General features: G+C 58.0%; 54 protein-coding genes and 1 tRNA gene (1 of these 55 cut by a window edge). 32 read left to right on the top strand and 23 right to left on the bottom strand.

The window, feature by feature from the left end; translation table 11 throughout:
• From RRU01S_RS09225 to gshB, 6 genes are all read left to right on the top strand, one after another.
• Positions 1 to 588, top strand: the 3' end of a protein-coding gene (locus tag RRU01S_RS09225) for an extracellular solute-binding protein (RefSeq protein WP_045229984.1). The gene continues 711 nt to the left of window position 1, outside the view; the window shows 588 of its 1,299 coding nt (coding positions 712-1,299); the start codon falls outside the window, past its left edge; its stop codon occupies positions 586 to 588.
• 250 nt (positions 589 to 838) lie between these two features.
• A complete protein-coding gene (locus RRU01S_RS09220; protein WP_081880039.1) occupies positions 839 to 1,810 on the top strand; it encodes an ABC transporter permease subunit in 972 nt (323 codons plus the stop codon).
• A 12-nt stretch (positions 1,811 to 1,822) separates the two neighbouring features.
• Entirely contained in the window at positions 1,823 to 2,665 is an 843-nt protein-coding gene (gene ugpE, locus RRU01S_RS09215) for a sn-glycerol-3-phosphate ABC transporter permease UgpE (RefSeq protein ID WP_045229983.1), read from the top strand.
• Positions 2,666 to 2,674: 9 nt separating this feature from the next.
• Complete coding sequence (locus RRU01S_RS09210) at positions 2,675 to 3,781, top strand: sn-glycerol-3-phosphate import ATP-binding protein UgpC (RefSeq protein WP_045229982.1); 1,107 nt, start codon at positions 2,675 to 2,677, stop codon at positions 3,779 to 3,781.
• Between the two features lie 104 nt (positions 3,782 to 3,885).
• Positions 3,886 to 4,392, top strand: a complete 507-nt coding sequence (locus RRU01S_RS09205) for a cupin domain-containing protein (RefSeq protein WP_045229981.1) — start codon at positions 3,886 to 3,888, stop codon at positions 4,390 to 4,392.
• A 103-nt stretch (positions 4,393 to 4,495) separates the two neighbouring features.
• A complete protein-coding gene (gshB, locus tag RRU01S_RS09200) occupies positions 4,496 to 5,452 on the top strand; it encodes a glutathione synthase (protein WP_045229980.1) in 957 nt (318 codons plus the stop codon).
• A gap of 58 nt (positions 5,453 to 5,510) precedes the next feature.
• On the opposite strand, the gene RRU01S_RS09195 is transcribed toward gshB, so the two are convergent.
• Positions 5,511 to 7,094, bottom strand: a complete 1,584-nt coding sequence (locus tag RRU01S_RS09195) for a peptide chain release factor 3 (RefSeq protein WP_045229979.1) — start codon at positions 7,092 to 7,094, stop codon at positions 5,511 to 5,513.
• Positions 7,095 to 7,187: 93 nt separating this feature from the next.
• Here RRU01S_RS09195 and dut point away from each other — a divergent pair, with 93 nt between their 5' ends.
• Together dut and RRU01S_RS09185 are read left to right on the top strand one after the other, a co-directional pair.
• On the top strand, positions 7,188 to 7,658 hold the full coding sequence (dut, locus tag RRU01S_RS09190; protein ID WP_045230010.1) for a dUTP diphosphatase: 471 nt from the start codon (positions 7,188 to 7,190) through the stop codon (positions 7,656 to 7,658).
• Positions 7,659 to 7,810: 152 nt separating this feature from the next.
• Positions 7,811 to 9,343 carry a YifB family Mg chelatase-like AAA ATPase gene (locus RRU01S_RS09185; protein WP_045229978.1) on the top strand — a complete coding sequence of 511 codons (1,533 nt, stop codon included), beginning with the start codon at positions 7,811 to 7,813 and terminating at the stop codon, positions 9,341 to 9,343.
• 26 nt (positions 9,344 to 9,369) lie between these two features.
• Here the strand turns inward: RRU01S_RS09185 and RRU01S_RS09180 are convergent, their stop codons facing one another.
• The 5 genes from RRU01S_RS09180 to RRU01S_RS09160 all read right to left on the bottom strand — a co-directional run bounded on the left by RRU01S_RS09180 (position 9,370) and on the right by RRU01S_RS09160 (position 13,100).
• Entirely contained in the window at positions 9,370 to 9,765 is a 396-nt protein-coding gene (locus tag RRU01S_RS09180) for a VOC family protein (protein WP_045229977.1), read from the bottom strand.
• A 60-nt stretch (positions 9,766 to 9,825) separates the two neighbouring features.
• Positions 9,826 to 10,794: a cysteine synthase A gene (gene cysK, locus RRU01S_RS09175; protein WP_045230009.1), complete on the bottom strand. Its 969-nt coding sequence runs from the start codon at positions 10,792 to 10,794 to the stop codon at positions 9,826 to 9,828.
• Between the two features lie 141 nt (positions 10,795 to 10,935).
• Positions 10,936 to 11,553, bottom strand: coding sequence for a LysE family translocator (locus tag RRU01S_RS09170; protein ID WP_045229976.1), 618 nt, complete (start codon positions 11,551 to 11,553; stop codon positions 10,936 to 10,938).
• A gap of 124 nt (positions 11,554 to 11,677) precedes the next feature.
• On the bottom strand, positions 11,678 to 12,277 hold the full coding sequence (locus RRU01S_RS09165) for an EF-hand domain-containing protein (RefSeq protein WP_045229975.1): 600 nt from the start codon (positions 12,275 to 12,277) through the stop codon (positions 11,678 to 11,680).
• Positions 12,278 to 12,380: 103 nt separating this feature from the next.
• On the bottom strand, positions 12,381 to 13,100 hold the full coding sequence (locus RRU01S_RS09160) for a pyrimidine 5'-nucleotidase (protein WP_045229974.1): 720 nt from the start codon (positions 13,098 to 13,100) through the stop codon (positions 12,381 to 12,383).
• Between the two features lie 104 nt (positions 13,101 to 13,204).
• Here RRU01S_RS09160 and RRU01S_RS09155 point away from each other — a divergent pair, with 104 nt between their 5' ends.
• Positions 13,205 to 14,107: an EamA family transporter gene (locus RRU01S_RS09155; RefSeq protein WP_045229973.1), complete on the top strand. Its 903-nt coding sequence runs from the start codon at positions 13,205 to 13,207 to the stop codon at positions 14,105 to 14,107.
• On the opposite strand, the gene argB is transcribed toward RRU01S_RS09155, so the two are convergent.
• Positions 14,108 to 14,992, bottom strand: coding sequence for an acetylglutamate kinase (gene argB, locus RRU01S_RS09150; protein WP_045229972.1), 885 nt, complete (start codon positions 14,990 to 14,992; stop codon positions 14,108 to 14,110).
• Positions 14,993 to 15,206: 214 nt separating this feature from the next.
• Between argB and RRU01S_RS09145 the strand changes: the two genes are divergently transcribed.
• On the top strand, positions 15,207 to 15,587 hold the full coding sequence (locus tag RRU01S_RS09145; protein WP_045229971.1) for a hypothetical protein: 381 nt from the start codon (positions 15,207 to 15,209) through the stop codon (positions 15,585 to 15,587).
• Between the two features lie 42 nt (positions 15,588 to 15,629).
• On the opposite strand, the gene yihA is transcribed toward RRU01S_RS09145, so the two are convergent.
• Genes yihA through rpmH form a run of 4 tightly spaced genes read right to left on the bottom strand, consistent with a single transcriptional unit; the run spans position 15,630 to position 18,652 of the window.
• Positions 15,630 to 16,298 carry a ribosome biogenesis GTP-binding protein YihA/YsxC gene (gene yihA / locus RRU01S_RS09140; protein WP_045229970.1) on the bottom strand — a complete coding sequence of 223 codons (669 nt, stop codon included), beginning with the start codon at positions 16,296 to 16,298 and terminating at the stop codon, positions 15,630 to 15,632.
• A complete protein-coding gene (gene yidC, locus RRU01S_RS09135; protein ID WP_045230008.1) occupies positions 16,295 to 18,100 on the bottom strand; it encodes a membrane protein insertase YidC in 1,806 nt (601 codons plus the stop codon). Before yidC ends, yihA begins: the two co-directional genes overlap by 4 nt.
• Entirely contained in the window at positions 18,100 to 18,483 is a 384-nt protein-coding gene (gene rnpA, locus RRU01S_RS09130) for a ribonuclease P protein component (protein WP_045229969.1), read from the bottom strand. The genes yidC and rnpA overlap by 1 nt, the downstream gene beginning before the upstream one ends.
• A gap of 31 nt (positions 18,484 to 18,514) precedes the next feature.
• A complete protein-coding gene (gene rpmH, locus RRU01S_RS09125; protein WP_042616368.1) occupies positions 18,515 to 18,652 on the bottom strand; it encodes a 50S ribosomal protein L34 in 138 nt (45 codons plus the stop codon).
• Positions 18,653 to 19,021: 369 nt separating this feature from the next.
• Here rpmH and RRU01S_RS09120 point away from each other — a divergent pair, with 369 nt between their 5' ends.
• The 13 genes from RRU01S_RS09120 (at position 19,022) to RRU01S_RS09060 (ending at position 34,498) form a co-directional block, all read left to right on the top strand.
• Positions 19,022 to 21,049 (top strand): methyl-accepting chemotaxis protein, encoded by a 2,028-nt coding sequence (locus tag RRU01S_RS09120; protein WP_045229968.1) that lies wholly within the window; start codon positions 19,022 to 19,024, stop codon positions 21,047 to 21,049.
• A 185-nt stretch (positions 21,050 to 21,234) separates the two neighbouring features.
• The gene (locus tag RRU01S_RS09115) at positions 21,235 to 22,701 is read left to right on the top strand and encodes an ATP-binding protein (RefSeq protein ID WP_045230007.1); all 1,467 of its coding nucleotides are present in this window, start codon (positions 21,235 to 21,237) and stop codon (positions 22,699 to 22,701) included.
• A 159-nt stretch (positions 22,702 to 22,860) separates the two neighbouring features.
• Positions 22,861 to 22,937: transfer RNA gene (locus RRU01S_RS09110), tRNA-Arg, on the top strand.
• Between the two features lie 227 nt (positions 22,938 to 23,164).
• Positions 23,165 to 24,931 (top strand): hypothetical protein, encoded by a 1,767-nt coding sequence (locus RRU01S_RS09105; RefSeq protein WP_131367783.1) that lies wholly within the window; start codon positions 23,165 to 23,167, stop codon positions 24,929 to 24,931.
• Between the two features lie 42 nt (positions 24,932 to 24,973).
• Positions 24,974 to 25,753, top strand: a complete 780-nt coding sequence (locus RRU01S_RS25015) for a class I SAM-dependent methyltransferase (RefSeq protein WP_052816051.1) — start codon at positions 24,974 to 24,976, stop codon at positions 25,751 to 25,753.
• A 214-nt stretch (positions 25,754 to 25,967) separates the two neighbouring features.
• Positions 25,968 to 27,299: an alpha/beta hydrolase gene (locus RRU01S_RS09095; RefSeq protein WP_045229966.1), complete on the top strand. Its 1,332-nt coding sequence runs from the start codon at positions 25,968 to 25,970 to the stop codon at positions 27,297 to 27,299.
• A gap of 69 nt (positions 27,300 to 27,368) precedes the next feature.
• On the top strand, positions 27,369 to 28,406 hold the full coding sequence (locus RRU01S_RS09090; RefSeq protein ID WP_045230005.1) for a 4-hydroxyproline epimerase: 1,038 nt from the start codon (positions 27,369 to 27,371) through the stop codon (positions 28,404 to 28,406).
• A gap of 97 nt (positions 28,407 to 28,503) precedes the next feature.
• A complete protein-coding gene (gene pyrC / locus RRU01S_RS09085) occupies positions 28,504 to 29,541 on the top strand; it encodes a dihydroorotase (protein WP_045229965.1) in 1,038 nt (345 codons plus the stop codon).
• A 70-nt stretch (positions 29,542 to 29,611) separates the two neighbouring features.
• Positions 29,612 to 30,310 carry an orotate phosphoribosyltransferase gene (locus tag RRU01S_RS09080; RefSeq protein ID WP_045230004.1) on the top strand — a complete coding sequence of 233 codons (699 nt, stop codon included), beginning with the start codon at positions 29,612 to 29,614 and terminating at the stop codon, positions 30,308 to 30,310.
• Between the two features lie 95 nt (positions 30,311 to 30,405).
• A complete protein-coding gene (locus tag RRU01S_RS09075) occupies positions 30,406 to 31,332 on the top strand; it encodes a carbohydrate kinase family protein (protein ID WP_045229964.1) in 927 nt (308 codons plus the stop codon).
• Between the two features lie 131 nt (positions 31,333 to 31,463).
• A complete protein-coding gene (locus tag RRU01S_RS09070; protein ID WP_045229963.1) occupies positions 31,464 to 32,285 on the top strand; it encodes a HipA family kinase in 822 nt (273 codons plus the stop codon).
• Between the two features lies 1 nt (position 32,286).
• Positions 32,287 to 33,069 (top strand): DUF3037 domain-containing protein, encoded by a 783-nt coding sequence (locus RRU01S_RS09065; protein ID WP_045229962.1) that lies wholly within the window; start codon positions 32,287 to 32,289, stop codon positions 33,067 to 33,069.
• A 76-nt stretch (positions 33,070 to 33,145) separates the two neighbouring features.
• The gene (locus RRU01S_RS09060) at positions 33,146 to 34,498 is read left to right on the top strand and encodes a dicarboxylate/amino acid:cation symporter (RefSeq protein WP_045229961.1); all 1,353 of its coding nucleotides are present in this window, start codon (positions 33,146 to 33,148) and stop codon (positions 34,496 to 34,498) included.
• Positions 34,499 to 34,576: 78 nt separating this feature from the next.
• On the opposite strand, the gene RRU01S_RS09055 is transcribed toward RRU01S_RS09060, so the two are convergent.
• On the bottom strand, positions 34,577 to 35,557 hold the full coding sequence (locus RRU01S_RS09055; protein WP_045229960.1) for an AraC family transcriptional regulator: 981 nt from the start codon (positions 35,555 to 35,557) through the stop codon (positions 34,577 to 34,579).
• Between the two features lie 78 nt (positions 35,558 to 35,635).
• Between RRU01S_RS09055 and RRU01S_RS09050 the strand changes: the two genes are divergently transcribed.
• Positions 35,636 to 36,838 (top strand): MFS transporter, encoded by a 1,203-nt coding sequence (locus RRU01S_RS09050; RefSeq protein ID WP_045229959.1) that lies wholly within the window; start codon positions 35,636 to 35,638, stop codon positions 36,836 to 36,838.
• A 76-nt stretch (positions 36,839 to 36,914) separates the two neighbouring features.
• On the opposite strand, the gene pgi is transcribed toward RRU01S_RS09050, so the two are convergent.
• Together pgi and RRU01S_RS09040 are read right to left on the bottom strand one after the other, a co-directional pair.
• The gene (pgi, locus tag RRU01S_RS09045) at positions 36,915 to 38,543 is read right to left on the bottom strand and encodes a glucose-6-phosphate isomerase (protein ID WP_045229958.1); all 1,629 of its coding nucleotides are present in this window, start codon (positions 38,541 to 38,543) and stop codon (positions 36,915 to 36,917) included.
• A 107-nt stretch (positions 38,544 to 38,650) separates the two neighbouring features.
• Positions 38,651 to 40,354, bottom strand: a complete 1,704-nt coding sequence (locus RRU01S_RS09040; RefSeq protein WP_412674286.1) for a long-chain fatty acid--CoA ligase — start codon at positions 40,352 to 40,354, stop codon at positions 38,651 to 38,653.
• Positions 40,355 to 40,639: 285 nt separating this feature from the next.
• Here RRU01S_RS09040 and RRU01S_RS09035 point away from each other — a divergent pair, with 285 nt between their 5' ends.
• The 5 genes from RRU01S_RS09035 (at position 40,640) to RRU01S_RS09015 (ending at position 45,641) form a co-directional block, all read left to right on the top strand.
• Positions 40,640 to 41,692: an ABC transporter ATP-binding protein gene (locus tag RRU01S_RS09035; protein WP_045229957.1), complete on the top strand. Its 1,053-nt coding sequence runs from the start codon at positions 40,640 to 40,642 to the stop codon at positions 41,690 to 41,692.
• A gap of 148 nt (positions 41,693 to 41,840) precedes the next feature.
• Positions 41,841 to 42,863, top strand: a complete 1,023-nt coding sequence (locus tag RRU01S_RS09030) for a Fe(3+) ABC transporter substrate-binding protein (RefSeq protein ID WP_045229956.1) — start codon at positions 41,841 to 41,843, stop codon at positions 42,861 to 42,863.
• A gap of 253 nt (positions 42,864 to 43,116) precedes the next feature.
• Positions 43,117 to 44,793, top strand: coding sequence for an ABC transporter permease (locus RRU01S_RS09025; RefSeq protein WP_045230002.1), 1,677 nt, complete (start codon positions 43,117 to 43,119; stop codon positions 44,791 to 44,793).
• Between the two features lie 97 nt (positions 44,794 to 44,890).
• Entirely contained in the window at positions 44,891 to 45,172 is a 282-nt protein-coding gene (locus RRU01S_RS09020) for a DUF2218 domain-containing protein (protein WP_052816049.1), read from the top strand.
• A 76-nt stretch (positions 45,173 to 45,248) separates the two neighbouring features.
• Positions 45,249 to 45,641 (top strand): PRC-barrel domain-containing protein, encoded by a 393-nt coding sequence (locus tag RRU01S_RS09015; protein WP_045229955.1) that lies wholly within the window; start codon positions 45,249 to 45,251, stop codon positions 45,639 to 45,641.
• A 73-nt stretch (positions 45,642 to 45,714) separates the two neighbouring features.
• Here the strand turns inward: RRU01S_RS09015 and RRU01S_RS09010 are convergent, their stop codons facing one another.
• The 4 genes from RRU01S_RS09010 to RRU01S_RS08995 all read right to left on the bottom strand — a co-directional run bounded on the left by RRU01S_RS09010 (position 45,715) and on the right by RRU01S_RS08995 (position 49,706).
• Entirely contained in the window at positions 45,715 to 45,960 is a 246-nt protein-coding gene (locus RRU01S_RS09010) for a DUF982 domain-containing protein (protein WP_045229954.1), read from the bottom strand.
• 343 nt (positions 45,961 to 46,303) lie between these two features.
• Entirely contained in the window at positions 46,304 to 47,521 is a 1,218-nt protein-coding gene (locus tag RRU01S_RS09005; protein WP_045229953.1) for an SAM-dependent methyltransferase, read from the bottom strand.
• Positions 47,518 to 48,348 (bottom strand): DUF1365 domain-containing protein, encoded by an 831-nt coding sequence (locus RRU01S_RS09000; RefSeq protein ID WP_045229952.1) that lies wholly within the window; start codon positions 48,346 to 48,348, stop codon positions 47,518 to 47,520. The genes RRU01S_RS09005 and RRU01S_RS09000 overlap by 4 nt, the downstream gene beginning before the upstream one ends.
• Positions 48,345 to 49,706: an NAD(P)/FAD-dependent oxidoreductase gene (locus RRU01S_RS08995; RefSeq protein ID WP_045230000.1), complete on the bottom strand. Its 1,362-nt coding sequence runs from the start codon at positions 49,704 to 49,706 to the stop codon at positions 48,345 to 48,347. Before RRU01S_RS08995 ends, RRU01S_RS09000 begins: the two co-directional genes overlap by 4 nt.
• A 212-nt stretch (positions 49,707 to 49,918) precedes the next feature.
• On the opposite strand from RRU01S_RS08995, the gene RRU01S_RS08985 reads away from it, so the two are divergent.
• From RRU01S_RS08985 to RRU01S_RS08975, 3 genes are read left to right on the top strand one after another with little or no spacing between them, the layout of a single operon-like run.
• Positions 49,919 to 50,503 (top strand): sigma-70 family RNA polymerase sigma factor, encoded by a 585-nt coding sequence (locus RRU01S_RS08985; protein ID WP_369346776.1) that lies wholly within the window; start codon positions 49,919 to 49,921, stop codon positions 50,501 to 50,503.
• Positions 50,500 to 51,159 carry a ChrR family anti-sigma-E factor gene (locus RRU01S_RS08980; protein WP_045229949.1) on the top strand — a complete coding sequence of 220 codons (660 nt, stop codon included), beginning with the start codon at positions 50,500 to 50,502 and terminating at the stop codon, positions 51,157 to 51,159. The genes RRU01S_RS08985 and RRU01S_RS08980 overlap by 4 nt, the downstream gene beginning before the upstream one ends.
• 13 nt (positions 51,160 to 51,172) lie before the next feature.
• Positions 51,173 to 51,571, top strand: coding sequence for a DUF2177 family protein (locus tag RRU01S_RS08975; protein ID WP_045229948.1), 399 nt, complete (start codon positions 51,173 to 51,175; stop codon positions 51,569 to 51,571).
• Here the strand turns inward: RRU01S_RS08975 and RRU01S_RS08970 are convergent.
• Genes RRU01S_RS08970 through RRU01S_RS08950 form a run of 5 tightly spaced genes read right to left on the bottom strand, consistent with a single transcriptional unit; the run spans position 51,556 to position 56,814 of the window.
• Positions 51,556 to 52,935, bottom strand: a complete 1,380-nt coding sequence (locus RRU01S_RS08970) for an FGGY-family carbohydrate kinase (RefSeq protein ID WP_045229947.1) — start codon at positions 52,933 to 52,935, stop codon at positions 51,556 to 51,558. The genes RRU01S_RS08975 and RRU01S_RS08970 overlap by 16 nt on opposite strands.
• Positions 52,932 to 53,255: an L-rhamnose mutarotase gene (rhaM, locus tag RRU01S_RS08965; protein ID WP_045229946.1), complete on the bottom strand. Its 324-nt coding sequence runs from the start codon at positions 53,253 to 53,255 to the stop codon at positions 52,932 to 52,934. Before rhaM ends, RRU01S_RS08970 begins: the two co-directional genes overlap by 4 nt.
• A gap of 4 nt (positions 53,256 to 53,259) precedes the next feature.
• Complete coding sequence (locus tag RRU01S_RS08960; RefSeq protein ID WP_045229945.1) at positions 53,260 to 54,267, bottom strand: ABC transporter permease; 1,008 nt, start codon at positions 54,265 to 54,267, stop codon at positions 53,260 to 53,262.
• Entirely contained in the window at positions 54,264 to 55,265 is a 1,002-nt protein-coding gene (locus RRU01S_RS08955) for an ABC transporter permease (protein WP_045229944.1), read from the bottom strand. Before RRU01S_RS08955 ends, RRU01S_RS08960 begins: the two co-directional genes overlap by 4 nt.
• Before the next feature lie 13 nt (positions 55,266 to 55,278).
• A complete protein-coding gene (locus tag RRU01S_RS08950; RefSeq protein ID WP_045229943.1) occupies positions 55,279 to 56,814 on the bottom strand; it encodes a sugar ABC transporter ATP-binding protein in 1,536 nt (511 codons plus the stop codon).
• Positions 56,815 to 56,842 lie beyond the last annotated feature (28 nt).

The following is a 56,842-nucleotide window of genomic DNA, read 5'->3' as shown; positions in this document are numbered from 1 at the left end:
CAGGGCTATTTCGCCTATTACGGCGCTGGCTGGAACGATAACCAGAAGCCATTCGAAGACAACAAGGTTGCACTGTGGATCGGTTCGTCCGGCTCATTCGGTGGCCTGCAGAAGACGGCACAGATGCCGTTCTCGGCAACCTTCCTGCCATATTGGGGCTCCATCAAGGGCGCTGGCACCAACTCCTTCATCGGTGGTGCTGCCCTGTTTGCCATGTCCGGCAAGTCGGAAGCCGAAAACAAATGCGTGGCCAGCTTCTTCCAGTTCCTGACATCGCCTGAAATCCAGAAGTTCTACCACGAAGCCACCGGCTACGTTGCCATTACGCAAGCCGCCTACGAGCTTGCCAAGAAGGAAGGCTTCTACGAAAAGCAACCGGTTGCCGAAGTCGGCATCAAGCAGCTTTCGCTTCCAGGTGGCGAATGGTCAAAGGGCTATCGGCTGGGCTTCTACCCGCAGATCCGCTCCATCATGGAACGTGAATACGGTCGCATCTTCTCGGGCGAAGTTTCCGTCAAGGACGCCTTCGACATCATCGAGAAGGAAGGCAACGACCTTCTGGCCCGCTTCGCCAAGACTGCTGGCTGATTGAACGACTTGTGAAAATAGACGGGCCTCCCTGATGAGGGGAGGTTCGTTGGTTGTCAGCATGGCTTGCCCCACACTCGGACGTCATCCTCGGGCTTGTCCCGAGGATCTAACGAACCACAACATTCAACGTGGTTAGATCCCCGGGACAAGCCCGAGGATGACGTCGAATAAGAATGCGAAGCCTCTCCATAATCCCGACCTCCCTTCACCTCGAAGAGAAGCCCACAACACAAAAAGGTTTGCGCGCGTGGCCTATACGTCTTCACAACCGCGTCCCGTGCGGTCCCTGCCGGATCTGATCGCCAAGGCAAAAAAGCCTGCGGTGATAGCGGAGCCGGCAAAACGGGTGCAGTTCTCGTCCTCTGCGCTGCCTTATCTGTTGATCGCGCCGCAACTCATTGTCATTTTCGTCTTCTTCTACTGGCCGTCCGTGCAGGCGGTTCAGTCGTCATTTTATATCGAAGACCCCTTCGGCTTCGGTTCCACCTTCGTCGGTTTCGCCAATTATTCCGATGCGCTACTCAGCAACGAATATCTCAGCATCGCCAAGTTCACCGTGGTCTTTACCGTGCTCGTCACCGCCTTTTCGCTGGCGCTGGGCCTGCTTCTGGCGGTGAAGGCCGACGCGATCATTCGCGGCGCTTCCGCCTATAAGACGATGCTGATTTCGGTCTACGCCATCGCGCCACCGGTCGCCGGCCTCATCGGGATGATGTTTTTCGACCAGCACATCGGCCCCTTCGTCAAGATGGCGGCCTTCTTCGGCTGGCAAATGCAGGTCGGCGTCACCTATTTCGATACCGCGTTTGCGATGATCTTCGTGTCGGTCTGGAAGCAGATTCCTTACAATTTCATCTTCTTCCTGTCCGGTCTGCAAAGCGTTCCGGTCTCAGTGCGCGAAGCCGCCTTCATCGATTGCCGCTCCGGTTTTCGCCGGTTCTGGACGGTCATCATGCCGCTGCTGGCACCGACCGCCTTCTTCCTGCTTATCATCAACATCACCTATGCGCTGTTTGACACGTTCGCGGTCATCGACGTGATGGTGAAGGATAAGGCCGCCAACAATCCCATCACCCTCGTCTACAAGGTGTTTCTGGATGGCTTCCGCGGCAACGATATCGGCGGTTCCTCGGCGCAATCGGTCATTCTCATGATCGTGGTCTTCGTGCTGACGGTGCTGCAATTCCGCTTCCTCGAAAAACGCATCCATTACGGTTGAGGAGTATCGGCCATGTACAAGACAAAACCCCTCGACCATCTCATTCTCATCATCGGCTCGCTGTTTCTGGTGCTGCCGGTCTTCGTCGCCTTCATGACATCGACCCACACGGCGGCCGAAATCAACACGAATGGTCTGGCCATCCTGCCGGGCAACAATTTCGTCGGCACCTATGAGAAGGTTCTGACCCAGAAGGGCGGCTTCACAGGCCAGATCACCGGCCTCAACATGGTCGTCAACTCGCTCATCCTCGGCGTCGGCTTTGCGGTCGGCAAGATCGTGCTGTCGATGCTGGCGGCCTACGCTATCGTCTATTTCCGCTTTCGTTTTGCGACATTCGCCTTCTGGATCATCTTCACCACGCTGCTTCTGCCGCTCGAAGTGCGCATCATGCCGTCCTACGAGGTCATGAGCAAACTCGGGCTTTTGAACTCCTATACCGGGCTCATCGTGCCGCTTCTGGCGTCTGCCACAGGCACTTTCTATTTCCGGCAGTTCTTCAAATCCGTGCCCGATGAAATCCTCGAAGCCGCCCGCATCGATGGCGCAGGGCCGGTCAAGTTCTTCATCGATATTCTGCTGCCCCTGTCGCGCACCATGCTGGCCGCCATCTTCATCATCATGTTCGTCTATGGCTGGAACCAGTATCTGTGGCCCACGCTGATGACCAATGACGAGCGCTTCTTCACGCTGATGCGCGGCATCAAGTCGATCCTGCAAGTGTGGGTCGGTTCGCAACTTCCCGATTACAACGAAGCCTTCGCGCTCGCCGTTCTGGCCATCCTGCCACCTGTGTTGATCGTCCTCATCTTCCAGAGCTGGTTCATCAAGGGCCTCACCGAAAGCGACAAATAGGAGCCTGATATGGCCGAGATCGAAATCACCCAGGTCTGCAAGGATTATTCCAACGGCATGCGCGCCGTGCACGATGTGGATATCTCCATCAAGGACGGCGAGTTCATCGTGCTCGTCGGCCCCTCGGGCTGCGGCAAGTCCACGCTACTGCGCATGGTCGCGGGGCTGGAAGAAATTTCTGACGGCACCGTCAGCATCGGCAACCGCGTGGTCAATGACATCGAGCCTGCCGATCGCGACATCGCCATGGTCTTCCAGAATTACGCGCTCTACCCGCATATGTCGGTGCGCCAGAATCTGGAATATGGCCTGAAAAACCGCAAGACACCGAAGGCAGAGATCGATGCGCGTGTGGCGGAAGCCGCCCGCATGCTTGAGCTTCAGCCCTATCTGGATCGCAAGCCGCGTGCGCTCTCCGGCGGCCAGCGCCAGCGTGTCGCCATGGGCCGTGCCATCGTACGCAAACCAGCCGCCTTCCTCTTCGATGAGCCGCTGTCGAACCTCGATGCCAAGCTGCGCGTGTCCATGCGCGGCGAAATCAAGCGCCTGCAACGCCGCCTCGGCACCACCTCCATCTATGTCACCCACGACCAGCTGGAAGCCATGACGCTGGCAGATCGCCTCGTGGTTCTCAATGCCGGTCGCATCGAACAGGTCGGTGCGCCGCTCGAGGTCTATCACAAGCCCGCCTCAACCTTCGTCGCCAGCTTCATCGGCTCTCCTGCCATGAACCTTTTGACCGGCGAATTGCATGGCGATCGTCTGGCCATGGGTCCGGCCGTCCTGTCGCTCAACGGTTACGCGCCTGCATCTGGTCCAGTGACCGTCGGTATACGTGCCGAGGACTTGCGCTTCGTCCACGGTGCGGAGCCGGGCATGCCGTTTCGCGTCGAGTATATTGAAGAGCTGGGCTCGCAGCGCCTTATCCATGGCATGCTCGGCGAACAGGCACTGACCGTTGCCTGTGCATCCGAGACCGATATCCCGCAGGAATTGTCGCTCTCCATCGCACCGCAAAAACTGCACTTCTTCGACAAGGAAAGCGGAAAGCGCATTGACGGCATGGCGAATGCCGCGTCTCAGCGGTCTGAGACACAGCTCGCCGCCACTCACTAAAACGAACTAAAAGATGCACGTCCATTAAAATTGATTCAATTTATGGAAGAGCATTCTTACTCCGTTCGTGCTATAGCGTCCCTGTTGCAAGGTAGGGGCGCAATATGGTTTTTAATGTGATGATCGCAAGTGTGGCTGCATTGGCGGCGCGCGCCGTGCCAACGATTCCGTTCTCAACGAGCCGGGGCAGGCCAGAGCCCGTGGTATCAGCCACATCCCACGGTATGGTGATGCAACCCGCCCCAATTAATCCAGACTGGATCATCGGTGGCGATCCGCAAGCCCGCATGGCGGATCATTCCCGCAGCGGCGACCGCGCCGCCTACACCGCCCTTTGGGATTGCACGGCAGGCACCTTCCGCTGGTTCTTCGCCTGGGACGAAACTGTGCATATCCTCGAAGGTGGCGTGCATGTCACGGCGGAAGATGGCTCCGTCCATGTGCTGCGTGCGGGCGATGTCGCCTATTTCAAGGCCGGCACCTGGGCCACATGGCGAGTGGACACTTACGTCCGCAAAGTCGCTTTTCTGCGCCGCCCGTTCCCCGCGCCCATCGCCTTTGCGTATCGCTTGAAGAACAAGCTGTTGCCAGCCAAAACGCCGTCGCTTTAAGCCCGTAATCCGTCAATAAAACTCATAGATATGCCACCCCGTAGCAGTTGCCTTTGAAGCTTGCCTGCCCTACACATTTCGGGCTTTCAACAGGAAATTGCGCATGGCCAAAATCAAGAACGTCGCGATCCAGATGGATCATGTCTCCGGCATCAACATTGCGGGCGATAGCACCTTCGCGATCAGCCTTGAGGCGCAGGCCCGTGGTTACCGCCTGTTCCATTATACGCCGGACCGACTGTCCATGCGCGATGGAAAGATTTACGCCACCGTCGAGCAGATGCAGCTGCGCGACATCAACGGCGATCACTTCTCCTTAGCCGAACCGGAACGCGTCGACCTCGCCACCATGGATGTCATTCATCTGCGCCAGGACCCGCCCTTCGACATGGCCTATATCACCTCCACGCACTTGCTGGAGCGTATCCACCCCAAGACGCTGGTGGTGAACGACCCGGCCTGGGTGCGCAATTCGCCGGAAAAGATTTTCGTCACCGAATTCGCCGATCTGATGCCAACGACGCTCATCACCAAGGACGTGACGGAGATTGCTCGCTTCCGTGAAGAAATGGGCGACATCATCCTCAAGCCGCTCTACGGCAATGGCGGCGCTGGCGTGTTCCACTCCACCCGCGATGACCGCAACTTCTCCTCTCTGCTGGAAATGTTCGGCCAGATGTTCCGCGAACCCTACATCGCCCAGCAATATTTGCCCGACGTCCGCAAGGGCGACAAGCGCATCCTGCTGGTGGACGGAGAGCCAGTCGGCGCCATTAACCGCGTGCCTGCGGAAAACGACGCCCGCTCCAACATGCACGCCGGCGGCCGCCCCGAGCCAACGGAACTGACAAACCGCGAAAAAGAAATCTGCCAACGCATCGGCCCTGCGCTGCGCGAGCGCGGCTTCCTGTTCGTCGGCATCGATGTGATCGGCGACTACATGACGGAAATCAACGTCACATCCCCAACTGGCATCCGCGAGGTGAAGAAATTCGGCGGCGCCGATGTCGCCAGCCTGCTGTGGGATGCCATCGAGCGCAAGCGCGACGCGCAGGGCTGATCGCTGTCATCAATTCCCGTCACCCCGGCCTTGAGCCGGGGTTTTCATTTGCGAATTATCACGCCGCCTTGGCGACGTGATACTCCTTAATAGCCACCATCTTGATGCCGGGATAACGCTCCGCCTCATAGCGCAGCGAAAACGCATCCTGCGCCAGAAACACCGGGTCGCCGTCGAGATCGCGGGCAATATCGCCGCGCTTGACCGTCAGGAACTTCTCCATATCGGCAGACTGCTCGGCAGAAATCCAGCGGCAGATCGAAAAGCGCGACATTTCGAACGAAACCGGCAGGCCATATTCGCCCATCAGCCGTTCCTTCAGCACATCCAGCTGCAACGCACCGACCACACCGACGATGGCTGGGGAGCCGTCTTCCGGCGAAAACAGCTGCACGACGCCCTCTTCGGCCATCTGGTGCAGCGCTTCCTTCAGCTTCTTCGCTTTCATCGCATCTTCCAGCCGCACACGGCGCAGAATTTCCGGCGAGAAGTTGGGAACGCCCTGGAAAACGAGGTTTTCACCCTCGGTGAGCGTATCCCCGATGCGTAGTGTGCCGTGGTTGGGAATGCCCACCACATCGCCCGCAAAGGCGGTGTCGGCAATGTGACGCTGCGAGGCGAAGAAGAATTGCGGTGCCGTCAGGCCCATCTGCTTGCCGGTGCGCGCCAGCCGCGCCTTCATGCCGCGCTCCAGCTTGCCGGAGCAGATGCGCGCAAAGGCAATGCGGTCGCGGTGGTTCGGGTCCATATTCGCCTGAATCTTGAACACGAAGGCCGTCATCTTGTCTTCATCGGCATGCACGGTGCGGGTATCGGCCACCTGGTCGCGCGGTGGCGGTGCAATATCACCCAGCGCGTTGATTAAGTCGCGAACGCCGAAGTTGCGCAGCGCCGAACCGAAGAACACCGGCGTCAGATGCCCCTCCAGAAACGCCGTACGATCGAACGGGCGGCAGGCTTCCAACGCCAGTTCGGTTTCCTCGATAAAGGCATCGCGTTCATTTTCCGGCAGACGGTCCGCCACGGCCTGCGGGCCGTTCACCTGTGTCGCCTCAACCTCGTTATCGGAGCCACGCACCCGGTTGCTGGCCAGATGGTAAGAGCCGCAGAAGCTCTTGGAACGACCGATCGGCCATGTAATTGGGGCCGTGTCGAGCGCAAGCTTCTCCTCGACCTCGTCCAGAATCTCGAAAATGTCCCGGCTTTCGCGGTCCATCTTGTTGACGAAGGTGATGATAGGAATGTCGCGCATGCGGCACACTTCGAACAGTTTTAGCGTCCGTGGCTCGATACCCTTGGCGGCATCGATGACCATGATGGCCGCATCCACCGCGGTCAGCGTGCGATAGGTATCGTCGGCAAAGTCTTCGTGGCCGGGCGTATCGAGAATGTTGAAGACCTTGTCGTCATACTCGAATGTCATCACCGAGGTCACGACCGAAATACCGCGCTCGCGCTCGATCTTCATCCAGTCGGAGCGCGTCTGAATGCGGTCCTTCTTCGCCTTCACCTCACCGGCCAGCTGAATGGCGCCGCCGAACAGCAGCAGCTTTTCGGTCAGCGTCGTTTTACCGGCATCCGGGTGCGCGATGATAGCAAAGGTACGGCGGCGGGAGACCGCCTCGGCGAGCGTTTCAGCCATTCTCAGAAATTCCTGTTGATTGGGGCCGTCTTTATAGATTTGGGGCCGGATATGCAATTGACCAAGACCATGAGCGCGCAGCAAATGGATCACATGAACACACGCGCCTCTTTTCAACCCTCGCTCAAGCTCGTTCGTCTCGAAAATGGCGCTGGTATTGACCTGCCAGCCTATGAGACGAGTGGCGCCGCCGGCATGGATTTGCGCGCCGCCGTTCCTGCTGACGAACCGCTCACTCTGAAACCCGGCACCCGCGTACTGGTGCCCACCGGCTTCATCTTCGAAGTCCCCCAAGGTTTTGAGGCACAGATTCGCCCACGCTCTGGCCTTGCCATCAAGAACGGCATCACCTGCCTCAACACGCCGGGAACGGTGGATAGCGATTATCGCGGCGAGGTCAAAGTCATCCTCGCCAATCTGGGCCAGGAGGATTTCGTGGTCGAACGCGGCATGCGCATCGCACAGATGGTTATCGCACCCGTTACGCAGGTGGCAGTATTCGAGGTCATGGAGACCTCTGATACTGCTCGCGGCACCGGCGGTTTCGGCTCCACCGGCGTTTGATACGTCACAACCGCCCGCAATTTTCTGCGCGGCATAAGTGAAATTGTTCACTTCTTGTTCTTGTTTTATCATTCGCGTTGTGCAAGGTTGCATGGGCGGACACTTACACGCTTGATTGCGTGTTTTCTAAAGTCCGCCTGTTGGGGGCTTACATGGTTGCGCGCGTCAATACGGTGGCATTTCAGGGCATAGAGGGTGTGCCCGTCGAAGTTCAGGTCATGGTTGCGCCGGGCAAGGTCGGCATGCAGATCGTCGGCCTGCCGGATAAAGCCGTGGCCGAAAGTCGGGAGCGGGTGCAAGCTGCTCTCCACGCCTCCGGGCTAGCGCTTCCTGCCAAAAAGGTCACCGTTAATCTCGCGCCCGCTGATTTGCCCAAAGAGGGCAGTCATTTTGATCTCCCCATCGCGCTCGGGCTGATGGCCGCATTGGGTGCCATTCCGGCGGAGGCACTCAACGCCTATGTCGTTCTGGGTGAGCTTAATCTGGATGGCACAATCGGTGCCGTGTCCGGCGCTCTTCCCGCTGCCATCGGTGCCAATGCGCAGGGCAAGGGGCTCATCTGCCCGGCAGACAGCGGCGGAGAAGCCGCATGGGCGGGTGCCGAGTTCGATATTCTGGCACCTCGCAGCCTCATCGCGCTCGCCAACCATTTTCGTGGCACCCAGCGCCTGTCACGCCCGCTTGCCGCAATCCGCGCCAATCCCGCCAACCTGCCTGACTTGGCCGATATCAAGGGGCAGGAAAGCGCCAAGCGCGCGCTAGAGGTAGCGGCTGCCGGAGGACATAATCTCCTGATGGTCGGCCCACCCGGTTCGGGAAAGTCCATGCTGGCCTCGCGGCTTCCCTCCATCCTGCCGCCGCTCTCGGCTGCGGAATTGTTGGAGGTCTCGATGGTCCATTCCATCGCCGGTCAACTCTCCGGCGGCAAGCTGTCGGACCGCCGCCCGTTCCGCACCCCACATCATTCCGCGACAATGGCAGCCCTCGTCGGCGGCGGCCTGCGCGCCAGACCGGGAGAGGCGTCGCTTGCCCATCACGGCATTCTCTTTCTCGATGAATTTCCTGAATTCTCACCGCAAGCCCTAGATGCGCTGCGCCAGCCTTTGGAAACCGGCGAATGCATCATCGCCCGTGCCAACCACCGTGTCAGCTACCCCGCCCAAATCCAGCTGGTTGCGGCCATGAACCCTTGCAAATGCGGCATGGCAGGCGAACCAGGCTTCACCTGCGCCCGTGGCCCGCGTTGCGTGACGGATTATCAGCAGCGCATTTCCGGCCCGCTGATGGACCGTATCGACATCCGTATCGAAGTCCCCGCCGTCTCAGCGGCAGACCTCATCCGCCCCATGGCCGCCGAAGCCAGCGCAGATGTCGCCAGACGCGTGGCGCGCGCGCGAGACTTGCAACAGGACCGCTTTGCCGCCGCAGGCTTCACCGGCATCCGCACCAATGCCCGCTGCTCCACCGCCCTTATCGAAAAATTCGGTGAACCCGATGCCCCAGGCCTGCAACTGCTCCGCGACGCCGCCGAAAAACTAAAGTTCTCCGCCCGGGGCTACCACCGCATCCTGAAAGTCGCCCGCACACTGGCCGATCTGGACGACAAGGCGACCGTCACCCGCATTCATCTGGCGGAAGCCATTTCCTATCGGATAGCAGGGGAGCGACTGACGGCGGCAGCTTGAGAACGTTTTATCAAAGGATCGCAGATTTACACTGGGTCCTTGAAAACCGCCTCGATTCGGTGGCCGTCAGGATCGATCACGAAGGCCGCATAATAGTTGGGGCCGTAGTGAGGTCGAAGTCCTGGTGCGCCATTGTCATCGCCACCGTTAGCAAGGGCGGCTTGATAAAAAGCGTTAACGGCTTCACGACTCGGCGCTGTAAAGGCGAGGTGGAATCCATTCCCCGGCGGGCTGTAACCATCATGATGCTTGAGCGCAAATTTGTCGCCACTGCCCGGAAGCCCGTAGCCGACGGCCTGCCCCTGCTCCCCTTCTCTGATATCGGACCAGACACGCACATACCCAAGCATTGAGAGGGCAGCATCGTAGAAAGCTGATGCACGCTTTATATCTGAAACGCCAAGGGAGAGGTGATGAAGCATAGTCGGTTTGTTTCTCAATGATGAACCGGCCATGCATAACAAGTATGGCGGGTTTTAATATCAGAGCCCCAATCCCTCAAACAGTGCCGTCGACAAATACCGTTCCGCAAACGACGGAATGATCACCACAATAGTTTTGCCCGCATTCTCATCCCGCGCGCCGATCTTGATAGCGGCGGCGAGGGCTCCGCCGGAGGAGATGCCGACGGGGACACCCTCAAGGCGGGCGACGAGGCGGGCGGTTTCGAAGGCTTCGTCATTGGTGACGGTGACGATTTCGTCGTAGATCTTGGTGTCGAGCACGGCGGGCGCAAAGCCTGCGCCGATGCCTTGAATCTTGTGCGGGCCGGGGTTGCCGCCTGAAAGCACAGGGCTGTCGGCGGGCTCGACGGCGACGACCTTGATCTCCGGTTTGCGTTCCTTCAACACTTGGCCGACACCAGTAATCGTGCCGCCGGTGCCGATGCCCGAGACGAAGATGTCAACATTGCCATTCGTGTCGTTCCAGATTTCCTCGGCTGTTGTCTTGCGATGGATTTCGGGGTTGGCGGGGTTTTCGAACTGCTGGGGTATAATGGCGTCGGGCAGCGTTTCGGCCAGTTCATGCGCCTTGGAAATCGCGCCCTTCATGCCTCTGGGGCCTTCGGTCAGCACCAGTTCGGCACCCAAGAGCGCCAGCATTTTGCGGCGCTCGATGGACATGGTCTCGGGCATCGTCAGGATCAGCTTGTAGCCCTTGGCGGCGGCGGCAAAGGCCAGCGCAATGCCGGTGTTTCCGGATGTCGGCTCGATCAGCGTCGTCTTGCCGGGCGTAATCTTACCCTGGGCTTCCAGCGCTTCGATCATGGCAACGCCGATGCGGTCCTTGACCGAGGCGATGGGGTTGAAGAATTCGAGCTTTGCCAAAATGGTCGCTTTGACGCCTTTTTCAGCCGCCAGCTTGTCGAGCCGTACCAGAGGCGTATCGCCGATCGTCTCGGTGATCGAGGAATAGATACGTCCGCGTCCGGGTTTTCTGGCTTCTGTCATGGCATGCTCCATTGTGCAAACAGCAGGAATTGGCCGCAGAATAGGAGGAATAGCATTTCGATTCCAGAGAATGAATGTGCGTATATAGAGATATTCAGGGCATAAAATTCTATGGGCGCATCATTTATTGGAGCCTAATTCTCAAGTTGCCCGCGTCGCGATCATGGCGGCGGTACCAGCCAGAATGCCTGCCGCGGTCCGGTTGAGGATGGTCAGCGCGCTGGGACGCTTCAGCAAAGTCCGCGCCTTTGAGGCCAGCAGAATATAGGGCAGAAGCACCGCCATTAGCACGGTGAAGGTGACCGCAAGGAGGGTCGCGTATTCACTGGTACCAATCAGCCGGATATCGATCAGCGTCGGTACCAGCGCCACGTAAAACAGCATGGTCTTGGGGTTGCCCAGCGTGATGAACAGGCCAGACAGAAAAGACATTCCAATGCTGGTGCTCTTTTTGGCTTGCAAATCCTGCGGCAGAAGCCCCGCAGTCCACAGTTTCCAGGCGATATAGAGCAGATAGGCGGCGCCAGCGAATTTCAGAACCATGAAGGCTTCCTGAAATGTCTGCGCCACGAAGGCGAGGCCGAGAATGACGGCGGTCAGGTAGACCATGTCGCCGAGAACCAGACCGAGCCCCATGAAAAACGTTTCGCGAAACCCCGAGCCCAGGGCACGGGCGACGATGGCCGTCATGCCGGGGCCGGGGATGGCGGCGGCGATGAAGAGAGCGGTGGCGTAAGTCAGAAGTGTTGCAATGGTCACGACGGTGTCCCCCGAAAATCGTAACGTCGATATAGCATGGGGAACGGGCAAGAAAAGAGCCCTTGCGAAAACGACAAAGCCCGGCGCGTGGCCGGGCTTTGGAAGAGTTCACTCGAAAGAGTGATTACAGGAACGGACGGTCAGGCATGTCATCGATGCTGATGACGCCGTCGTTGTTCTTGTCGAGGCGTGTGAACATTTTTTCACCGGCGGCGGTGAACTCGGCCTTGCTGATCTGGCCGTTGCCATCGGTGTCGACCATGGAGAACATGGCATTCACCCGGCCACCCGGACGCTTGCCACCTTCGCGGCCTTCATGCTTGCGGCCTTCGTGGCGCTTGCCGTCACGCTCTGCGTGTTCCGGGCCGCCCTTTTTGCCATCCATGCCTTCGGCATTGGCGCGCTCTGGACGTGGGTTGGCGGCGCGGAAAGCTTCCATTTTGGCTCTGCGGAAATCGCGCATTTCCTTCGGCGTGATGGAGCCATCCTTGTTGGCGTCGATCTCGGTGAAAAGCGCATCCTGGCGGGCGGCGAACTCTTCCTTGGAAACCTTACCGTCCTTGTTGGTATCAGCCGTCTTCAGCAGATAGACATAGGCCAGTTCAGGGCGCATGGGCGGGCCATCTCTGCCGGGGCCACGGGGTGCTGCCATGGACATGGGTGCTGTTGTGCTGAGCACGAGGGCCGCTCCAAGAGCAGTGAGCGCAAATTTTCGAATTGTCATGGTCTGTACCTTTCAAATGCTGTCCCTGATTGAAAGGTAGTGAGCCGATGGTGCCTTCACCACTTAAACATCAGTAATGTGCATGACAAATCGGTAACCTCACTCAGCCTGACGTGTGGGGCAGGGCCTTCAGAAAGCCTGTCAGATCATCGGTGATGAAATCGATGTGCTCGTCGCTCGTTGCCGGAATTTCCCAGCGCTCCATGACGATGCCTTCGAGATTGCGCGGCACCAGAAGCACCGTCTTCATGCCCAAAGCCTTCGGTGCCACAAGGTTTCGCGGCAGGTCCTCGAACATGGCGGCCTTGGTTGTGTCCAGCTTGGCAAGTGCGGCGAATTTCTCATAGGTCGCGCTGGCGGGCTTGGGCAGAAAATCGGCGGCGACGATGTCGAAGATGTCCTCGAAGTGATCGAGAATGCCCAGCGCGCCAGCGGCTGCCTGCGCATGCGGCACGCTGCCATTGGTCAGAATGAACTTGCGCCCCGGCAGTGCTTTGATCGCCTCACCCAGGTCCGGGTTGGGCAGAAGTGCTGAATAATCGATCGCATGCGCGCGTTCCAGAAAGGCGTTTGGGTCAATGCCGTAATGGATCATCAGCCCCTGAAGCGTAGTGCCATGCTCGTGGTAATATTGCTTCTGAAGCTTGCGCGCTTCGTCCGGCTCGAGCTGCAACAACTCGGCGACATAGGCCGTCATGTTCTTGTCGATCTGCGAAAACAGGTTCACCTCGTGCGGGTAAAGCGTGTTGTCGAGATCGAATACCCATTCGGTCACATGGGAAAAGTCGGCAGGGGTTGGTTCATTTTTCGGTTTCGTGCTCATGGCCCCTTATGCCCTGTCGTTAGCACAAAGAAAATCGAAAAGGCGACGTTCCAGCCGCTTTCCGACCTTGGGGCGCAAAGCTGGGGCGTGATAATCGTTGAGGCATGGAACTCTGGATACCCATCACCATCGCCGCTGCCTTCATGCAGAACCTGCGCTCCGCCTTGCAAAAGCATTTGCAGGGCTCGCTTGGCACGCGTGGTGCCAGCTTCGTGCGCTTCGGTTATGGGTTCCCGATTGCCGTCATGTACGTCTTGGCTCTGCATTTCGTGGCGAAGCAGATTTTCCCGACCTTCAGCGCGCCATTTTTCATCTGGGCGGTTATCGGCGGTCTGGCACAAATCTTTGCCACCATGCTGCTGGTGCACCTGTTTTCCCTGCGCAACTTCGCCGTCGGCACCGCCTATTCGAAGACGGAGCCTGTGCAGGCGGCTCTGTTCGGTTTCGTCATCCTCGGTGAAAAGCTGACGCCGGGTGCTGTCGGAGCGATCATCGTCGGCGTCATCGGCGTGATGACGATATCGATGGCGCGCATGCCGCTGTCTTGGCGAAATACTGTAACGGCACTGACCAGCCGCACCGCGCTGATCGGCATCGCTTCCGGCGGGGCCTTCGGCATATCGGCGGTGGCTTATCGAAGCGCGTCCCTGTCGCTGCAGGGGACAGGGCCGATCATGTCTGCGGCGGTGACGCTCGCCTGCGTCACGACCTTCCAGACGGCCTTCATGCTGGTATGGATGGCGTGGAAGGACAAGAGGGAGATCGTGCAGGTTCTGGTGACGTGGCGCTCATCGGCTCTGGTCGGCATCGCAGGTGTGCTGGGCTCAGCTGGCTGGTTCACGGCGATGACGCTGCAACAGGTGGCTTACGTTCGCGCATTGGGCCAGATCGAACTCGTCTTCACCTTCATGGCGTCGTGGTTCCTGTTTCGCGAACGGGTCAACGCCATGGAGCTTGCAGGATGCCTGCTGATCGTCAGCGGCATCCTGGGTTTGCTGTTCTTGTGATCAGGGAACGATGAGCGTGCCAGCACCTTCGGTAAAGATTTCCAACAGAACCGAGTGCGCCGTCTTGCCGTTGAGAATAACGACACCCTGAACGCCTGCCTTGATGGCCTCGATGCAGGTCTCGACCTTGGGGATCATGCCGCCGGAAATCGTGCCGTCCTTGATCAGCGCACGCGCCTGCGACACCGTCAGTTCCTTGATGAGTTCCTTGTTCTTGTCGAGAACACCTTCGACGTCGGTCAGGAACAGCAGGCGGCTGGCATGCAGCGCACCGGCAATGGCACCGGCAAAGGTGTCGGCGTTGATGTTGTAGGTCGCACCATCACGGCCAGGAGCAACCGGCGCGATGACGGGGATCATCTCGGATTTGGCGAGAAGATCGAGCAGGGTGCGGTCGACTTCCACCACTTCGCCGACGAAGCCGAGATCGAGAACGCGCTCGATATTGCTGTCGGGATCGATGACAGTCTTCTTGGCCTTTTCGGCAAAGACCATGTTGCCGTCCTTGCCGCACAGGCCGATGGCCCATTCGCCGGTCTGGTTGATGAGGGCGACGATTTCCTTGTTGATCGAACCGGCCAGAACCATCTCGACGATCTCGACCGTCTTGGCATCGGTCACGCGCAGGCCACCTTCGAATTTCGATTCGATACCCATCTTGCTCAGCATCGCGCCGATCTGCGGGCCGCCGCCATGGACGACGATGGGGTTGATGCCGGACTGCTTCAGAAGGGCAATGTCCTCAGCAAAGGCACGACCGAGCGCCATGTCACCCATGGCATGTCCGCCATATTTCACGACGATGGTCTTGTGCTCGTATTTCTGCATGAAGGGCAGGGCTTGCGCCAGAAGTCGAGCCTGCATTTCGCTTTCGGAAGTCGTCATGGAAAATAACCTCGTCATTGATTGCCGCGCTTTTAACCCAAGTTTTTGACGGATGAAACAACGGACCGCCGCGCAAGGGCAGAAAATTGAAACGTGATCGCATCATTCATGAGCAGCGATTGACATGGAAGACCAATCAGACCAGCTTTGACGCAGGGAGATGTGCGTCGGCCAAGGGGTTGTGCCGCGCCACAAGCCAGGAGTTCGATGACGAATGACCTTGCCGGATCGGGAGAAGCCCAGCGGTTTGCGCGACGAGGTGCTTGCGGGCGAATATGTGCTGGGAGCACTGACAGACGACGCGCGTGCATCGCTTGCCAGACGCATCAAGACGGACCGTCAGTTTGCGGCCATGGTGCGGCGTTGGAAAAACGGCCTTGCCGAAAATGACAGGCAGGAGCGTCGCGCCTTTTCGTCCTATCTGAGGGACGCGTCCATGGATCACGCCCTGCGCAGGCCCCACGACAAGCTTCACCGCAGCATTTACGGGCGGTTTTCGATCATATCGGCATTGTGGAATTCGGCGCGCTTCTGGCGCTTGACGACGCTGGCAGCTATGCTTTGGGCCCTGGTGCTGCTGTTTCCGGTGGCCTGAACAGGCACGGGAGTGAGGTGACCGAGGTCACCCCATCCATTCTCAGATGACGCCGACCGTCTTGCAGATTTCAGCGCGAAGAAGGTCTAGCCCTGCGGATTTTTCCGACGATGTCGCGATAACCTCTGGATAGGCTGCGGGACGCTTGCGGATTTTCTCCAGCGTCTCGTTGACTACGCGTGGAACGCCCACATCCTTGATCTTGTCGGTTTTGGTCAACACGACCTGATAAGAGATTGCGGCCTTGTCGAGGATTTTCAGAACATCCTCGTCATTGGCCTTGATGCCGTGACGCGAGTCGATCAGCACATAGACGCGCTTCAAGGTCGCGCGGCCACGCAGGTAATCGAACACCAGCTTCGTCCAGGCATCCACATGGTCCTTTGGCGCCTGCGCATAGCCGTAACCCGGCATATCAACGAGTGCCATCGGCGGAAGATCGCCAGCCTCGCCGGAGTAACCTTCAGGCACGAAGTAGTTCAGTTCCTGGGTGCGGCCCGGCGTGTTGGACGTGCGCGCCAGCCCCTTATGGCCGACGAGCGCGTTGATGAGCGAAGACTTGCCGACATTGGAGCGCCCGGCAAAGGCAATCTCCGGCGGACCTTCGGGCGGCAGGAACTTCATGGCGGGCACGCCGCGAATGAAAATCCAGGGGCGTCCGAAGAGCGGCTTTTCCGTCGCAGACTGGCCGCTTTTGATGTCGCCGGTCATTTGGTTTCCACCGGCTTTCGTTTGAACAGGGCCTTGATGTTGTCGAACAACTCGATCTTGGCGCCATGGCGCTTCATGATCACGGCCTGCTGCGAAATCGACAGGGTGTTGTTCCACGCCCAGTAGATGACGAGACCGGCAGGGAAGGACGCCAACATGAAGGTGAAGATCAGCGGCATCCATGTGAAGATCATCGCCTGGGTCGGATCTGGAGGCGTCGGGTTCATCCGCATCTGCATGAACATGGTGATGCCCATGATGATAGGCCAGACGCCGATCATCAGGAAGTGCGGAACGTCGTAAGGCAGAAGGCCGAACAGGTTGAAGAGCGAGGTCGGATCGGGCGCAGACAGGTCGTGAATCCAGCCGAAGAACGGCGCATGCCGCATTTCGATGGTGACATAGATGACCTTGTAGAGCGCGAAGAACACCGGAATCTGCAACAGCATCGGCCAGCAACCTGCGACAGGATTGATCTTCTCTTCCTTGTAGAGCGCCATCATCGCCTGCTGCATGGCCATGCGATCGTCGCCATGCTTGGCTTTGAGCTCCTCCATCTTCGGCTGCATGCGCTTCATGTTGGCCATGGATGCATATTGCTTGCTGGCCAGCGGGAAGAACAGAAGCTTGACGACGATGGTGGTCAGAAGGATGGCGACACCGAAGTTGCCGATATGACGGAAGAAGAAGTCCATCAGTTTGAACATCGGCTTGGTGATGAAGTAGAACCAGCCCCAGTCGATCAGAAGATCGAACTTCGGAATGCTGTATTCAGCCTCGTAACGGTCGACCAGCGGAACTTCCTTGGCGCCTGCAAAGACGAGGTTCTTCAATTCGATCAACTGGCCCGGAGCAACGGTCACTGCGTCAGCGCGGTAATCGGCCTGATAGCGTGGCTGGCCATCCGTGAAGTGGGTGTAGCGGGATTCGACCGGAAGCGCCTGCGGCGGAACGATGGCTGCTGCCCAATACTTGTCGGTTATACCAAGCCAGCCACCGGTCGCCTTGGGCGATGTGAAAGGCTTTTCCTCGACGTTCTTGTAGCTTTCTTCCGCCAGACTTCCGTCTGCGCCGGCAACGCCGAGAAAGCCTTCAAAAATGACGAAAACGGGAGGCGTTGCAGGCTTGTTGTTGCGGGTGATGCGGCCGTAAGTCGAAAACGAGATCGCCTCCTGGCCGGGGTTCTCCACCTTGTCTGTGATCGTGATCATGTAGTGATCATCGATGGCCAGCGTGCGGGTGAAGACAACGCCCTTGTCGTTGGTAAAGGTCAGCGCAACCGGCGTCGTCTCAGTCAGCTTGGAACCAGAAGAGGCGGTCCAGACGGTGGACGGGCCGGGAACGGTGCCGATGGCCTCACCGGCGATGTAGCCGAGTTCGGCAAAGTAGCCGTCACGGGTGTCGGAGGGCGAAAACAGGGTGATGAGCGGGCTCGAGTCGTCAACCGTCTCATGGTAATCCTTGAGGCGGATGTCGTCCAGACGCGCGCCTGTCAGATTGATGGAGCCCTGAATGGCGTTGGTTTCGATCTGAACGCGCGCAGACTTTGCAAGCGATTCGTCACGCGAAACGGTGGCTGCCTGCTGGCCCGTGGTGCCAGGCAGGGTGCCTGCGGGCGCCGTCGTGCCGGGGGCGGCGTTCGTTGTTGTTTGCTGGGTCTGCTGCGTCGCCTGCTGCGCTTGACGTGCCTCTTCGGCGCGGCGCTGCTGCTCGATGCGCGGGTTCATATACAGGAACTGCCAGGCTAGCACGATGACAACCGAAAGGCCTATCGCGATGAAGTAGTTGCGGTTTTTTTCCATCATTCTTTCCTGGAGCGGGTCTCCCGGGAGCGGCCTGATTTCGCGCGTCCCTCGATCCGCTCTGTGAGCAAGTGTTCCAGTACGGCAAATTCGGTCTTCAATACGTCCCTGCGGGCGACAATCACATAGTCAAGTCCGGGCTTCATGGAAGACCCAGCTGAAAGCCTGACGGCTTCCTTCAGACGGCGGCGCATGCGGTTGCGTTCAACCGCGTTTCCCTGCCGTTTCGTTACGGTGAAACCGACCCTGGGAGCGGTTTCGGGCTGCTTTCGATCCAACACTTCGAGAAGGAAGGTGCTGCCTCGTCTTTTTTCTCCTGCTTGGACAGCAAGAAACTCCGGTCGGTTTTTCAACCGACCGGGTATGTGTCTATCATGCGTCATATGCCACGACTTTCATCGGGCTTAGGCCCAATTAGGCCGAAAGACGTGCGCGACCGCGTGTGCGGCGAGCGGCAAGAACCTTGCGACCGCCGGCAGTTGCCATGCGGGAACGGAAACCATGACGACGCTTGCGAACAAGCTTGGATGGCTGGAAAGTACGCTTCGACATTTATTTAATACCGCGGGGTGCGGCCCTTCTTGACTTTGCCCCTTATGGGACAAGAGCGTTTCGATTGACGTTCAGACCATCAGCACAAGTGGAAAATGCCCGAACGTGCGGGCTTATAAGGGCTTACGGGCTGGAAAGTCAATCGCTGACAGTCAATCCTGTGCCGCGCCGTCAACCGCACGGGGACAAGTTTGCCATCTCTCGCGTGCCAAGCCCGGCGTTAAGGTCTTCATTTCAAGCATAAAGCAGTGAACCCTCAATTCGAAATTATATTTTAAGAATGGAAAGATAAATCTTGTCATGACGAACTGTGTGTTCGTCTGCGTTCTCACATGTGTGTGAGGGGGGCATTTTGGAGGGGATTACGCAGTGAGAATTCGGGGAAAGATCAACCTTCTTGTGGGGCTGTTAAGCCTTGTCGCATGCACGATCGGCGGCCTGTCGATCTATGCCGTCAAGGAGTATCAGACGCAGGTCGTGGCGCTTGACGCCATTGCCGACCGTGCGCGTCGTGGCGAAACCTTGAACAGGCTTGTGACCGCCGTGGTCATGGAATCACGCGGTATCTACGCCGCCAAGGACAAGGACGCGGCTAGCAAATTTGCCGATGGCCTGACCAAGAGCCTCAACGACATGGACACGTTGTTGAAGGAGTGGAAGCCACAGGTCCCGGCCAGTCAGGTCACCGCCTTTGCCAATCTCGAAAAACGTTTTGCGGATTTCCGCACCTTTCGCACTGAAACGGCGCGTCTGGGGCGTGAGGTCAGCCCACAGGATGCCAATACCCAAGGAAACAATGAGGCCAACCGTGAAAACCGCAAGGCCTACCAGGCCGACATCGATGCTGTCGTGAAGTCCGACCTTCAGGAACTGACCGCAGTCAAGGCGCGCATCGAAAGCTTCGGCGAGATGATTTTCCTCGTCGTCGCATTCGTGACGGCTGGCGGTGTGATTGCCGGTTCCGCCCTCGGTCTTTATATAGGCTCCAAAGAGCTGAGCGCGCCTATCCTCAAGGTTTCGAACGCCATGAACTCGGTCGCCGAGGGCAATCTGGAAACCGACGTTCCCTATCTCGGACGCAAGGACGAGATCGGCGAGATGGCAACGGCCGTCGAAGTCTTCAAGCGCAACGGTCTGGAAGTGCGCCGCATGAACACACAGGAAACGGCCATGCGCGCCAAGAGTGACGACTTGCAGGCCGGTATGGCCGAAGTCGTCAGCGCTGCTGCTGCCGGTGATTTCACCAGCCGCATCACCAAGGATTACGGCGACGACAATCTCAATCGCTTTGCGACGAACATCAACGCGCTGCTGGTCAGCGTCGATACAGGGGTGACCGAGACCGGTCGCGTCATCGAAAGCCTGGCGCAGGGCGACCTCACACAGACGATGAACGGAAACTTCCACGGCGTCTTTGCCGATCTTCAGTCGAATGTGAACGAGACCTTCGCCAAGCTCAAGGGCACGATTTCGGAAGTGCGCGGCAGCACCGAAAGCATCAACGGCAACGCCAACGAACTGCGCTCTGCCGCAGACGACCTGTCCAAGCGCACCGAACAGCAGGCCGCAGCCCTGGAAGAAACGTCGGCTGCCCTCGACGAGATCACCGCCGTCGTGCGCAACTCGACGGCACGCGCTCAGGAAGCCAGCGCCATGGTCTCCGAAACCAAGGAAAAAACCACCGAATCTGCCAAGGTAGTGCGCGACGCGGTTGCCGCGATGGGTCGGATCGAGCAGGCCTCGCGTGAAATCAGCCAGATCATCAACGTTATCGATGAGATCGCCTTCCAGACCAACCTGTTGGCGCTGAATGCCGGCGTGGAAGCGGCGCGTGCGGGGGAAGCCGGCAAGGGCTTTGCCGTGGTGGCGCAGGAAGTGCGTGAGCTTGCGCAACGCTCGGCCAACGCTGCCAAGGACATCAAGACCTTGATCAACAAGTCGGGCGATGAGGTCGGACATGGTGTGACGCTTGTCAAGCGTACTGGCGAAGCACTGGACGAAATGGAAACCCGTGTGCTGGGCATCAACGATCATATCCATTCGATCGCAACAGCTGCCAAGGAGCAATCCACAGGCCTTCAGGAGGTCAACACCGCCATCAACCAGATGGATCAGGTCACGCAGCGCAATGCGGCGATGGTGGAAGAAACTTCGGCTGCGACGCATAAGCTGAGTGGTGAGGCAGAAAACCTGGTGTCGCTGGTGGGGCGTTTCCGCCTCGGAAACGAAACGGGTTCGGCCTCTTCCTATGGCGCGCCATCGCACAGGCCAGTCGCAGCATCGGCGCGCTCTGCTCCCGTTGCGTCTCCGGCCCGCAAGATGATGGGAAATGTCTCGCGCGCCTTCAACGGCAACGCCGCTGTCGCTCAATCCAGGGACGAGTGGCAGGAATTTTAAGCGTTAGCGAACCGAAACGATCCGAACGCCGCCAGAGATGGCGGCGTTTTCGTTTGCAAGTGGCCTCGTCGTGCTTTTGGAAAAGGGATGAAAAACCTTAATATCTCTTGGAATTGTGCGGCTGCGCCGATATGAAACCAAAGGCCCACGCATCAACAGGAACAGGCCTGGTGTTTTCGATCGTCATGAACAGGACCGACCGTCAGACTGCGGAGCCGCAGACCGAGGTACCCGCCTTGACGAAAGGCTTGTCCGGTCGCCTGCTGTTGCTGACGGTGATCTTCGTCATGATTGCCGAAGTCCTGATTTTCGTTCCCTCCGTCGCCAATATGCGCCTCTCGTGGCTGCGCGACCGTTTGAACACGGCTGCTGCCGCCGGCGTGGTGATCGACGGCTTGCAGACCGAGCTGCCGCGAAGCGTCCAGAACGACACGCTGCTGGCCACCGGCGCCAAACTGATCGCGCTGAAGAAGGATGGCACCTCCACGCTGCTGGCCGCCACCGAAGTGCCACCCAGCGTCGATGATCAATATGATCTCTCCGATGTATCGCAACTGGCCGCGGTGCGCGATGCCTTCTCCGTGCTTCTGTTCGGCGGCGACCGCGTCATTCGCGTGTTCGACGTCATCGGCGACAGCAACATGATTATCGAGATCGTGATCGGCGAGCATAAGTTGCGTGCCGCCATGATTGCCTATGCGGGCAACGTGCTGATGATTTCCGTGGCCCTTTCCCTGATTACGGCCAGCCTGATTTTCGTGTCGATCAACCGCATCCTCATTCGCCCCATCCGCCGGTTGACGGCAGGCATGCAGGTGTTTTCCGAGCAGCCGGACGATCCCGCAAAGGTCTTCCAGCCGGAGGAGGGCAGCGACGAGTTGGCGGTGGCCGGACGGCATCTGGCCGATATGCAGACGCAGCTGCAAAAGACCCTGAAGCAGCAGAAGAACCTCGCAGACCTTGGGCTTGCCGTTTCCAAGATTAACCACGACATGCGCAACATCCTGTCGTCAGCGCAATTGATGTCGGACCGTCTGGTGGATGTCGACGACCCGATGGTGCGCAGCTTTGCGCCAAAACTGCTACGCACGATCGACCGCGCCGTGGGCTACACCAGCGCGGTTCTGGTCTATGGGCAGGCAACGGAAGGCGCGCCGAAGAGACGGCTGACCGATCTTGGCGAACTGGTGCAGGACGTCAAGGATATCCTCGCCATCGATCCCTCCGGTGGTATCGAGCTGGTCGACACCGTCCCGCCCGGTCTGCGCATCGATGCCGATGGCGAGCAGCTGTTCCGCGTTCTCTATAATCTCTGTCGCAACGCCGTTCAGGCGCTGCAACAGGCCAGCAGCGAGGTCTACCCCGACAAACGCCTGACGATTGCCGCCCAGCGCAGTGGCGATGTGGTCAGCATCGTCATCGACGATAACGGCCCGGGCATGCCGCAAAAGGCGAGAGAGAACCTTTTCTCGGCCTTCCGCGGTTCCGCCCGCTCCGGCGGCACCGGGCTTGGCCTCGTCATCGCCCGTGAACTGGTGCTTGCGCATAAGGGCACGATCGCACTGGTGGAAAAACCCGGCCACGGCACCCAATTCCGCATCGAAATCCCCGACAGCCCGAACACCGACCAGCAGCCAAACCACGGCACCTGATTTTTCGGCCCTTGTTCCCGTTCTATCAAATCATCATCAATTTCAATGGTTTGGAAATTTCATTGCAGGAAAATGACAATTTTCCAGCGAAATCACTTGCATTCATCCGACGGACGTTTTAGAGGATCGCCACGCCAACGGAACACGCTTCCACGGCACGCACCCGTAGCTCAGCTGGATAGAGCACCAGACTACGAATCTGGGGGTCAGGAGTTCGAATCTCTTCGGGTGCGCCACTTTTTCCTCAATAATGAAATCTATTATGTCTGCCGATGATCTCGGCACGTCCGCCATGTCGCTGAACTTTTTCGCTTTGTGATCTGCACACAAGCTGAACGATGCAACGCGATATCTTTCTGCCTCGTCTATCATGCGTTTGAAGTAACGGCGATTCCCGGTGTGGTTAGGCTGAGGCAAGCTTGTAACCCTAGTGTTGTTCTATATGTCAGAGGCGGAACAACAGATGATCGATATTTCAGAACCGCAAGGTTCTATTTCCGTGACCGCAGATCAACTCCTTTCGAGGACATTTACGTTTCGGGTTGCGAAAAACGATACTGTCATCAGTGAAGACTTTGTGTTCCACAAAAACGGTTTCCTCATCGGCTACAGTCATCGGAACGAAATGTTCTGGGAGATGGATGGCGCGTGCGTCAATATATTGGATCAGAATGGTGGGATCACGTGTCAATTGTCCAGCCAGCCAGGCCCGGATGGCCTTATCCGGCTTGGTGGGTATTTCCGCGATCCTGCGTCTGACTACGCGCAAACGGGCAATTTCCATATTCTCGAAGAAAACTCATCTGACAGTCACACCAAAATCCAGAGCTTTGATCTTTTCGACACGCTGGTTGCCCGCCGTTGCTATGATCCCTTGGAGATATTCCGCATTGTTGAACGCAAGTCGGGCGTAGCCAACTTCGCCGACAAGCGCCACAGGGTGGAAATGAGCATGTTCGGGCATCGGCCATACGGGCTCGATGACATCTACGACATAATGGTGGCGGACGCTTTTCTAACGGAAAAGCAGGCGAATGTACTCAAGTGGATGGAGCTTGAGGAAGAGTGGGATCATCTGTTCCCGATCGGTGATGTCGTCGCCCGGGTAAACGCAGACGACATCGTCATTTCCGACATGTACCTGCCCTATGCCTTCATCGAACGTGTTCTCCGGGAAAAATGTGGCCTTGGAAACAAGCTTTACCTCAGCAATTATGGCAAGCATCACCGGCTGATATGGCCCGAGATTCTCGACACCTATGAGCTGCGCAGTCACTTCGGTGACAACATCCAGGCGGATATCATCAGCCCGTCGAGCTTTGGCATCGGGGTCAATCTCGTCACCATTTCCAAATGGGATCGCACCGAGGAAATTCTTCACGCGATCGGTTTAGGGCCCTATGCGCATGCCGTGCGGGAAACGCGCCTGCACGTGTTTGACCCCAACATCCACATTCGCCATGCTCTGAATGCGCAGGCCTCGGTCAACATTCCCCTGATGATATTGGGCACCTTCTGGATCAGGCATCTGGCTGAGCAACAGGGCGCCGACAAGATTTTGATGGCGGCGCGCGACTGCAACCTTTGGCATGAGATGGTGTCTTCTCGCCACTTCGCCAAGGCGGGCATGCCCCAATCGGACTATGTCCGCATTTCCAGGTCGGTCTGCTATATCGAGTCAGCTGAGTACGAGGCCTACCTCCAGGGCAAGCTAGGTCGTCAAAATCTGCTCGTCGATTTCGTTGGCACCGGTCGGTCGCTGGGAATGATCATTGAGCGGATGGGACGCAGAGACGCGATAACGCCCTGTGTCCTCATCGGCGAACCAAAGCTCGCCAACGCCACGGAATTGCGTCCTGAGACGCTCATCCTGAAGGACTTTCATACACACCGGATTTTCTTCGAGGCGCTGAATGCATCTCTGGATGGATCGGCTGTCCTCGCGGTTCTTGATAATCACCGCCTGAGTGTGCTGACGCAGGATAACGAGTTCAGCGACCTTGCCAGGACCATCATTGCGGCCATGCGCGAGACTTTCGGCCACTTCATGTCCGGTCTTGATCGGTTCGACCCGCCTCAGGCCATGCCCACACTGGACGCTTTGAAAAGTGCCGCAGATGCGATTGCAGAGCTTATTCCCGCCTGGGGACCGAAACTCACTGCCTTGCAGAGGGAGCAGAAAAACAATCTGTCCCTCGGCAATCCGTTCAACGCCGTTAAGATCGCCTGATCCCTATTATCGCCGCATACCAACCGAAACCGTAGGATAACCATGTCATCCAAACCTATTTATAACCTGTTGCCTGAAGAGATGCGCAAGAAAGTTGCGTGGGAAGGCAGCAAGGTTCCGCCGTTTCCGAGCGTCGATAACACAGTATCCGGTCAGGTATGGGCGACTATTCCAGGCGGCCACAAATGGCTTGGCTATTTTCAGACATATGACCGCGAGTTCGGTCGATATCATGGCAAGCAGCCCCGTGTTCTCGAAATCGGTGTTTACAAGGGCGCTTCTCTCCAGCTGTGGAGACGTTTTTTCGGGGATGGAGCCATCATCGTCGGTATTGATATCGATGAAGGTTGCGCGCGTTTCAACGCGCCTGAGCATAACGTTCACGTCGAAATCGGCGATCAGAGCGATGCCACCTTCCTGCAGTCGGTTGTCGACAAGTATGGTCCGTTCGACATCATCATTGATGATGGCAGCCATATCGCCTCGCATCAGATCGCGTCTTTTAATGGCCTGTTCAACACAGGGCTTAAGGACACCGGCATTTACTTCGTTGAGGATCTGGAATGTATGTACTGGGGTCACACCGATGCTTTCCGGGACGCTTCAGTGACAACGGTGGAATTCTTCAAGATGCTGATCGATATTCAAAACAGCATCTTCGAAGATTATAATTACAATGATTTTGCCGTTCACTTGCCGGGCTCGCGAGATCAATACGAAGTGATTGCACTGGCTAAATCCATCGCGAGTATAAAATTCGCCCGCGGGTTGGTCCTTGTGGAGAAAGCGCCGCAAATTCCTCCTCTGACACTCCATTTGTGATCTGACGGCAAAGCGGGCGACCTAGCACTCAATTTCCAGTTCGCTCGCCGCCCTCTGAGGCACCTGTGACACACCGCATGGAAAACCAATCCCCTAGGGTGCCTTGGCGGCTGGCCTATGCGGGTCTGTTCTGTAATAACGGGGGCGTTGATAGCCAAGGTGCCAGATCGTCATTGTGACGAGCGCGCTTTTGCCCTGTCCCTGGAGTATCGGAATGGCCGCAAGGCTCGTCGCTTTAGTTACCCTGCTTGCCTTCCTTGTCAGTTGCGGCGGTCGTCCCATTGGCGTTATGACGCCAACCGGGGAGAGGGCGCAGGGGACGTCTGCGGTTAACCTCCTGGTGGCCACCACGCGAGCACCGTCCGATGACAAGGCCATTTTGTTCGGAGGCGAGCGCGGCACGGGGCTGAAGGTCGATGCCATCTCCGTTTCCATTCCGCCGGAGGCCAACCGCAAGGTGGGTCAGGTGCAGTGGCCGAAGAAATTGCCCGCCGATCCTTTGAAAAGCTTCACCACCGTTTCCGTTGAGTCGCTGAAAAGTGACGCCGATGCTCAACACTGGATCAAGCGCAACAGCCTCAAGAATAAGCGGGTGCTGGTTTTCGTGCACGGTTTCAACAATCGCTACGAGGAATCAGTCTATCGCTTTGCGCAGATTGTCCATGATTCCGGTTCCAACGTCCTGCCGGTGGTGTTTACCTGGCCATCGCGCGCCAGTGTGTTCGATTATAACTACGACAAGGAAAGCACCAACTACTCCCGCGATGCGCTGGAAGAGATGCTGACACGATTGGCCAAGGACAATGCTGTCAGCGACGTGACGATCATGGCGCACTCCATGGGCACTTGGCTGGCCGTGGAGGCTTTGCGCCAGATGGCGATCCGCCATGGGCGTGTCTATCCCAAAATCAACAATGTCATTCTCGCCGCACCCGATCTCGATGTGGACGTGTTTGCGCGCCAATATGCAAGCCTTGGCAAGGACAAGCCGAAATTCACGCTGTTCGTCTCTCAGGATGACCGGGCGCTTAGCCTTTCCAGGCGCATTTCCGGCAATGTCGACCGCCTCGGCCAGATTGATCCTGCCGCCGAACCCTATCGCAGCCAGTTGGAAAGCGCGGGCATTACCGTTCTCGATCTCACCAAGCTGAAATCCGGCGATAGCCTCAACCACGGCAAATTCGCCGAAAGCCCCGAGGTCGTGCGTCTTATCGGCGGGCGGTTGATCGATGGGCAGACGGTAACGGATTCCGATGTCGGTCTCGGGGAAGCCATCGGTGCCGTGGGCATTGGTGCCGCGCAGACGGTGGGCACGGCGGCCAGCGTGGTGGTCAGTGCGCCGATTGCGGTGTTCGATCCACGCACGCGAGAGAATTACGGGCGGCAGGTCGAGCGTCTCGGCCGTTCCGTCGGTAACACGGTTGGTTCTGTCGGAGACACCGCAACCAGCGTGGTCGATACGCAGGCGTTGAACAACGGCACGCGACGGTCAAACGATTGCAACCTGTCGGTCAACCGGGGGAACTCCGAATGTCGGGATCGCTGAACGCGTAATATACAAACAGTATTTTATACGTTATGACCGGCTTATTCTCATCTTATCGGAGTGATCGCCATGCGCTTCAAACGCACAATTCAGCTTCTCGATGTTCATTGTGAAGGTGAAATCGGGCGCGTGGCCACCGGTGGCGTGCCGAAAATTCCGGGCAATACGGTTGCCGAACAGCTTCATTGGCTGAACACTGATCCGAAAGGTGAAGAGCTTCGCCGCTTCCTGACGCTTGAGCCGCGCGGCGCACCCATTGGCTCAGTCAACCTGCTGTTGCCGCCGAAGCACCCGGATGCGGATGCCGCCTTTGTCATTCTTCAGCCGGATCAGGCACATGCAAGTTCCGGCTCCAACTCCATCTGCGCCACGACCGCCCTTCTGGAAAGCGGGATGGTGGAGATGAAGGAGCCGGAAACCATCGTCATGCTGGAAACGGCTGCCGGCCTGGTGAAGGCCACCGCCACGTGCCGCGACGGGCGCTGCGAAAAGGTCAAGCTGACCATGGTGCCATCCTTCGTGCATCAACTGGATGTCGAGATCGACACGCCGGACTGGGGCCGCATCCGCATGGATATCGCCTATGGTGGCATCTTCTATGCGCTGGTGGATGTGAGCCAAATCGGGCTGACCATCGACAAGGCCAATGCGGCCAAGCTGGTGGCGGCGGGCATGGTGCTGAAGGATATCGTCAACCGCGAGATACCCGTGGTTCATCCCGAAATTCCAGCCATTTCAGGCGTGGCCTATGTCATGTTCCGCGATACGGAAGCCGATGGCACCATCCGCACCTGCACCACCATGTGGCCGGGCCGGGCGGATCGCTCCCCATGCGGCACCGGCAATTCCGCCAATCTGGCCACGCTGCATGCGCGCGGCAAGGTGCAGGTGGGCGATACCTACACGTCCCGCTCGATCATCGGCACACAGTTCGAGGTGGGCTTATCTGCGGTCACGGAAGTCGCGGGCAAGGCAGCGGTCATTCCCACCATTACCGGGCGCGGGTTCACCTTTGGCCTGCATCAGGTCTGGCTTGATCCGAACGATCCGCTGGCAGAGGGTTTTGCCATGACGGATGTCTGGGGTCCGCAGGCGGGCGCGATTTAACCCCAGCTTTTGCGCCGAAAAAGTGGTTTTAGGCGCTGTCCTCTCGCGTAGAATGGTGTTAAACGGGCGCAATTCCAGCAAGCTCTGAGGCTCCACGATGAAGTCGATCACCCTTCGCCGCCCCGATGACTGGCACCTGCATTTGCGCGATGGTGCGATGCTGGAAGGCGTGATTGGCGATACCAGCCGCCACTTTGCCCGCGCCATCATCATGCCGAACCTCGTTCCACCGGTGGTGACGACGGCAGATGCGATTGCCTACAAGGACCGGATCGTCAAAGCCATTCCAGCGGGTGATCGTTTCCAACCGCTGATGACGCTCTACCTCACCGAACATACGAGCCCCGACGATGTGGAAAAGGGCAAAAACAGCGGTCTCATCACCGCCGTCAAGCTCTACCCCGCCGGTGCCACCACAAATTCCCACGGCGGCGTGCGGGATATGGACAAGGCGATGCCGGTGTTGGAGCGCATGGCGAAGATCGGCCTACCGCTTTGCGTCCACGGCGAAGTGACGACACCGGAAGTCGATATTTTCGACCGCGAAAAGGTCTTCATCGACACGGTTCTCGACCCGTTGCGGCAGCGCCTGCCGGAACTGAAGATCACGATGGAACATGTGACGACGCGCGATGGTGTCGATTACATCAAGGCATCCAAGGCCAATCTGGCCGGTTCCATCACCACCCACCACCTCATCATCAACCGCAATGCCATTCTGGTCGGTGGCATCAAGCCACATTATTATTGCCTGCCGGTGGCAAAGCGCGAAGAGCATCGTCTGGCGCTGCGCGCCGCCGCCACCTCCGGCGACAAGCGCTTTTTCCTTGGCACGGATTCCGCCCCGCATGTGGACCCGCTGAAGGAATGCGCCTGTGGTTGCGCCGGTGTCTACACCTCCATCAACACCATGAGCTGCCTTGCCCATGTGTTCGAGCAGGACAACGCACTCGACAAGCTGGAGGCTTTCACCTCGCTGAACGGTCCCGCCTGGTATGGTCTGGCACCCAACGAAGACACGGTCACCATGGTCAAGCGCGAGGAGCCGGTGAGCTTCCCGGAGAAGATCGAAACTGGCGCAGGCCCGGTCACGGTGTTCGACCCGATGTTCCCGCTGCACTGGGACGTAGCCTGAATTTTTCAATCGCTGCCGGTTTATCCGGCAGTTTTTTTATGCATTCGATGATCAAAAGAGGAAAATGCCGATGTCCCAGTTTACATTCACGGATCGCGCCCTTGTGGCAGAACTTGTTGCGAAGATGTTGTGGGAAATCAAGGCGGTGCACTTCAACTCGGCAAGCCCCTACACCTTTGCATCGGGCATGAAGAGCCCTGTTTACATCGACATGCGCAAGCTGATTTCCTACCCGCGCATCCGCTCCGCCGTCATGGATTTTGCCGCAGCCAAGATCGTTGCCGATGCGGGCTTCGAGAAATTCGATTGCGTGGCGGGTGGCGAGACGGCGGGGATGCCCTTCGCGGCCTTTCTGGCGGAACGTCTGGGCCTGCCGATGATCTATTGCCGCAAAAAGCCTAAGGGCCACGGCCGCAACGCGCAGATTGAAGGCCATATGCCGGAGGGTGCGCGCGTGCTTGTGATCGAGGATCTGACGACCGCTGGCGGCTCCATGTTCACCTTCATCGATGCCATCCGCGCTGCTGGCGGCATTGTCGATCACGGCATTGCGCTGTTCTATTACGGCATCTTCCCGGAAGCCGAGGCACGCTTTGCCAACAGAAACGTGAAGCTGCATTATCTCAGCACCTGGCGCAATGTTCTGGCCGTCGCCCGCAGCGAAAAGCTGTTCGACGACAAGACCTTGTCGGAAGTCGAAGCCTTCCTCGACAACCCGCTGCCATGGTCTGCTGCGCGCGGCGGGGTCAGCGAATTGCCGCAATCCTGATCTTGTTTGGGTGAGAATTTTCGATTGGCAGACATCTGGCCATTTCAGGCGAAGTTGTTTAAATCGATTTAGTTTTTGATACGGAGGAGGACCGGATGATCCTGTGTTGTGGTGAAGCCCTGATCGACATGCTGCCGCGTGAAACCACGAAAGGCGAGCCGGGTTTTGCGCCCTATGCAGGCGGGGCGGTCTTCAACACGGCCATCGCACTGGGACGTCTCGGCGTTCCCTCCGCCTTCTTCTCCGGCATCGCCGATGACATGATGGGCGAGATTCTGAAAAATACGCTTAGGGACAGCAATGTCGATTATAGCCTCTGCGCCTTCTCCCATCGCCCCTCGACAATCGCCTTCGTCAAACTGGTGGATGGCCACGCGACCTATGCTTTCTATGATGAGGGCACGGCGCTGCGCATGCTGTCCGAAGCCGATCTGCCCAACATCGGTGCTGATTGCGAAGCCATGCATTTCGGCGCCATCAGCCTCATTCCCGAACCCTGCGGCGGCACCTATGAAGCGCTGCTGATGCGCGAACACGAAAAACGCGTCATCTCGCTCGACCCCAACATCCGCCCCGGCTTCATCAAGGACAAGCAGAAGCATCTGGAACGCATCAACCGCATGGCCGCCAAGTCGGATATCGTCAAATTCTCGGATGAGGATCTGGCCTGGTTCGGTCTGGAAGGCGACGAAGACACACTCGCCCGCCACTGGCTGCACCACGGCGCCAAACTCGTGGTCGTCACCCGCGGCGCGGAAGGCGCGGTTGGCTATACTTCAAGCCTTCGCGTGGAAGTCCCGAGCGAACGCGTCGAGGTGGTCGATACCGTCGGTGCAGGCGACACCTTCGACGCAGGCATCCTCGCCTCGCTGAAGCTTCAGGGCTTGCTGACGAAGCCGCAGGTCGCGGCACTGACGGAAGAGCAGATCGCCAAGGCACTGGCCCTAGGCGCAAAGGCTGCGGCTGTGACGGTGTCTCGTGCGGGGGCTAATCCGCCTTGGGCGAATGAGATCGGGTTGTAATTTAGAAAAGCTCTCTAATAGCTGATTAGTACATAGTGGCCGAGGTGCGGTGGGTAGCTAACCGTTTTGCACCACACAATTGAAGTTGTCCTACACGTAGTATACCACCTAATTAGCGAGAGTGAGGTGGGATGGAATTACGGGCCGGGGAAAGTTGGCAGCCGACGCGCATCGAGCGTGTGAACGATGTGCTAAATACCAGCACTAAACCTCTATTGGTCGTTACTGATATTGGTCTGGCTTTGCTTAAATACATTGGAAATGCTCAAGGAGAAGATGCCCTCGTCGCCGAATTACTCGCTGCCGAACTTGCGGCAATGGTTGGTCTCAGAACTCCAGACTTCGCCGTAGAGCGTATCCCCGAAATTGCGACTCGAGATCCTTTTATAACCGCGAAATCTGGGCCGGCATTCTTTTCTCGTTGGGAGCCTGCAACCACGCTTTCTCCAAACTCCCAGCTTCTGCGAAATTTGAGAGATCCCAGAGACATTGCGCGGCTTGTCGTGTTTGATACATGGGTACGCAACAAGGACCGGTTCTCAGATGATATACCCGGCGGCGTCACTAACTATGACAACATCTTGATTATACCTGACAAGCAGAAGTCAAAATTGCTCGTTATTGACCACAGTCATGCTTTCGCCGAGACCACGTTGGAAGGTGAAATCAATGCGGGTTGGGCAAATGAAGAACTGGTTTATGGATTGTTTAACGAGTTCGCTCCAATGCTACGACGTAGAGACGTGGAATCGGCTATTAATGTCGTTTGCTCTCTAGCGCCGAGTGACATAAGGGATGTATGCCGTTCGTCTCCGGCCGAGTGGGGCTTTAGTACCCGACTTGCAGACACGCTTGCGGAGTTGCTGGTTGAACGTGCTGCCAGAATGCGGCGTTGGTTACCGAGTGCGATTTTTGACCAGTTTGAAATGGATCTTGAAGGAAAGGAGGTTTAAAATGGAGGCTTTGAAACTTTTCTATAGCATCATTCAGTTTAGCCCGTTTCCAGACCGTTTCGAATATGTGAACGCTGGGGTCGCTGTCTTTGATGTGGGCAACGGTGAGATATCATTTAAGATCGCCGACGATCTTTCGCGAGTAAAGAAATTTTTCGGCGAAATTAATGCAACTTTTTTGAAGCGCGCTCTCCATGATTTCTCTGAGAGGGTAAAGCATCATTTCGCTCGAACCGGTGTGTCAGTGTCTTCCGTCGACAACTTCAATTCAAAGCGTGCCGACTTATTTCGCCTAACACCATTGAACTCGGTGGCTGGTGATCGGCCTGCAGTGATAGCGGATAAATTATTTCGTGATTTGGTCGCCTGGGATGTTCACCCGAGAAAAATTGAGCGGATTAATACTTTGCTGACCAGCGCTTTCCGTGAGGCGGGGGTTCTTCAACTACTCGATAAGCGACCTGAGCCCGTGCATATCGAACAATATGGTGTTAGCATCCAAGCTGACTACGGGTATCAAAATGGCGTCTATAATCTCATTGATTCTGCGCGCTTTGACACACCGAGCCGCGGACTTGCGGAGGCTGGCAAGCGTGTATTGGAAGGCAAAGCACTTCGCGAACACCTTGCGAAGCGGTTGATCGTCGTAGCTGAGTTTGGATCTCAGTCCGACAGTTTCGCTGAAAATCTTCGTGAGGATTTTGAGCGGGTAGGAGCCAAACTATTCAGGATGGACGAGGTTGATGAGCTTGCAGAAGAAATTCGCCGTACGGCGCATAATTGATTGCAGTCTTCTCAAAAAATAACGGTTGTTGGTCAATACAAGCAAAATTTTTAGCCTCGTTCTCACGGAATGCAAAATGTCTGCTTCATCCACCACACGGGCACATAAGCCCTTCTACACCTCGTTCGGCTTTCAGGTTTTTGCCGCCATGGTCGTTGGCCTCGTGCTGGGCTATATCGCCCGGCAGATGGGCGCGACCGAGGCGGGGCCGAATTGGTTGGTTCAGACGCTGTCGACCATTGGCACGATTTTCGTTCAGCTGCTGCGCGCGCTCGTGCCCCTGCTGATTTTCACCGCCATTGTCGCCAGCATCGCAAATCTGCGGGAGTTGAACAATGCGGCGCGGCTGGTGTGGCAGACGCTGTTGTGGTTTGCGATCACGGCTCTGATTGCCGTTCTCATCGGCATCACGCTTGGGCTGTTGATCCAGCCGGGCATCAACTCGGGCGTTGCGGCGACGGCTGCGGCGGTCCCTTCCAGCACAGGTTCGTGGCTCGATTTTCTCAAAGGGCTGATCCCGGCCAACCTGCTGGGTCTTCAAGCATCCACCAAGATTACTCAGGGTGGCGCTACCACTGCGCTCAATTTCAATGTGCTGCAAATTCTGGTGATCTCGATTGCCGTCGGCATCGCCGCTTTGCAGGTGGGTGAGAAGGCAGAGCCGTTTCTGGCTTTCAACCGCTCGCTGCTGGCGATTACGCGCAAGATTTTGTGGTGGGTCATCCGGCTGACGCCGATCGGCACGATCGGCCTTCTGGGCAATGCGGTTGCCGTCTATGGCTGGGAGGCGCTGGCGTCGCTTGGCTGGTATTCAGCGGCGATCTATATCGGCCTCGCCATCGTTCTTTTCGTCGTCTACCCCATCATTCTTGCGGCCAACGGGCTGAACCCGGTCCGCTTCTTTTCCGGCGCGTGGCCCGCCATCCAGCTGGCCTTCGTTTCCCGCTCCTCGATCGGCACGCTGCCGGTGACAGAGCAGGTCACGGAGTGCAATCTCGGTGTGCCGCGTGAATATGCCGCCTTTGCCGTGCCGCTGGGTGCAACAACCAAGATGGATGGCTGCGCTGCCATCTATCCGGCAATCTCCGCCATCTTCGTCGCGCAGTTTTACGGCGTGCCGCTCGGTATTCAGGAATATGTGCTGATCGCCTTCGTCTCGGTTCTGGGCTCGGCTGCAACGGCGGGCCTGACGGGCGCGACCGTGATGTTGACGCTGACGCTGTCCACGCTTGGGCTGCCGTTGCAAGGCGTCGGTCTGCTGCTGGCGGTCGATCCGATCCTCGATATGGGCCGCACGGCGGTCAACGTGGCTGGACAGGCGTTGATCCCCACTATCGTGGCAAAGCGTCAGGGTATTCTCGATCAGGCAGCTTATGATCGGCAAGAGGGCATCGATGCGCTCGATCCAACCGTGGCGCCTGCGGAGTAAGTGTCTCGATCATTGCTGAAAACAACAAAACCCGCCGGTCACTCGGCGGGTTTTTGCTGAGATCTACAATGAATGGCGTTATCCGTGCAGGTTTCCCCTTGCGGTCAAAGACCCCGGCGGGTGGCCGATGATGCGTTTGAAGGCACGGCTGAAGGCGGCTTGGGAGCCGTAGCCAAGCTTGATGGCCGCGGTTTCAATGGCCATGTGCTCCTTGCCGATCCACTGCGAGGCAAGGCGCATGCGCAGTTCGGTGAGATATCGCAGCGGTGTGACGCCGGTGACCTCCAAAAAACGTTCGGCAAAAACGGAGCGTGATGCGCCCATCTGGCTGGCGAGTTCGGCAAGAGACCAGTCATGGCCGGGATTGTTGTGAATGGCGAGAATGACGCGACCAAGGCGCGGGTCGCGCAGGGCTGCGATCCAGCCGGAGGAATCGCCACAGCCGCATTCCACCCAGGCCCGCACGATAAAGGCGGCCACCACATCCGCAAGCCGGGCCAGAATACCGGCGAAACCTGCGCGCGCCTGCCGCGTTTCTCGCTCCATCGCTTCCAGCATCGGCAGCAGTTCGGGGTAGCGGGTAATCAACGTGCTGACGAACATCACCTCCGGCATCAGGCCGACAAGCGGATGCAGCCCCCCAAGATCAAACTCCATGCAGCCGCTGAAAACCAGGATGCGCTGTTCGGCCGGAGTTTCGGGATTGCAGGTCTTGATCGCGCTCACCGAATTGCACAGCGGTGCTGCATCCAGTAAGCGTATGTTCTGGCACGGCATATCAGGGCTCGAAACCAGCGAATGCGCCCCACCCCGCGGCAGCAATACGGCATCGCCCGTGTTCATGGTGTTGATGGTGCCAGATGGCGTTCGCAGATAGACGGGACCGCGTGCCACGAAGTGAAATTGCGCGCGGCCCTCCACCTCACCAAAGCCCAAGCCAAAGGGGGCGGCGGCCTCGATGCGGCGGTAATCCAGCCCGACAAGCCGCATGCCCATCAGCAATTCGCTGACGAGATCGGTATCGGGTGACCCATGATTTTCGGACGTTCGATCAAGCATGTCGGATTATGTGGCATAGATCGTCCGGAAAGTCCAGTTTATGGTGAGTTCATTCTCATCCTCCCAAAGGACACGACTATGAACCCGACGTTTAATCCCGCTTCCGCCGATGGAAGCCCGCAAACGCCTGCCTGGGGTGCGGTTACCTCCATGGCGCTGGGCGTTTTCGGGCTTGTGACAGCAGAGTTTCTGCCCGCCAGCCTGCTGACGCCAATTGCCGCCGAACTTGGCATCACCGAAGGTGCCGCCGGACAGGCCGTCACGGTGACCGCCGTTGTCGGCATGATGGCCAGCCTGTTGATTACCTCGGTCGCCCAGCGCATCGACCGACGACATCTGATGATGTTTTTCTCCGCCCTGCTCGTCATCTCCAACCTGATGGTGGCAGCGTCTCCCGGGCTGACCATGCTTTTGATCGGGCGTCTGCTGCTGGGCGTGGCACTCGGCGGTTTCTGGGCCATGTCCACGGCCATCGTCATCCGCCTGGTGCCGCCCGCCAGCATTCCGCGCGCATTGTCGATGATCTTCAGCGGTGTGTCGGCGGCCACCATCGTTGCCGCCCCCGTCGGCAGCTATGTGGGTGAACTTGCCGGCTGGCGCTCCGTCTTCGTGCTGACGGCACTGTTGGGCGTCGTGGCGTTCGTCATGCAGTTCCTGACATTGCCCAAGCTGCCCGCCACCGGCACCAGCAGCATCAAGACGCTTGGCGTGGTGCTCGCCAGACCCGGCATTGCACTCGGTTTGGCGGCGGCAACGCTGGTCTTCGGCGGTCATTTCGCCTTCTTCACCTATCTGCGGCCTTATCTGGAAGCGGATATCGGTGCGGGCATCGGCATGGTGTCGGCGCTGCTGCTGGGGTTCGGGCTTGCCAATTTCATCGGCACGCTTCTGGCCGGATCGTTGATCAACCGCAGCTTGAAGGTCTCGCTGGCCGCCTTGCCGCTGTCGATGGCCGTGATCGCTCTGCTGATCGTCACCACCCATCCGCCTTTGCCGCTCGCCGCTGTTCTGGTTGCCGCCTGGGGCTTCCTGTTCGGTGCCGTTCCGGTGTCCTGGTCCACATGGCTGGCACGCACCATTCCGGATGAGGCCGAGAGTGCAGGCGGCCTTCTGGTGGCGTCCATTCAGTTCGCTATCGCCATGGGCGCTGCCGTCGGCGGCATCATCTTCGATCTCAACGGCGCAACAAGTGTCTTCGCCACAAGCGGGTTGATCCTCGCCATTGCCGCCATCGGCATTATTCTGGGCGTCAAGCCACGACCGCAGGTCAGCGTCGCCTGACGCATTCTGCGATCCTTCCCAACAAGAAAGCCGGGGCTCAAACCCCGGCTTTTGCGTGTTCCATATCCGCCGTCGTTTAAGCCTTCGCCAGGCCCGACAATGTCTTAACCAATCCCTGCGTCGAGCTGTCGTGTCCTTCAGCGCTTTCTTTGCCTTCCACCACCGGCAGCAGGCCGGTCGCGAGTTCCTTGCCAAGCTCCACGCCCCACTGGTCGAAGGAGTTGATGCGGAACAGCACGCCTTCAACGAAGACGCGGTGTTCGTAAAGCGCAATCAGACGACCCAGCGCAAACGGGGTGAGCGTGTCATAGACGAAGGTGATCGACGGGCGGTTGCCGGTGAAGACCCGGTGCGGCGCGATGAAATCAGCCTTTTTGTCGTCCATGCCCTTGGAGGTCAGCTGTTCCTTTGCCTCCGCCAGCGTGCGGCCCTTCATCAGTGCTTCCGATTGCGCAAGGCAATTGGCGATAAGCAACTGGTGCTGGTGGCGCAATTCCGGCTCGAAGCCGTTCGCAGCAATCATGAATTCCGTCGGAATGACGCTCGTGCCCTGGTGGATGAGCTGGTAGAAAGCGTGCTGGCCATTGGTGCCTGGCTCGCCCCACACGACCGGACCGGATTGCCCCTCGACCGGGGTGCCATCGATGGTCACGCCCTTGCCGTTGGATTCCATATCCAGCTGTTGCAGATAGGCAGGGAAGCGCGATAGGCGCTGGTCGTAGGGCAGGATGGCGCGGGTCGGGTAATCCAGGACATTGCGATGGTAAAAGCCGATGAGGCCGAGCAGCATAGGCAGGTTCTGGCGCACCGGCGCTTCCCGGAAATGCACGTCCATGGCGTGTGCGCCATCCAGAAACTTGCCGAAATTGTCAGGACCAATGGCAATCATCAGCGGCAGGCCGATGGCCGACCAGATGGAGTAGCGACCGCCCACCCAATCCCAGAAACCGAAGACGCGGTCACCGTCGATGCCGAACTTTGCCACCTTGTCGAGGGCCGTGGAAACCGCGCAGAAGTGGTGCTTCACGGCGTCTTCACCCAGCGCGTCGGCGATGAACTTGCGGGCTGTCGCCGCATTCGTCATTGTTTCGATGGTGGTGAAGGTCTTCGATGCGATGATGAAGAGCGATGTTTCCGGATCGATCTGCTTCAGCGTGTCGGCAATATGCGCGCCATCTATGTTTGAAACGAAATGGGCACGCGGGCCATCATGGAAAGGCGCCAGCGCCAGTGTTGCCATGACCGGGCCGAGATCGGAGCCGCCTATACCGATGTTGACGATATCTGTGATTTGTTTGCCCGTCGCACCCTTGAGTGCACCGGAACGGATGGCATCGGCAAATTTGCCCATGGCGGCCAAAACGCCGTTCACATCCGCCATCACATCCTTGCCATCGGCCATGACAGGCGTGTTGGAGCGGTTGCGCAAGGCGGTATGGAGAACGGCGCGGCCCTCGGTAAAGTTGATCTCTTTGCCGGAGAACATTTCGTCGCGCTTGGTCTCGACGCCGCCGTCGATGGCCAGCTTTTCGAGCAGCGCCAGCACCTCTTCATTTACGGCGCATTTGGAGTAATCCATGAACAGATCATCGAAACGCACGCTGAAGTGCTCGAAGCGTGTGTGGTCGGCGGCGAAGGCGGCACGAAGATCGGTGGCCTTGGTCTTTTCGGCGGCGGATTTCAGGTTTTCGACGATGGCCTGCATGGAATGCTCCTCATGCTCCGGGGAAGGATGAGGAAACTATTCTTGTTCATCGGGCTAAATCAAGGCGCGATCACGCGAATCGATTGAAATATGGCAAAGCACACCAATCAGTTAGCCAGCTTCCGAAGTTCACGGCGCAGGATCTTGCCGACATTGGTCTTGGGCAATTCCGCGATGAACTCGATATGCTTGGGGCGCTTGTAGTTGGTCAGGCTGATGGCACAGAAGGCTTTCAAATCTTCTGCCGTCAGTGCCGGGTCCTTTTTGACCACATACAGCTTCACCGCCTCGCCGGAATGTTCGTCCGTCACGCCTACGGCCGCACATTCCTGCACGCCAGGGTGGCCTGCGGCCACTTCCTCGATTTCATTGGGGTAGACGTTGAAGCCGGATACCAGGATCATGTCCTTCTTGCGGTCCACAATCTTGGTGTAGCCCTTCTCGTCCAGAAAACCCATGTCGCCGGAACGGAAGAAGCCGTCCGGTGTCATCACCTTGGCGGTTTCATCCGGGCGCTGCCAGTAACCCGCCATCACCTGTGGCCCGCGAATACAGATTTCGCCCACTTCGCCAAGACCAAGACTGTTGCCGTCATCGTCGCGAATGTCGATATCGGTCGATGGCACGGGAAGGCCGATGGTGCCGCTGAAGTCGCTTTGGCCCAGAGGGTTGACGGTTGCAACGGGCGAGGTTTCCGAGAGGCCATAACCTTCGCAAATATGGGTGCCGGTGACGGACGCCCAGCGCTCGGCCACGGGCCGTTGCACCGACATGCCACCACCCATCACCAGAACCAATGAGGAAAGGTCCAGTTTGCGAAAATCCTCATTGTTCAACAGCGCGTTGAACAGCGTGTTGATGGCCGGGAAGACGTGTGGCGTATAGCCGGAAAGCTCCTTGACGAAGCCGGGAATGTCACGCGGGTTTGCGATCAGCAGGTTGTGGCCGCCAAGTGCCACGCCCATCAGCGAATTCACCGTCAATGCGAAGATATGATAAAGCGGGAGCGCGCAAATGAAATTGAGCACCTCCGGCCGCGTCTTATGCAGGAAGACGGCGTCCATCCACAGCGATATCTGCGACTTGTTGGCTAAAAGGTTGGCGTGGGTCAGAACCGCGCCCTTGGAGATGCCCGTCGTGCCGCCGGTATATTGCAGAAAAGCCACGTCGTTGCGGCCAATCTGCGCCGGCTTCAGCTGCAGATTCTGCGATTGTTTGAGAACGTCCTTGAAGCTGACCGCCTGTGGCAGGGAATAGGCGGGCACCATCTTTTTGACCTTGCGCACCACAAGGTTTACGATATGGCCCTTGAGGCCGAGCAGATCGCCCATCGTGGCGACAACAACATGTTTGACGTCGGTATGCGGCAGCGTCTGCTGAACGACATGGGCAAAATTTTCCAGCACGAACAAGGCCTTGGCACCAGAATCCTTGAGTTGATGCGCAAGCTCTCGCGGCGTATAGAGCGGATTGACGTTGACCACCGTCAGCCCCGCCCGGAGAATGGCATAGGTCGCAACGGGGTTCTGGAGAATGTTCGGCATCATCACCGCAACGCGGTCACCTTTTTCGAGGCCGATCTTTTGCAGCCATGCACCGATTTTGCGCGTCTGCTCTTCAAGCTGACGGTAGGTAAGCGATTTGCCCATGCTGGAAAATGCTTTGCGATCCGCATAAAGCGCACAGCTTTTTTCCAGAAGCTCTACAAGGGAAGCATAACCGAGATCGGGAAGCTCCGCAGGCACACCCTGCGGGTATGAGGCAAGCCAGGGGCGCTGTATGATACGCGGTTCCTGGCGGCTCAAATTCATGTCGCTCATTTCGTCCTCCCATGCCGGCACTTGCAACGTTTGCGATCATATCTGCCCGCTCCTCAGCCAAACAGTCATGAACCCGCCAATTTTGCAATCGTAGATGAAGCCTCCAAAACCATCCACTCACATCAGCGTATTTAACTCTAACGTAAACGTCAACTATCGCCTGCCAAATCCGGTGTGCCCTGTGGAAGGGCGCATGGAGACGTGGTGATTGGTTTTTGACTTTAATCCTGATTTGCGCGATCAACAAAACCGAACAGAAGAACACGGAAAACGGACATGCCAGATACCGCAGCGCTGCACCTCAGCACCATTGGAAAACGCTTCGGCGATGTGAGTGTGCTTGAGGGCATCGACCTGACGGTCATGCGCGGCGAAATCATCTGCCTTGTCGGGCGCTCAGGCTGCGGCAAATCCACGCTTTTACGCATCATCGCCGGTGTGGAAACGCCCGATGCCGGTGCCGTCTTCATGAACGGGCGCGAAATCGCTGGTCCGACGACATTCATGGAGCCGGAAAAGCGGCGCATCGGTTTCGTGTTTCAGGACTATGCACTTTTCCCACATTTGACTGTCGAGCAGAACGTGTTGTTTGGCTTAAAGGGGCAGCCGAAAGCTCAAGCGCGCGCGCGCGCTGCCGCGATGATCGAGCATGTGCGCTTGGCCGATCTCGCCAAGCGCTATCCGCATACGCTGTCAGGCGGCGAGCAGCAGCGCGTGGCCCTGGCGCGAGCACTCGCACCCAAGCCGGACATCCTTTTGATGGACGAGCCTTTCTCCAATCTGGACCGCGGCCTTCGCGACAGCGTGCGCGAAGAAACGCTTGGCTTGCTGCGAGACCTGGAAACGACAGCCATCATGGTCACGCATGACCCGGAAGAGGCATTGTCTGCGGGTGACCGCGTGGTGCTGATGCAGCAGGGCCGCATCGTGCAGACCGGCACCGGCTATGAGCTGCATGACAACCCCGTCAGCCGTTATGCCGCCGATTTTTTCTGTGCTTTCAACAAGGTGGAGGGCACGGTCAGAAACGGGCATCTGGAAACGCCGATCGGCAGCTTTGCGCATAAGGGCGATCTGCGCGAAGGTACCAAGGGCTTCGCCTATATCCGCCCCAGCGCGATCACCATCTCTCCGTCGGATGCTGGCGCTGAGATTTCCGGGCGCATCACCAGCCGTGTGTTCATGGGCGAGATCGAACAGGTGGCCGTGAGCGTGGACGGTCTCGCGCAGGATTTGCGGGTTCGCAGCATGCGCCGCACACCTGTCGATGTTGAAACTGTCAATCTGTCCGTGGCGAGGGATACTGTGCTAACCTTTACTCCAGATTGAATCTTAACATTTTCAGCTCAAAAAAAGCCCTGTATTCAACTCAAAGTGAGAAAATCACCCTGAAAATCGCAGGGATATAACTTGATTTAATCGATCAGGTATGGTGCATGCATCTCCAACATCATTTTCACGTCACAGGGGGATAGACATGACATCGTCGACCGTCACAAAACTTGCACTTCTTGCCAGCACCATGGCCTTTGCGGCCGGAGTGGCGAATGCTGCGGAACTCAACATCTACACGACCCGCGAACCGGCACTGATGCAGCCGCTGCTCGACGCCTTTACCAAGGAAAGTGGTGTCAAGGTCAACTCCGTGTTTCTCAAAGACGGTCTGGCCGAGCGCGTTTTGAGCGAAGGCGCAAGCTCACCTGCCGACGTTTTGATGACGGTCGACGCCGGTAATCTGGTCGATCTCGTTGAAAAGGGCGTGACCCAGCCAGTCGAATCCGAGGTGCTGACCAAGGCCATTCCTGCAGAGCTGCGCGATGCCAAAGGCAACTGGTTTGCGCTCTCCATGCGTGCCCGCGTTCTCTACGCCGCCAAGGACGTCGATCTATCCTCGTTCAATTATGAAGACCTCGCCGATGCCAAGTGGAAGGGCAAGATCTGCATTCGTGCTGGCCAGCATCCTTATAACACAGCATTGTTTGCCGATTACATCGCCCACCACGGCGCTGAGGCCACCGAAAAGTGGTTGGCAGGCGTGAAAGACAATCTGGCCCGCAAGGCTGGCGGCGGCGACCGTGATGTGGCCAAGGATATCCTCGGCGGCATTTGCGATATCGGTATCGCCAATTCCTATTATGTCGGCCTGATGCGCTCCGGCAAGGGCGGCGAGGAGCAGGTCAAGTGGGGCGAGGCCATCAAGGTCATCCTGCCAACCTTCAAGGATGGCGGCACGCAGGTGAACGTTTCAGGTGCAGCCGTCGCCAAGAACGCACCGAACAAGGCAGAGGCCGTCAAGCTTCTCGAATATCTGGTGTCCGACGAAGCTCAGAAAATTTATGCCGAGGCCAACTACGAATACCCGGTCAAAAAGGGCGCTGCCCTCGACAAGATCGTGGCGTCCTTCGGCGACCTGAAGATCGACTCCAAGCCACTGACGGAAATCGTGTCGCACCGCAAGGAAGCCAGCCAGTTGGTAGACAAGGTCGGGTTCGATAATTAAGGGCGCTCGCTCTTTGGGACTGCGGTTCCTTACACCCCGTCACTCCGTACTCGATACGGGGTCCAGCCAGCCCAAATTCTTGGGCTGAAAGACTCTTTAACCGCGCGACGCGCGGCATTGGATACCGGCTTAAGGCCGGTATGACGGAAGAGGGAAACCTCACCGACCACCCATGTCAGGCGCCCGTTTCACGCGGGCGCCTTGCCTGTTTCCAGCAGCCTGTATGTTCATACGGCAAAACCCCAAGATCAGCATGCACGCCACCACCCGCATAGCCATTCCGTCCAAACGCAGACTGCGGATCAACTCTGCATTCTGGTGGCTGGCATTGTCCTGCGTCATCGCCGCGCTCGCGATGCTGCCGGTTCTGGCGCTGCTGTCAGAAGCGATGAAAGGCTCAACCGGACTTTGGCAGCATCTGCGTGAGACCGTGCTGGCAACCGCACTTCCCGAAACGCTTGTCCTGCTGCTCGGCGTTGGTATGCTTGCCGGGGTCATCGGCACCACCAGCGCTTGGCTTGTCAGCGCCTATGATTTCCGCGGGCGAAAGCTGTTGGAATGGGCGCTGCTGCTGCCGCTCGCCATGCCGACTTATATCGTCGCCTACGCCTATCTCGATATTCTGCATCCGCTTGGGCCGGTACAGGGCGTGGTGCGCTGGGTGCTGGGATATTCCAGCCCGCGTGAATTCCGGCTGCCCGATATCCGCTCGATGACCGGCTGCATCATCCTGCTCGGCTTCGTGCTTTATCCTTACGTCTACATTCCTGTCAGGGCGATGTTTCTGACGCAGGCGGGAAACCTCCTCGATGCTGCGCGCATGCTCGGAACCTCTCGCAACGCGCTGTTCTTTCGCGTTGCCGTGCCGCTTGCGCGTCCGGCCATTGCGGTCGGTGTCAGCCTCGCACTGATGGAAGCACTGAACGATATCGGTGCGTCGGAATTTCTGGGCGTGCGGACGCTGACCGTGTCCATCTACACCACCTGGGTTACCAAGTCGGACCTGCCGGGTGCGGCGCAGATCGCGCTCTGCATGCTGCTTTTGGTCGTCGCACTGGTTGCGATGGAGCGCTGGGCGCGGCGCAGGCAACGTTATTCCGCATCCGCCCAGAAAAGCACGGTTCTCGCCCCCGCACGTCTTCATGGGCTTTACGGTTTTCTGGCGTTGGGTCTCGGCAGCCTGCCAATCCTCGTCGGCTTTGTGGCTCCCGCGATCTATCTGGTGGTGGAGGCATGGAAGCGGTTTCAGTTCAGCGGTCTCTCGTCACGCTTCGCCGCAGAAGCCTTCAACACCGTCCTCTTTGCCGGCACTGCCACGCTGGTAACGGTCGGGGCAGGGCTGGTCGTCGCCTACGCCATGCGGCTTGCGCCGGGAAAAACCGCGCGCTGGTCCTTCCGCCTGGCCACCGTCGGCTATGCTGCACCTGGAACCGTTATTGCCATCGGCGTGCTGATTGCACTTGGCGGGTTTGATCGGTTTGTCGATGAAATGATGCGGCAGTGGTTCGGCATCTCCACCGGTCTCTTGTTGATCGGCAGCGGGTCGGCGCTGATCTTTGCCTATGCGGCGCGCTTCCTGACGATTGCAGGCGGCGGTATCGATGCGGGGCTGAGCCGCATTCCCCTGTCCTTCGATCAGGCGTCGCGATCCCTTGGCCGCAGCTCGACAGGCACCTTCCGCAGCATTCATCTGCCCTTGTCGAAGGCAGCCATGGCCGCTGCCGCATTGCTGGTTTTCGTGGATTGCGTCAAGGAACTGCCAGCCACATTGCTGCTGCGCCCGCTGAACTTCGAAACCTTCGCCACCCATCTTTATGGCGAGGCCGCGCGGGGCACCTATGAGGAAGCCTCGATTGCGGCACTCGCCATCGTGGTGATCGGCATCTTGCCCGTCATGGTGCTTGCCCGGGTCGGACGCATCAGGACTTAGAGCCAATCCGCCCCTTATTACGGTCTTTTCATTTGCCAAATCCCGCCGCTCGCAATAATCATGAGTAAATTATTCATGTTATGCGGAAGGAAACGACATGCTGGCAGCAACATCGGAACTGGTCACGGAAAGCGGCAGCAAATATCTCGTCCAGCTTTTCAAACATTTTGCCCACAAGATCGAGGTCAACTATTCCGACACCCACGGCGAATGCACTTTCGATTTCGGCACGGCTAGCCTCGATGCGGAGGCTGACCGCCTCAAAATCGCGGTGACGGCGCCGGATGAAGAGAAGCTCGATCGGGCGAAATCGGTGGTCGAAAGCCACCTGCTGCGCTTTGCTTTTCGCGAGGACGTCGACAAGCTGGACTGGCATTGAAAGGACAAAGGGCGGAACGATTTCGCGGCGTGAGGATTTACAAACCATAACGAATATAAGCAAAGGAGGAAGCGTTATGGTACATCACACCCCTCAGGCAGGCCAGGATCCTTACGTCAAGGATACGCCAAGCTTCATTGCCAGTGACAAGGTCGAAGGCACCAGCGTCTACGGCGCTGACAGCAAGAAGATCGGCTCGATCCAGCGCATCATTCTTGAAAAGCGCGGCGGCCGTGTCGCCTACGCTGTTTTGAGCTTTGGCGGCTTCCTCGGTATTGGTGATGACTACTATCCACTTCCATGGGAAAAGTTGCATTACGACGAAGAGTTGGATGGCTACCGCATTGATCTCACTAAAGAGCAGATCGAGAATGGCCCCAAATTCGCAAACCGCGATGATGACAGCTTGTTCGGCAACGATGACCGCAAGGTCTATGACTACTACGGCGTCCCGCCTTACTGGATGTAACCGTCAACGAAAAATGGCCCCGATCGGGGCCATTTTTTTGAGCTGACGTCGCTGGAGTGCCAGCGTCTTGTCGTCAGTGCTTCTTCTGTTTTCTAGCTTCTGATACCGCGTCTTCAAACCAACGGCGCGCTTCCTCGACGGATTTGCGACCGTCCAGAGCGGCGCGGCATGCACTGCGGGCTCGAACGAAGGTCAAACCCCGCACATGCGGCCAGTTTTCAGTTAAAAGCGCCAGAGCATCGAACGGCCCGGCGATGACGTTTCTGGTATTCTTGTCGAAATTCACTTCGACAGGTTCTGTCCATATTGCCTGCTTCATTCGGACACCTCCCTAACAGCCCATGTCAACGAACAGCGCGTCGACATGGTTCCCATAAGCGAGAATATTCGCGAAAGCTTAAGGTTGCAACCAGAATATAATCTCAACGGAAGCCGAAGAACGACAGAATAGCGAGAACGATGACCACCAGGCCGACGATGTAGATAATCTGATTCATGGATACTCTCCAGGTTGGGCATCAAACGGGCCATTCGGTCGGCACTAAAATATTTGACGCTAAAACAAGACACTCACCGTAACGTGAATGCCTTCTGGAAGTTCCATCCCTGCTGGTAATTTCATTGTGCGCGAGGAAATTGCCCTCTCAGCATGTGTGCCACCTTCAAGCGTTTCTCAGCTTGAACTGGACGACATCGATGGTACCGGCGCGAAAACCGGCAGAGCAATAATGCAGGTAATAGCGCCACATCCGGCGAAAACGCTCATCGAAACCAAGGGGCTCGATGCGGTGCCAATTGGCAAGGAAGGCGCGGTCCCACAGCATCAGCGTGCGATCGTAATCCTTGCCGAAGCGAAGCATATCGGTGTTGGCAAAACCCTCACGCGTCGCCGCATCGCGAAACTTGGTGATGGAGGGCAGCATGCCACCGGGGAAGATGTAGGTCTGGATGAAGTCGGCATTGCGGCTATATTCGTCGAAGCGGCTTTCATCGATGGTAATGACCTGCACCATCGCTTCACCACCGGGTGCCAGCAACTCGCGCAGGCGGCGGAAATAGGTGCTCCAGTTTTCTTCGCCCACGGCTTCGAACATCTCGATGGAGACGATTTTCGAATATTGGCCCTGGCAATCGCGGTAATCTTCCAGCCGGATATCGGCGCGCTCGGCAAGACCCGCCTTCGCAAGCCGTGCCCGTGCGAAATCGGCCTGCTCGGTGGAAAGCGTAAGGCCGGTCACGCGGCAGCCGGTCTTGGCAATGGCATATTCGGCAAAGCCGCCCCAGCCGCAACCGACTTCCAAGACATGGTCGTCAGGCCCGATGTTCAGTTGCTCGACAATGCGGTCGTATTTAGCATTCTGTGCTTCCGCAAGGCTGAGGCCGGGTTTCTCGAAAAGCGCCGAGGAATAGGTCATGGTCTCGTCCAGCCACGCCGAATAGAAGCGGTTGCCGAGGTCGTAGTGGAACGCGATGTTGCGACGGCTGCCAGCCTTCGAATTGCGGCGCAGGCGGTGGCGCAGAAGCGCAAAGGCCGATACCAGCCGTGATGGTTCGGACACGGCCTGCCAGTTTTTTTCGTTGGCGATGGCCAGTTCCAGCAGGCTGACCAGATCGGGGCTGTCCCAATCGCCGTCCATATAGGATTGCGCAAAGCCCAGGCTTCCGCCCATCACCAGACGGCGCACGACGCGGCCGCGGTTCAGGCTGATGACGCCGTGCGGGCCGGGTTCGGGGCCGCTGACGACATATTCGCATCCGCCGGGGAAGACGAGGGTCAGCCGACCGTAGGTCATGTTGCTCACGCGGCGGCAGATCATCCGCTGCCATAATGGAGCACGATCCATCAGAAAGGGAATGGTTTCCTCTTCGGCGTGACTCATTTTTCAATACCTCCCGGTGTTGCGCCCACCGCTGCACGGTCATGGACGCTGACAGAACTCGCGATGCGTTGTTTCGCGGCCTTGTGTCGATAGATCGGATTTCCCTTGGCCCACAATCTGAGCGCTTCCCAATGGATCGCACCCATGATTTTGAGCGTCATGAGTGGATAGGTTAGAAGTGCCCGCCCAAGCGAGCCATCGGTCAGCGCACGTCGCTTCCCGGCAAAGGACGCAAACAGCAGATCGCCGTCGGCATCCTGTTCGTTGATGGCGACCAGCACCTTGTCATCCGGCGGCTGGATGCGAAAATCATAGGTGCATTCCATCGGCACGAACGGCGAGACATACATTTCCTTGGCACAGGAATGCTGCACGGTGCCGTTCTGGTTTGCCGCAGCCGGAATGATGTAGGTGTGGCGTTCGTGAAAGGTGTTGCAGACCTCGTAGAGAATGGCCACGAGGCGGTCGTCGTCTTGCCGATCGTGGCAGAAATAAACCGTCAAAGGGTTGAAGACGTAACCGAAAATCCGCGGGTAGCACAGCATATCGACGCGCAGGGCCTCGGGCGATAGGTTCAAACCCGCAGCCGCCAGATGGCGCTCCACCCATGGCTTCAACTGACCTTTTTCACCGGCACCATGGTCGGTGTCGCGAAAGCTAAAGACGGCGCGTCTGTTGTAGCCAAAGAGGCGCAACCCCTTGTCCAGAACAGAAAGCTCATCCAGATCCAGCAGCAACGAAAAGACGCGGTAACGCATCTTGTGTGCATGCGGGCGATGGCGCGCATGCACGACGTGTCCTGCATAGATGGCGGAGCGAAATGTCATGATACCAGCGCTCTTTCAGGGCTGAGAAAAATCCGGCCCGATTCCTCTGCAACCGTCCACGGGCGCTTGACGCCGCCCAGTGCCTCGGCAACAGCCAGACCCGATTGCAGGCCGTCTTCATGGAAACCGCTGCCGAAATGCGCGCCGCAGAACCACGTGTTGCGGCGACCCTGAAGGCTCCAGAGCTGCTTTTGCGCGTCGAGCGCTTTTGTGTCGAACAGCGGATGCGTATAGTCGAATGTGCGGATCAGCTTGGCCGGATTAACTGGACGCGACGGATTGAGCGTCACGAACAAAGGTGTCGCTTCATCGATGTTCTGAAGGCGGTTCATCCAGTACGTCACGCAGAGCTGCTCGGTGCCGGTGGCATCGGGTTCGCTCAGGTAATTCCAGGCCGACCAGACGTTGCGGCGCTTGGGCATCAGCGTTTCGTCGCTGTGCAGAATAGCGGCGTTGCGGGTATATTCGAATGCACCAAGCAGCGATCGTTCCTGTCCATCCGCATCCGCAAGAAGCGATAGAGCCTGATCGGCATGGGTGGCGATGACCACATCGTCGAAAAATGACGCCTGGCCTGATCGGTCGAGCAGGTTCACACCGTTTTCGGTACGCTGGACACCGGCAATCTGGCTGTTCAGCACGACGGCGCCTTTGAACTGTGCCATGATGCGCGCAATATATTCGCGGCTACCGCCCTTGACCGTTCGCCACTGTGGCCGATCTGACAGTTGCACAAGGCCGTGATTGACGAAGAAGCGAATGAAGGCTTGCAGCGGATAAGCCCGCATATCTGCCGCCGTCGTCGACCAGATCGCAGCCCCCATCGGTAACAGGTGGTCATCGACAAAGCTCAAGGAATAGCCGTTCGCATCGAGATATTCGCCAAGGCTGATGGTCTGCAATGATGGGTCGTTCAGAAGTTGCGGTGCTTTTTTGTAAAACCGCAGCACATCGCGCACCATATGCCAGAAGCGGGGGCGCAGAATGTTTGATCTTTGGCCAAAAAGACCGTCGATACCGGAGCCGGAATATTCGAGACGACCGCCGCGCAGGGATGCCGCAAACGACATGTCCGAGGCATCGGTCTCGACACCAAGATGTTTGAACAGCGCCACAAGGTTCGGATAGTTAAGCTCATTATAGACGATGAAGCCGGTATCGACCGCAATGGGGCCCTTGCTGGCAACGTCTGTAAACACCGTATTGGCGTGTCCACCCAGGCGGCTATCGGCCTCAAACAGCGTCACATCTGCAGATTTATCCAACATCCATGCGGCCGAAAGACCTGAAATGCCCGAGCCGATCACGGCGATCCGGCGTCGTGTCTGTCGATTGCTGTCGCCTGTCATCACATCCATTGTCGCCGGTTCCATATTCTCATGTCAGCCATTACGCAGCCGGTTGCCAACTGGATTGCTTGACGCGCATTTTTTTGTTGTCGGTGATCCACTGGCAAGCCGCTGGCGTAATCGGTTTCATGACAATAAACGTTTCCATAGCTGCACCTGCGTGCCAGTATATAAGCAGTAACCGGAACGGTCCGGTTGCAGCCAAGCGATATGGAAGCGGAGTGAAGCCGATCCGCATGAATGATACCGTCAAGAACACGATTGAGAGCGAATGTCCCAGCCTCATCAAGGCTGTCGCAACAGAGCGCAGCGTCGAGGCCTTCGAGGTGCTTTTTCGTTATTACGGGCCGCGCGTGCGGATCTATATGTTACGGCAGGTGCGTGATGCGCAGGCCGCTGAGGAACTAATGCAGGAAACCATGATGACGGTCTGGAACAAGGCCGCCCTTTTCGATCCGGCGCGCGGCAATGTCTCCGCCTGGATTTTCAGAATTGCCCGAAATTTGAGAATTGATGCGCACCGCAAGGATAAGCGCCCGGAATTCGATATCAACGATCCGGCTTTCGTCAAGGACGACGCGCCCGCCGCTGATACGCAGTTGGAAGAGGTACAGGATGCGCAGCGTCTGCACCGTGCGCTTGCCCAACTGCCGCAGGAGCAGTTGGACCTTTTGAAGCGTTCGTTTTTCGATGAAGCGTCCCACAGCACCATCGCCGAACAGCTTGGTCTACCGATTGGAACCGTCAAATCGCGCATCCGGCTTGCCTTTGCCAAACTGCGCGCAGCTTTGGAGTCACGCACATGAGTGTACGGCACCACGTCAGCGATGAACTGCTTCTGGATTATGCATCGGGAAGCCTTGGCGAAAGCTGGAGCCTTGCAGTATCGACCCATCTTGCCCTGTGTCCCGAAAGCCGCCAGCGACTGGAAGCGCTCGAAATGACCGGCGGCGCGCTGCTGAGCGATATTACGCCCGCAGACGATGTTTCAGATGACCAATGGCAGAAGATACGCAAGCTTCTGACCGCAGACGTTGCCCCGGCATCTGCCAAGCCAGCGAAGCAAACCAACGATAATGCCGTGCTGCCGGAGCCTTTGCGCTCCTATGCAGGTGGCGATGTGGACGGGTTGAAATGGAAGCAGCTTGGGCCCGGAGCCTATCATTTCCCCATCCGCACGCGCGATGGTGAGGCGAATGTCCGGCTCTTGCGCATTCCGGCTGGAAAGCCGGTGCCGGAGCATACCCATGGCGGGCGGGAACTAACCGTTGTTCTCTCCGGTTACTTCAAGGACGGCGACGACGTTTTCCGTCGCGGTGACTTCGAGGAAGCAGACGAGGATCTGATGCACCAGCCTGTCGCGGGCGAGGGCGAGGACTGTATCTGTCTTGCGGTAACCGATGCGCCTTTGAAATTCAAAAGCTGGCTGGTGCGCCTCGTGCAACCGGTTCTGGGCATATAGGGGAGAGCAGACGATGGAATACCTCATCGCCTATGTCGGCACGGCCATCGTCTTCTTCGGTTTCGATTTCCTCTGGCTTTCGAAACTCGCAATCGGTTTCTACAAGCGTGAAATCGGCGGCCTGATGCTGGCAAAACCCAATTTCGCTGCTGCCGGCATCTTCTATCTCTTCTACATCGCCGGCATCGTCTACTTCGCAGTCATGCCAGCGCTAAGTGGTGATGGCTGGCAATCGGCACTGGTGTCAGGCGCCATCCTCGGCTTCATCGGCTATGGCACCTATGACATGACCAATCTTTCGACGCTCAAAGGCTGGTCGTGGAAAGTCTGTGTCATCGATATCATCTGGGGCACGGTGCTGACCGGTGCTGCTGCTGTCGGCGGATATTGGCTCGTTCAGGCGGTGGCATAAGCCGCATTGGTGAGATCGCGCCACGTGCGATAATATTGATCCATTCCGACAAGCGGTTCGACCGGATGGTAGGACTGCCGCGGCGCGTGGCGTGTAACCAGAACAGACGCCCCAAGCGCCGTCCCTGATGGACTGTTGCCATCGGTCACCAAAACATCAGCGCCCGTGATCGCCGCCAAGGCGGCGGTGAAATGTCGATTTGCTCCAAAAGGTCCTTCCATGATGATCGTGCCCGAATTTCCGATCAGCTCCAGGCAACTGGCCGTCATCATCGCGGCGTAAAGGGACGCGGCGACCAAGCGTTCGGCATCATTGCGCGGCTCGTTGTGCCAGCGCCCTTTGAGGCCGGGGAAGGGTCCGGAACCTTCCACTGCATTGGGAAGATAGAATATATCGTCCGCCAACACCCTGTCCAAACCCGAGTTCTCGGCAGGTGAAGCGCCCGCCGTCAGCATCTCGAATTCCCGCCCACCCATAAAGCGCGCCGAGGGAACAGGCTTTCCAAAAGCATCGACATTGACCAGCGTATCGCGCGCCGGGTCAAGCGTTTCCAACGGTGCGCCGACGCCAAAGCAGATGATCCAGGTGCCCGTCGAAACGACCGAAAACGGACCCTTTCGCACCATCAGATGCGGCAGCAGCGACGCATTGGAATCGTGAAGGCCGCAGTAGACAGGCATGTCGCCATCAATGCCAATTTTTAGCGCGATCTCAGGTAATACTTTTCCCAACACATCGAATGCGGAGCGTACTGGCGCAAGCAGATCGGTAATGCCGAGCGTTTCTGGCAGACTGGAAAACGCGGCCTTACCCGGTTGCCAGAGATCGGTGTGGCAACCCAGTGAAGTCGCCTCATTGGCCTTCACGCCCGTTAGTCGGTAAGCCCAATATTGCGGATAGGCCAGGATGTCGGTGACGTCTGCGAAGGCGTCGGGAAAAGCGGTCTTCTGGTAATGTAGCTGCGCACCAATATTCAGCCCCATGGGTAGCGCCGGTGAAAAGGTTTCCTTAAAGGGCGGGCGCAGAGCCGTATAGGCATTCTGTATGTCGTCGGGATAGCTGTGCTCGTAATCCAGCACCGGCAGCGCCAGCTTTCCCGCGCGATCAAGCAGCGCCGCACTCGCGCCATGCGTAGTGATGGAAATAGCCTGATAAGCCGGTGTCTCGCGAAAAGCGCAGAGACCATCCAGGATGAAGCTCCACAGGGTTTCAATATCGTAATGCGGGTAGGGCGGGCCGCTCAAAACCCGGTTGGCGATTTTGCGCGAAGCGATTTCCTCGCCTGTCTCGCCATCCACCACGATCAGCTTGGCGTGGGTCTTGCCGATATCGATGACGGCGACGTTGCGGATTGCGGTGCTCATGGCAGGTGAAACAACGTGATGAGGTCGCGGGCAACCGGCGAGTTGTCGGGATTGCTCTCCATGATGTCGGCCATATGGCCCCACCAGCGTTTCATCACCGGATGGTCAGGCAGTTTAGCCATGCCGTGGTTCTGCGGACGCGCCAAAACGCCGAAGAGAATATTGGTTTCAGGATCGAGATGAATGGAATAATCGCTCACGCCCGCCTCGTGCAGAAGCGTGACCAGTTCCGGCCAGATTTCATCATGGCGTTTGCGGTACTCGGCTTCCATGCCGGGAAAGAGCTTCATCTTGAAGGCGTGTTTTTCAAACTCTGGCATGGATCTACCTCATGGCCCGCAAACGGCGCACGACGATGGGAATGGCGATGGTGATGATGAGGAGAAGCCCGACGAAGATGGACATGACGATGCCCGGCACGTTGAGCAGTCCAAGCCCGAAGGTGACGAGGCCCATGACAAAGGCCGCAATCACTACCCCGCCGATGGTGCCGGAGCCGCCCAGAATGGAAACGCCACCCAGCACCACCATCGTCACCACTTCCAGCTCCCAGCCTTGCGCGATGGAAGGGCGGGTGGAGCCGAGGCGTGAGGTGAGGCAGACGGCGGCGATGCCGCTCATCAGGCCCGTCAGCAGGAAGAGAATGAACTTCACCCGCTCCACCGGAATGCCGGAAAAACGTGCGGCAAACGGGTTAGTACCGATGACGGAGACTTGACGACCGAAATTCGTCGCGTGCAGCAAAGTGGCGAAGATCAGGGCGATGACCATGAACAACACGAATTCAAACGAGATGACCCAAAACACGTAACCCTGTCCGAAATAGGCAAAGCTTTCCGGGTATTTGCCGAAGGCCTGATCGCCCAGCACCAGATAGGAAATGCCGCGAAACAGGCTCATCGTGCCGATGGTGACGACGATGGAGGGCAGCCTCAAACCCGCCACCAGAAAGCCGTTGAAAGCACCGCAGGCAAGGCCGGTGCCGATGCCAAGTGCCACAAGGCCCGGCGTCCCGACGCCCATCTGCACCGCATAACCCATGACGGTGGAGGCGAGCGCAATGATGGCCGCAACCGAAAGATCGATTTCGCCGGCGATGATCAAAAGCGCCATGGCGAAGGCGATCAGCGCCTTTTCGGTAAAGTTGAAGGTGGCGTCCGAGAGGTTATAGGCATCGAGAAAGTAAGGCGATGCGAAGGAGTTGACGATGAAGATCAGGATCGCCACGCCTAAAAGCAGCACTTCCCAGCTGGCCATGATGCGCTTGAACGGTGTACCGAGCTTGTCTGGAATGACGCGCGGCGTCGAGGTTTCGGGTGCGGTTATGCTCATGCCGAAGCCTCCTTGGTGATTTCTGTCTTGGCCCTGTCGCGCAGAATGATGCGGCCTTTCTTTGCTTCGGCGCGGGCGTTGAACACCACGGCCAGCACGATAACGACACCCGAGATTGCCATCTGCGCAAATGGGGAGATGCCGATGACGGGCAGCGCATTCTTGATGACGCCGAGAAACAACGCGCCGAGCACCGCACCGGCAACCGAGCCGATGCCACCCGCAATCGATATGCCGCCGATGACATTGGCGGCGACGCTGTCCAGTTCGAAACCGGATGCGATATCGACATAGGCCACGGCATAGCGCGACACCCAAAGGTAGCTCGCCAGCCCCGCCAGAGCACCAGACAGCAGAAAGGCCAGAAAGCGCGTGCGGCCGACATCGATGCCCGCATAGACGGCAGCGCCGGGATTGCCGCCAGAGGCATAGGCGGAACGCCCGAAGGAGGTGCGGGTCAGGACCAGCCACGCACCCGCGATAATGAGAATAGCGACCCAGGAAAGAACCGGCATGCCCAGAACGGGTGTGCGTGGAACGTTGAGAAAGGTCGGCGACATCTGATGCGCATTGACCCAAGCGCCACCGGAGAGAACAAAGGCCATGCCGCGATAAATCGTCAGCGTTCCCAGTGTGACCACGATGGAGGGCAAGCCCAGCCACCAGACCAGAATGCCGTTGATCGACCCTAAGAACGCGCCGATCACAACTGCCATGGCAATGAGGAAGGGCAGGGGTATCGAGGGAAAGGCCGCATTGGTCATGGCCACGGCCATGCCGGTAAAGGCAAGGTTGGCGGCAACAGAGAGATCGATGGATTTCGTCAGGATCACCGCCATCTGGCCGAGCGCCAGAATGATGAGGATGGATGTGTCGTTGAAGATATTGACGAGATTTCCAGGACGCTCGAAGCCAGGGGAGCGCATGGAGAAGCCTGCGATTAGGGCTATGATGATGCCCGCCAGCAGCCATTCGCGATTTTTAAGAAGTCTTTTCATGGCGTTGGTCCTCTCACGCGTTTCCTGTGGCAGCGCGCACCAGCTTTTCGGCTGAAAAATCGGCTCGTTCGAACACGCCCGCCATCAAGCCCTCGCGCATGACGATGGCGCGGTCCGACATGCCCAGAATTTCCGGCAGTTCGGATGAAATCATGATGATCGACAGGCCCTCGGCGGCCAGTTCGCTGATGAAGCCGTGGACTGCGGCTTTCGAGCCGATATCGATGCCCTTGGTCGGCTCATCCAGAATGATGACCTTGGGCTGGGTGGCCAGCCACTTGCCGATGACCACCTTCTGCTGGTTGCCGCCCGAGAGCGTACCGACTGGCACCGACAGGGCGGCGGCGCGCAAATCCAGCCGCGAGGCATATTTGCGGGCGAGCGCAAATTCGTTGGCAGCGGCCAGAAACCCCTTGCGGGATGTGCGCGCCAGCGATGGCAGCGACATGTTCTGATAGATCGGCAGTTCGAGCGCCAGCCCGTGCCGCCCGCGCTCTTCCGGCACATAGACGATGCCAGCATGAATCGCATCTTGCGGGCTGCGAATAGAAATCCGCTGCCCATCCAGCGTCAAGGTGCCGGATGCGGGGCGGGTGATGCCGAACAGCGACTGGCAAAGCTCCGAACGCCCGGCACCAATCAGGCCGTAAAGCCCGAGAATTTCGCCCTTGCGCAGATCGAAGGAAATGTCGCGGAACTCGGTATCGTGGCAGTAGCTTTTGATAGAGAGCGTGGTCTGGCCGATGTTGACGGCCTGCTTGGGAAAGGCATCCTTCACATCGCGTCCCACCATCAGCCGCACAATTTCGTCCTGTGGTGTCTGCTTGAGGTCACCCGAACCGACCATTTTACCATCGCGAAAAACCGCGTAGCTTTCGGCGATTTCATAGACCTCATCGAATTTGTGGCTGATGAACAGGATGGCCTTGCCCTGTCGTTTCAGGTTTTCCACGATGCGGAAAAGATCGTCGATTTCCTTGCGCGAAAGGGCCGCTGTCGGCTCATCCATGATGACGATGCGGGCTTCCACCGACAGCGCACGGGCAATCGCCACCAGATGGCGCTGCGCAATCGAGAGGTCTTTCAGCCGGATGGTCGGATCGATCTTGCTTTCCAGCCGCTCCAGCAAAGCGCGGGATTTGTCGTTGATGGTTTTCCAGTCGATCAATCCGAATCGCCCCTTGGGCGCGTGGCCGAGAAAGATGTTTTCACCCACCGAAAGCTCGTCAAACAGCACGGTTTCCTGATGGATCGCCGTCACGCCCGCATCAATGGCATCCTGCGCGCTGTGGAATGTGACGGGCTGACCATCCAGCAGGATTTCGCCCTCGTTGGGGCGGTAAATGCCGGTGAGGATTTTGACGAGCGTGGATTTGCCAGCACCGTTTTCACCGATGAGGGCTGTGACCTTGCCGGGGTAGAGGCGGATGTTGACGCCATCCAAGGCTTTAACGCCGGGGAATATCTGGCTGATGCCGCGCATTTCCAGAATGGGCGAGGTGGTTGAGGCCTCGGGAGCATCCATGATTTTGGTTTCAGCCTGCATCATCAGTCTTGCCAGTCAGTTATTGGAGTTT

Source organism: Agrobacterium rubi TR3 = NBRC 13261, assembly GCF_000739935.1.
Classification (GTDB): Bacteria; Pseudomonadota; Alphaproteobacteria; order Rhizobiales; family Rhizobiaceae; genus Agrobacterium; species Agrobacterium rubi.
The sequence above is the reverse complement of the archived record's forward strand: the minus strand, read 5'-3'. Positions and strand labels throughout refer to the sequence as shown.

Coding starts and splice junctions, on each gene's coding strand:
- ugpE (WP_045229983.1), top strand. CDS start 1,823: ATGTACAAGACAAAACCCCTCGACCATCTCATTCTCATCATCGGCTCG.
- RRU01S_RS09210 (WP_045229982.1), top strand. CDS start 2,675: ATGGCCGAGATCGAAATCACCCAGGTCTGCAAGGATTATTCCAACGGC.
- RRU01S_RS09205 (WP_045229981.1), top strand. CDS start 3,886: ATGGTTTTTAATGTGATGATCGCAAGTGTGGCTGCATTGGCGGCGCGC.
- gshB (WP_045229980.1), top strand. CDS start 4,496: ATGGCCAAAATCAAGAACGTCGCGATCCAGATGGATCATGTCTCCGGC.
- RRU01S_RS09195 (WP_045229979.1), bottom strand. CDS start 7,094: ATGGCTGAAACGCTCGCCGAGGCGGTCTCCCGCCGCCGTACCTTTGCT.
- dut (WP_045230010.1), top strand. CDS start 7,188: ATGAACACACGCGCCTCTTTTCAACCCTCGCTCAAGCTCGTTCGTCTC.
- RRU01S_RS09185 (WP_045229978.1), top strand. CDS start 7,811: ATGGTTGCGCGCGTCAATACGGTGGCATTTCAGGGCATAGAGGGTGTG.
- RRU01S_RS09180 (WP_045229977.1), bottom strand. CDS start 9,765: ATGCTTCATCACCTCTCCCTTGGCGTTTCAGATATAAAGCGTGCATCA.
- cysK (WP_045230009.1), bottom strand. CDS start 10,794: ATGACAGAAGCCAGAAAACCCGGACGCGGACGTATCTATTCCTCGATC.
- RRU01S_RS09165 (WP_045229975.1), bottom strand. CDS start 12,277: ATGACAATTCGAAAATTTGCGCTCACTGCTCTTGGAGCGGCCCTCGTG.
- RRU01S_RS09160 (WP_045229974.1), bottom strand. CDS start 13,100: ATGAGCACGAAACCGAAAAATGAACCAACCCCTGCCGACTTTTCCCAT.
- RRU01S_RS09155 (WP_045229973.1), top strand. CDS start 13,205: ATGGAACTCTGGATACCCATCACCATCGCCGCTGCCTTCATGCAGAAC.
- argB (WP_045229972.1), bottom strand. CDS start 14,992: ATGACGACTTCCGAAAGCGAAATGCAGGCTCGACTTCTGGCGCAAGCC.
- RRU01S_RS09145 (WP_045229971.1), top strand. CDS start 15,207: ATGACCTTGCCGGATCGGGAGAAGCCCAGCGGTTTGCGCGACGAGGTG.
- yihA (WP_045229970.1), bottom strand. CDS start 16,298: ATGACCGGCGACATCAAAAGCGGCCAGTCTGCGACGGAAAAGCCGCTC.
- yidC (WP_045230008.1), bottom strand. CDS start 18,100: ATGGAAAAAAACCGCAACTACTTCATCGCGATAGGCCTTTCGGTTGTC.
- rnpA (WP_045229969.1), bottom strand. CDS start 18,483: ATGACGCATGATAGACACATACCCGGTCGGTTGAAAAACCGACCGGAG.
- rpmH (WP_042616368.1), bottom strand. CDS start 18,652: ATGTCGAAGCGTACTTTCCAGCCATCCAAGCTTGTTCGCAAGCGTCGT.
- RRU01S_RS09115 (WP_045230007.1), top strand. CDS start 21,235: ATGAACAGGACCGACCGTCAGACTGCGGAGCCGCAGACCGAGGTACCC.
- RRU01S_RS09105 (WP_131367783.1), top strand. CDS start 23,165: ATGATCGATATTTCAGAACCGCAAGGTTCTATTTCCGTGACCGCAGAT.
- RRU01S_RS25015 (WP_052816051.1), top strand. CDS start 24,974: ATGTCATCCAAACCTATTTATAACCTGTTGCCTGAAGAGATGCGCAAG.
- RRU01S_RS09095 (WP_045229966.1), top strand. CDS start 25,968: ATGGCCGCAAGGCTCGTCGCTTTAGTTACCCTGCTTGCCTTCCTTGTC.
- RRU01S_RS09090 (WP_045230005.1), top strand. CDS start 27,369: ATGCGCTTCAAACGCACAATTCAGCTTCTCGATGTTCATTGTGAAGGT.
- pyrC (WP_045229965.1), top strand. CDS start 28,504: ATGAAGTCGATCACCCTTCGCCGCCCCGATGACTGGCACCTGCATTTG.
- RRU01S_RS09080 (WP_045230004.1), top strand. CDS start 29,612: ATGTCCCAGTTTACATTCACGGATCGCGCCCTTGTGGCAGAACTTGTT.
- RRU01S_RS09075 (WP_045229964.1), top strand. CDS start 30,406: ATGATCCTGTGTTGTGGTGAAGCCCTGATCGACATGCTGCCGCGTGAA.
- RRU01S_RS09070 (WP_045229963.1), top strand. CDS start 31,464: ATGGAATTACGGGCCGGGGAAAGTTGGCAGCCGACGCGCATCGAGCGT.
- RRU01S_RS09065 (WP_045229962.1), top strand. CDS start 32,287: ATGGAGGCTTTGAAACTTTTCTATAGCATCATTCAGTTTAGCCCGTTT.
- RRU01S_RS09060 (WP_045229961.1), top strand. CDS start 33,146: ATGTCTGCTTCATCCACCACACGGGCACATAAGCCCTTCTACACCTCG.
- RRU01S_RS09055 (WP_045229960.1), bottom strand. CDS start 35,557: ATGCTTGATCGAACGTCCGAAAATCATGGGTCACCCGATACCGATCTC.
- RRU01S_RS09050 (WP_045229959.1), top strand. CDS start 35,636: ATGAACCCGACGTTTAATCCCGCTTCCGCCGATGGAAGCCCGCAAACG.
- pgi (WP_045229958.1), bottom strand. CDS start 38,543: ATGCAGGCCATCGTCGAAAACCTGAAATCCGCCGCCGAAAAGACCAAG.
- RRU01S_RS09040 (WP_412674286.1), bottom strand. CDS start 40,354: ATGAATTTGAGCCGCCAGGAACCGCGTATCATACAGCGCCCCTGGCTT.
- RRU01S_RS09035 (WP_045229957.1), top strand. CDS start 40,640: ATGCCAGATACCGCAGCGCTGCACCTCAGCACCATTGGAAAACGCTTC.
- RRU01S_RS09030 (WP_045229956.1), top strand. CDS start 41,841: ATGACATCGTCGACCGTCACAAAACTTGCACTTCTTGCCAGCACCATG.
- RRU01S_RS09025 (WP_045230002.1), top strand. CDS start 43,117: ATGCACGCCACCACCCGCATAGCCATTCCGTCCAAACGCAGACTGCGG.
- RRU01S_RS09020 (WP_052816049.1), top strand. CDS start 44,891: ATGCTGGCAGCAACATCGGAACTGGTCACGGAAAGCGGCAGCAAATAT.
- RRU01S_RS09015 (WP_045229955.1), top strand. CDS start 45,249: ATGGTACATCACACCCCTCAGGCAGGCCAGGATCCTTACGTCAAGGAT.
- RRU01S_RS09010 (WP_045229954.1), bottom strand. CDS start 45,960: ATGAAGCAGGCAATATGGACAGAACCTGTCGAAGTGAATTTCGACAAG.
- RRU01S_RS09005 (WP_045229953.1), bottom strand. CDS start 47,521: ATGAGTCACGCCGAAGAGGAAACCATTCCCTTTCTGATGGATCGTGCT.
- RRU01S_RS09000 (WP_045229952.1), bottom strand. CDS start 48,348: ATGACATTTCGCTCCGCCATCTATGCAGGACACGTCGTGCATGCGCGC.
- RRU01S_RS08995 (WP_045230000.1), bottom strand. CDS start 49,706: ATGGATGTGATGACAGGCGACAGCAATCGACAGACACGACGCCGGATC.
- RRU01S_RS08980 (WP_045229949.1), top strand. CDS start 50,500: ATGAGTGTACGGCACCACGTCAGCGATGAACTGCTTCTGGATTATGCA.
- RRU01S_RS08975 (WP_045229948.1), top strand. CDS start 51,173: ATGGAATACCTCATCGCCTATGTCGGCACGGCCATCGTCTTCTTCGGT.
- RRU01S_RS08970 (WP_045229947.1), bottom strand. CDS start 52,935: ATGAGCACCGCAATCCGCAACGTCGCCGTCATCGATATCGGCAAGACC.
- rhaM (WP_045229946.1), bottom strand. CDS start 53,255: ATGCCAGAGTTTGAAAAACACGCCTTCAAGATGAAGCTCTTTCCCGGC.
- RRU01S_RS08960 (WP_045229945.1), bottom strand. CDS start 54,267: ATGAGCATAACCGCACCCGAAACCTCGACGCCGCGCGTCATTCCAGAC.
- RRU01S_RS08955 (WP_045229944.1), bottom strand. CDS start 55,265: ATGAAAAGACTTCTTAAAAATCGCGAATGGCTGCTGGCGGGCATCATC.
- RRU01S_RS08950 (WP_045229943.1), bottom strand. CDS start 56,814: ATGATGCAGGCTGAAACCAAAATCATGGATGCTCCCGAGGCCTCAACC.